Annotated in this window: 53 protein-coding genes (1 of these 53 cut by a window edge); 20 read left to right on the forward strand and 33 right to left on the reverse strand. The window is 63.5% G+C overall.

Annotated features, from left to right (window positions below):
* Positions 1–201 precede the first annotated feature (201 nt).
* Both C0Z16_RS27195 and C0Z16_RS27200 read left to right on the forward strand, forming a co-directional pair.
* Positions 202–693: a hypothetical protein gene (locus tag C0Z16_RS27195; RefSeq protein WP_102635158.1), complete on the forward strand. Its 492-nt coding sequence runs from the start codon at positions 202–204 to the stop codon at positions 691–693.
* Positions 694–1,252: 559 nt separating this feature from the next.
* A complete protein-coding gene (locus C0Z16_RS27200) occupies positions 1,253–2,020 on the forward strand; it encodes a DUF4410 domain-containing protein (RefSeq protein WP_102635159.1) in 768 nt (255 codons plus the stop codon).
* Between the two features lie 90 nt (positions 2,021–2,110).
* Here C0Z16_RS27200 and C0Z16_RS27205 read toward each other — a convergent pair whose 3' ends face one another.
* The gene (locus tag C0Z16_RS27205; protein WP_102635160.1) at positions 2,111–3,103 is read right to left on the reverse strand and encodes a LacI family DNA-binding transcriptional regulator; all 993 of its coding nucleotides are present in this window, start codon (positions 3,101–3,103) and stop codon (positions 2,111–2,113) included.
* A gap of 225 nt (positions 3,104–3,328) precedes the next feature.
* Between C0Z16_RS27205 and ptsP the strand changes: the two genes are divergently transcribed.
* From ptsP to C0Z16_RS27225, 4 genes are read left to right on the forward strand one after another with little or no spacing between them, the layout of a single operon-like run.
* Positions 3,329–5,836 carry a phosphoenolpyruvate--protein phosphotransferase gene (gene ptsP / locus C0Z16_RS27210; protein WP_102635161.1) on the forward strand — a complete coding sequence of 836 codons (2,508 nt, stop codon included), beginning with the start codon at positions 3,329–3,331 and terminating at the stop codon, positions 5,834–5,836.
* Positions 5,833–6,891 (forward strand): 1-phosphofructokinase family hexose kinase, encoded by a 1,059-nt coding sequence (locus C0Z16_RS27215; protein ID WP_102635162.1) that lies wholly within the window; start codon positions 5,833–5,835, stop codon positions 6,889–6,891. The genes ptsP and C0Z16_RS27215 overlap by 4 nt, the downstream gene beginning before the upstream one ends.
* A 13-nt stretch (positions 6,892–6,904) precedes the next feature.
* Entirely contained in the window at positions 6,905–8,713 is a 1,809-nt protein-coding gene (locus C0Z16_RS27220) for a PTS fructose-like transporter subunit IIB (protein WP_102635163.1), read from the forward strand.
* A gap of 29 nt (positions 8,714–8,742) precedes the next feature.
* On the forward strand, positions 8,743–9,051 hold the full coding sequence (locus C0Z16_RS27225) for a DNA-binding protein (protein ID WP_102635164.1): 309 nt from the start codon (positions 8,743–8,745) through the stop codon (positions 9,049–9,051).
* An 18-nt stretch (positions 9,052–9,069) separates the two neighbouring features.
* Here the strand turns inward: C0Z16_RS27225 and C0Z16_RS27230 are convergent, their stop codons facing one another.
* The gene (locus C0Z16_RS27230; protein WP_102635251.1) at positions 9,070–10,878 is read right to left on the reverse strand and encodes a cytochrome c biogenesis protein DipZ; all 1,809 of its coding nucleotides are present in this window, start codon (positions 10,876–10,878) and stop codon (positions 9,070–9,072) included.
* Between the two features lie 364 nt (positions 10,879–11,242).
* Here C0Z16_RS27230 and C0Z16_RS27235 point away from each other — a divergent pair, with 364 nt between their 5' ends.
* The 3 genes from C0Z16_RS27235 to C0Z16_RS27245 all read left to right on the forward strand — a co-directional run bounded on the left by C0Z16_RS27235 (position 11,243) and on the right by C0Z16_RS27245 (position 13,406).
* Positions 11,243–11,794 carry a thioredoxin family protein gene (locus C0Z16_RS27235; protein WP_102635165.1) on the forward strand — a complete coding sequence of 184 codons (552 nt, stop codon included), beginning with the start codon at positions 11,243–11,245 and terminating at the stop codon, positions 11,792–11,794.
* Between the two features lie 18 nt (positions 11,795–11,812).
* On the forward strand, positions 11,813–12,253 hold the full coding sequence (locus C0Z16_RS27240; RefSeq protein WP_102635166.1) for a hypothetical protein: 441 nt from the start codon (positions 11,813–11,815) through the stop codon (positions 12,251–12,253).
* A 217-nt stretch (positions 12,254–12,470) separates the two neighbouring features.
* Entirely contained in the window at positions 12,471–13,406 is a 936-nt protein-coding gene (locus C0Z16_RS27245) for a YihY/virulence factor BrkB family protein (RefSeq protein ID WP_102635167.1), read from the forward strand.
* A gap of 416 nt (positions 13,407–13,822) precedes the next feature.
* On the opposite strand, the gene C0Z16_RS27250 is transcribed toward C0Z16_RS27245, so the two are convergent.
* The 6 genes from C0Z16_RS27250 to C0Z16_RS27270 form a co-directional block, all read right to left on the reverse strand.
* Positions 13,823–15,166 carry an ATP-binding protein gene (locus C0Z16_RS27250; RefSeq protein WP_102635168.1) on the reverse strand — a complete coding sequence of 448 codons (1,344 nt, stop codon included), beginning with the start codon at positions 15,164–15,166 and terminating at the stop codon, positions 13,823–13,825.
* Positions 15,163–15,903 (reverse strand): response regulator, encoded by a 741-nt coding sequence (locus C0Z16_RS27255; RefSeq protein ID WP_102635169.1) that lies wholly within the window; start codon positions 15,901–15,903, stop codon positions 15,163–15,165. Before C0Z16_RS27255 ends, C0Z16_RS27250 begins: the two co-directional genes overlap by 4 nt.
* 7 nt (positions 15,904–15,910) lie before the next feature.
* Positions 15,911–16,033, reverse strand: coding sequence for a hypothetical protein (locus tag C0Z16_RS39390; protein ID WP_279635082.1), 123 nt, complete (start codon positions 16,031–16,033; stop codon positions 15,911–15,913).
* A complete protein-coding gene (locus C0Z16_RS27260) occupies positions 16,030–16,401 on the reverse strand; it encodes a GFA family protein (RefSeq protein WP_102635170.1) in 372 nt (123 codons plus the stop codon). Before C0Z16_RS27260 ends, C0Z16_RS39390 begins: the two co-directional genes overlap by 4 nt.
* A gap of 204 nt (positions 16,402–16,605) precedes the next feature.
* Positions 16,606–17,637: an alpha/beta fold hydrolase gene (locus C0Z16_RS27265; RefSeq protein WP_102635171.1), complete on the reverse strand. Its 1,032-nt coding sequence runs from the start codon at positions 17,635–17,637 to the stop codon at positions 16,606–16,608.
* Between the two features lie 36 nt (positions 17,638–17,673).
* Positions 17,674–17,988 (reverse strand): DUF4148 domain-containing protein, encoded by a 315-nt coding sequence (locus C0Z16_RS27270; protein WP_102635172.1) that lies wholly within the window; start codon positions 17,986–17,988, stop codon positions 17,674–17,676.
* 431 nt (positions 17,989–18,419) lie between these two features.
* Between C0Z16_RS27270 and C0Z16_RS27275 the strand changes: the two genes are divergently transcribed.
* Positions 18,420–18,836 (forward strand): organic hydroperoxide resistance protein, encoded by a 417-nt coding sequence (locus C0Z16_RS27275; RefSeq protein ID WP_102635252.1) that lies wholly within the window; start codon positions 18,420–18,422, stop codon positions 18,834–18,836.
* 93 nt (positions 18,837–18,929) lie between these two features.
* Here the strand turns inward: C0Z16_RS27275 and C0Z16_RS27280 are convergent, their stop codons facing one another.
* From C0Z16_RS27280 to C0Z16_RS27300, 5 genes are all read right to left on the reverse strand, one after another.
* Positions 18,930–20,378 (reverse strand): APC family permease, encoded by a 1,449-nt coding sequence (locus C0Z16_RS27280; protein ID WP_102635173.1) that lies wholly within the window; start codon positions 20,376–20,378, stop codon positions 18,930–18,932.
* 209 nt (positions 20,379–20,587) lie between these two features.
* Positions 20,588–21,727: a sensor histidine kinase gene (locus C0Z16_RS27285; protein WP_102635174.1), complete on the reverse strand. Its 1,140-nt coding sequence runs from the start codon at positions 21,725–21,727 to the stop codon at positions 20,588–20,590.
* 32 nt (positions 21,728–21,759) lie between these two features.
* Positions 21,760–22,095, reverse strand: coding sequence for a DUF190 domain-containing protein (locus tag C0Z16_RS27290; RefSeq protein ID WP_102635175.1), 336 nt, complete (start codon positions 22,093–22,095; stop codon positions 21,760–21,762).
* A gap of 32 nt (positions 22,096–22,127) precedes the next feature.
* The gene (locus C0Z16_RS27295; protein WP_102635176.1) at positions 22,128–22,892 is read right to left on the reverse strand and encodes a protein-L-isoaspartate(D-aspartate) O-methyltransferase; all 765 of its coding nucleotides are present in this window, start codon (positions 22,890–22,892) and stop codon (positions 22,128–22,130) included.
* 163 nt (positions 22,893–23,055) lie between these two features.
* A complete protein-coding gene (locus C0Z16_RS27300; protein ID WP_102635177.1) occupies positions 23,056–23,502 on the reverse strand; it encodes an SRPBCC family protein in 447 nt (148 codons plus the stop codon).
* Positions 23,503–23,651: 149 nt separating this feature from the next.
* Between C0Z16_RS27300 and C0Z16_RS27305 the strand changes: the two genes are divergently transcribed.
* Positions 23,652–24,524 (forward strand): endonuclease/exonuclease/phosphatase family protein, encoded by an 873-nt coding sequence (locus C0Z16_RS27305; protein WP_102635178.1) that lies wholly within the window; start codon positions 23,652–23,654, stop codon positions 24,522–24,524.
* A 50-nt stretch (positions 24,525–24,574) separates the two neighbouring features.
* On the opposite strand, the gene C0Z16_RS27310 is transcribed toward C0Z16_RS27305, so the two are convergent.
* A complete protein-coding gene (locus C0Z16_RS27310) occupies positions 24,575–24,883 on the reverse strand; it encodes a hypothetical protein (RefSeq protein WP_102635179.1) in 309 nt (102 codons plus the stop codon).
* A 503-nt stretch (positions 24,884–25,386) separates the two neighbouring features.
* Between C0Z16_RS27310 and C0Z16_RS27315 the strand changes: the two genes are divergently transcribed.
* From C0Z16_RS27315 to C0Z16_RS27330, 4 genes are all read left to right on the forward strand, one after another.
* Positions 25,387–25,653: a type II toxin-antitoxin system ParD family antitoxin gene (locus C0Z16_RS27315; RefSeq protein ID WP_102635180.1), complete on the forward strand. Its 267-nt coding sequence runs from the start codon at positions 25,387–25,389 to the stop codon at positions 25,651–25,653.
* Complete coding sequence (locus C0Z16_RS27320) at positions 25,650–28,772, forward strand: CheR family methyltransferase (RefSeq protein ID WP_102635181.1); 3,123 nt, start codon at positions 25,650–25,652, stop codon at positions 28,770–28,772. The genes C0Z16_RS27315 and C0Z16_RS27320 overlap by 4 nt, the downstream gene beginning before the upstream one ends.
* Before the next feature lie 28 nt (positions 28,773–28,800).
* Positions 28,801–29,178, forward strand: a complete 378-nt coding sequence (locus tag C0Z16_RS27325; protein WP_102635182.1) for a response regulator — start codon at positions 28,801–28,803, stop codon at positions 29,176–29,178.
* A gap of 148 nt (positions 29,179–29,326) precedes the next feature.
* Complete coding sequence (locus tag C0Z16_RS27330; protein WP_102635183.1) at positions 29,327–29,953, forward strand: LysE family translocator; 627 nt, start codon at positions 29,327–29,329, stop codon at positions 29,951–29,953.
* Positions 29,954–29,959: 6 nt separating this feature from the next.
* Here the strand turns inward: C0Z16_RS27330 and C0Z16_RS27335 are convergent, their stop codons facing one another.
* Positions 29,960–31,375 carry an aminotransferase-like domain-containing protein gene (locus tag C0Z16_RS27335; RefSeq protein WP_102635184.1) on the reverse strand — a complete coding sequence of 472 codons (1,416 nt, stop codon included), beginning with the start codon at positions 31,373–31,375 and terminating at the stop codon, positions 29,960–29,962.
* 262 nt (positions 31,376–31,637) lie between these two features.
* Here C0Z16_RS27335 and C0Z16_RS27340 point away from each other — a divergent pair, with 262 nt between their 5' ends.
* Positions 31,638–32,966: an aspartate aminotransferase family protein gene (locus tag C0Z16_RS27340; protein WP_102635185.1), complete on the forward strand. Its 1,329-nt coding sequence runs from the start codon at positions 31,638–31,640 to the stop codon at positions 32,964–32,966.
* Between the two features lie 121 nt (positions 32,967–33,087).
* Here the strand turns inward: C0Z16_RS27340 and C0Z16_RS27345 are convergent, their stop codons facing one another.
* Positions 33,088–33,615, reverse strand: coding sequence for a DUF6496 domain-containing protein (locus C0Z16_RS27345; RefSeq protein ID WP_102635186.1), 528 nt, complete (start codon positions 33,613–33,615; stop codon positions 33,088–33,090).
* 154 nt (positions 33,616–33,769) lie between these two features.
* Between C0Z16_RS27345 and C0Z16_RS27350 the strand changes: the two genes are divergently transcribed.
* On the forward strand, positions 33,770–34,021 hold the full coding sequence (locus tag C0Z16_RS27350; protein ID WP_102635187.1) for a hypothetical protein: 252 nt from the start codon (positions 33,770–33,772) through the stop codon (positions 34,019–34,021).
* A gap of 140 nt (positions 34,022–34,161) precedes the next feature.
* Here the strand turns inward: C0Z16_RS27350 and C0Z16_RS27355 are convergent, their stop codons facing one another.
* From C0Z16_RS27355 to C0Z16_RS27405, 11 genes are all read right to left on the reverse strand, one after another.
* Complete coding sequence (locus tag C0Z16_RS27355; RefSeq protein WP_102635188.1) at positions 34,162–35,370, reverse strand: ABC transporter substrate-binding protein; 1,209 nt, start codon at positions 35,368–35,370, stop codon at positions 34,162–34,164.
* A gap of 130 nt (positions 35,371–35,500) precedes the next feature.
* Positions 35,501–39,133, reverse strand: a complete 3,633-nt coding sequence (locus C0Z16_RS27360) for a molybdopterin cofactor-binding domain-containing protein (RefSeq protein ID WP_102635189.1) — start codon at positions 39,131–39,133, stop codon at positions 35,501–35,503.
* Positions 39,130–39,636: a (2Fe-2S)-binding protein gene (locus C0Z16_RS27365; protein WP_102635190.1), complete on the reverse strand. Its 507-nt coding sequence runs from the start codon at positions 39,634–39,636 to the stop codon at positions 39,130–39,132. Before C0Z16_RS27365 ends, C0Z16_RS27360 begins: the two co-directional genes overlap by 4 nt.
* A gap of 31 nt (positions 39,637–39,667) precedes the next feature.
* Positions 39,668–40,867, reverse strand: coding sequence for an amidohydrolase family protein (locus C0Z16_RS27370; protein ID WP_102635191.1), 1,200 nt, complete (start codon positions 40,865–40,867; stop codon positions 39,668–39,670).
* Positions 40,868–40,920: 53 nt separating this feature from the next.
* A complete protein-coding gene (locus C0Z16_RS27375) occupies positions 40,921–41,634 on the reverse strand; it encodes an ABC transporter ATP-binding protein (protein WP_102635192.1) in 714 nt (237 codons plus the stop codon).
* Positions 41,631–42,440 carry an ABC transporter ATP-binding protein gene (locus C0Z16_RS27380; RefSeq protein WP_102635193.1) on the reverse strand — a complete coding sequence of 270 codons (810 nt, stop codon included), beginning with the start codon at positions 42,438–42,440 and terminating at the stop codon, positions 41,631–41,633. The genes C0Z16_RS27375 and C0Z16_RS27380 overlap by 4 nt, the downstream gene beginning before the upstream one ends.
* Positions 42,437–44,377: an ABC transporter permease gene (locus tag C0Z16_RS27385; RefSeq protein WP_102635194.1), complete on the reverse strand. Its 1,941-nt coding sequence runs from the start codon at positions 44,375–44,377 to the stop codon at positions 42,437–42,439. Before C0Z16_RS27385 ends, C0Z16_RS27380 begins: the two co-directional genes overlap by 4 nt.
* A 163-nt stretch (positions 44,378–44,540) precedes the next feature.
* Positions 44,541–45,125 carry an amino acid synthesis family protein gene (locus C0Z16_RS27390; RefSeq protein ID WP_102635195.1) on the reverse strand — a complete coding sequence of 195 codons (585 nt, stop codon included), beginning with the start codon at positions 45,123–45,125 and terminating at the stop codon, positions 44,541–44,543.
* Positions 45,126–45,201: 76 nt separating this feature from the next.
* Positions 45,202–45,792: an amino acid synthesis family protein gene (locus C0Z16_RS27395; protein ID WP_102635196.1), complete on the reverse strand. Its 591-nt coding sequence runs from the start codon at positions 45,790–45,792 to the stop codon at positions 45,202–45,204.
* A complete protein-coding gene (locus C0Z16_RS27400; protein WP_102635197.1) occupies positions 45,768–46,709 on the reverse strand; it encodes a UPF0280 family protein in 942 nt (313 codons plus the stop codon). The genes C0Z16_RS27395 and C0Z16_RS27400 overlap by 25 nt, the downstream gene beginning before the upstream one ends.
* Before the next feature lie 24 nt (positions 46,710–46,733).
* Positions 46,734–48,326: a 6-hydroxynicotinate reductase gene (locus tag C0Z16_RS27405; protein ID WP_102635253.1), complete on the reverse strand. Its 1,593-nt coding sequence runs from the start codon at positions 48,324–48,326 to the stop codon at positions 46,734–46,736.
* 383 nt (positions 48,327–48,709) lie between these two features.
* On the opposite strand from C0Z16_RS27405, the gene C0Z16_RS27410 reads away from it, so the two are divergent.
* Positions 48,710–49,459: a TetR family transcriptional regulator gene (locus C0Z16_RS27410; RefSeq protein WP_102635198.1), complete on the forward strand. Its 750-nt coding sequence runs from the start codon at positions 48,710–48,712 to the stop codon at positions 49,457–49,459.
* A gap of 65 nt (positions 49,460–49,524) precedes the next feature.
* Here the strand turns inward: C0Z16_RS27410 and pcaC are convergent, their stop codons facing one another.
* The 5 genes from pcaC to C0Z16_RS27435 all read right to left on the reverse strand — a co-directional run bounded on the left by pcaC (position 49,525) and on the right by C0Z16_RS27435 (position 53,596).
* Entirely contained in the window at positions 49,525–49,917 is a 393-nt protein-coding gene (gene pcaC, locus C0Z16_RS27415) for a 4-carboxymuconolactone decarboxylase (RefSeq protein ID WP_102635199.1), read from the reverse strand.
* Positions 49,914–50,705, reverse strand: coding sequence for a 3-oxoadipate enol-lactonase (pcaD, locus tag C0Z16_RS27420; protein ID WP_102635200.1), 792 nt, complete (start codon positions 50,703–50,705; stop codon positions 49,914–49,916). Before pcaD ends, pcaC begins: the two co-directional genes overlap by 4 nt.
* A gap of 5 nt (positions 50,706–50,710) precedes the next feature.
* Positions 50,711–52,090: a 3-carboxy-cis,cis-muconate cycloisomerase gene (locus tag C0Z16_RS27425; RefSeq protein WP_102635254.1), complete on the reverse strand. Its 1,380-nt coding sequence runs from the start codon at positions 52,088–52,090 to the stop codon at positions 50,711–50,713.
* Between the two features lie 124 nt (positions 52,091–52,214).
* Positions 52,215–52,874: a 3-oxoacid CoA-transferase subunit B gene (locus C0Z16_RS27430; protein ID WP_102635201.1), complete on the reverse strand. Its 660-nt coding sequence runs from the start codon at positions 52,872–52,874 to the stop codon at positions 52,215–52,217.
* Positions 52,875–52,888: 14 nt separating this feature from the next.
* Complete coding sequence (locus tag C0Z16_RS27435) at positions 52,889–53,596, reverse strand: 3-oxoacid CoA-transferase subunit A (protein ID WP_102635202.1); 708 nt, start codon at positions 53,594–53,596, stop codon at positions 52,889–52,891.
* Positions 53,597–54,032: 436 nt separating this feature from the next.
* Between C0Z16_RS27435 and C0Z16_RS27440 the strand changes: the two genes are divergently transcribed.
* The gene (locus C0Z16_RS27440) at positions 54,033–54,962 is read left to right on the forward strand and encodes a LysR family transcriptional regulator (protein ID WP_102635203.1); all 930 of its coding nucleotides are present in this window, start codon (positions 54,033–54,035) and stop codon (positions 54,960–54,962) included.
* Between the two features lie 125 nt (positions 54,963–55,087).
* Positions 55,088–55,723 (forward strand): GTP cyclohydrolase I FolE, encoded by a 636-nt coding sequence (gene folE / locus C0Z16_RS27445; protein WP_102635204.1) that lies wholly within the window; start codon positions 55,088–55,090, stop codon positions 55,721–55,723.
* Between the two features lie 111 nt (positions 55,724–55,834).
* Here the strand turns inward: folE and C0Z16_RS27450 are convergent, their stop codons facing one another.
* On the reverse strand, positions 55,835–56,731 hold the 3' portion of the coding sequence (locus C0Z16_RS27450; protein WP_102635205.1) for a DMT family transporter. 9 nt of this gene lie beyond the right edge of the window; the window shows 897 of its 906 coding nt (coding positions 10–906); its start codon lies off the right edge, out of view — the gene reads right to left on this strand; its stop codon occupies positions 55,835–55,837.

A 56,731-nucleotide genomic window follows, 5' to 3' on the forward strand; every position in this document is an offset into this window, starting at 1 on the left:
CGGCTCGTCAGACGGGCATCGCCCAGATTTGCCGCGCCGAATTCGATGTCGGCCCAGTCGTCCTGGTCATCCTGATTGTCGGTCGAAGGCAATTACGTGTAGTTCCTGTGGCGGTGCCTCAAGTTAACACCGCCTCAAGCTGTTTACAAGCGCTATCCCCGCGCAGATGTGGGTAATCCTGAGGTCCATGGGAGCGACATCATGAAAAAACATATTCTGGGCGCGGCGCTAGCCGCCGTGCTGACCATGGCCGCGACGGCCGCATTCGCAGACGAACCTTTGCCGCCGCCGGCGCCCGGCGACATGCACGGCGAAGCGCCGCATGGCGACGGCCCACCTCGAATGCATGGCGCGATGGGGCCGATGGACGCGATGCGCCCTATCGGCCCTGGCCTCGCCGTGATCAACGATCTCGAACAGCTGCGCCGTCTCTATGCACTGAGCGGACGTTCGGGCGACATCGTCGCGGTGTATCACGAGGTGTTGAACAAGACCCAGGACCCGATACTGCGTCACTATGTTTACGACTCACTCGCGCGCGAACAGTTGAAGCCGGCAAACCCCGAGCAGGCGATCGCTACATTACGCACGACCCTTTCGGAGGATCTGGCCGCAGCCAACAAGGCGCCGCGTATTTCGCCGCCCACGTCGCCGCGCATGTCCCCCGATAGCGCGCACTCACAGCCGCAGTAAGACCCATTTCACACTGGAAGCGCTACCGCAAAAACGCTTTGCAGCCCATCGCCCGCGCAGCGTTAGTTCTCGCACATTGCGATTCACTAGCCGCTTTTTCGTCTTCTGTCTGGTGATTACGATAAAGGCTGTCAAAACGCCAGTGCGAGTCCAGCATGCGCTATCCAGTAGACGTGGCTGTCGCCGCTGCTTTGCTCGTGTTCGTGCTTTGCTGCATCGTCACCCTTGCCTTGCACTGATCGAGAAAAACGTGGCCCGCCGCGCGTGATCGCGCGGCCTCATCACACTCTCATCCTTTGTCTACCTCTCTCCGCTCCGCTTTCTCGCGGCGCTAAACGTCCGTTCGGCGCGTGACATTGCGCGAAATAATTGTTCGGTGGAGTTGGACAAGCGGCTCGCCCATACTTCGTTTCGCTGCCGGTGCGTACGTAACAGAACGCATGAGATCAAGAGTGCTTTACGTGCGATACCTATCGCCGATGATCACGATCCCCCGGTTACCGATCGTCGGAAGATAGGTTCGAACACTACGGCACCGCGTGCCGACAACGAGACAACCATGTTCACTTCAATCAAGCTCATCAAAAAGAATACCGCCCGTGCTGCATGCATCGCGATGGTCAGCGCCAGTATGCTGCTGACCGGCTGCGCGGGCGGCAGCGTCACGAACGCGAGCGCGGCGACTACTCAGCCGACCGTGCGTCCGGACAACATCTATGTGTACACGTTCGACACTCAGGCCGACCAGGTGAGGCTGGACGGCGGCATGCTGCAGAAACTGAAGACGCACATCGACGGTTCATCGGCTGCACAAAAGCAATCCGGCGATGCCGCCGAAGTCCGCGAACAGGTCGCGAACGAAATCGTGCACCAGTTGCAGTCGATGGGTCTGCGCGCGATTCGCTCCGACATACCCGCGCCCGCCGATCAGAATGTGCTGATGGTGCAAGGCAGCCTTGATTCGATCGATGCGGGCAATCGCCGCCGTCGCATGCTGATCGGTCTCGGTGCGGGCAAGAGCGAGGTGAGCAGTTCGGTGCAGATCTTCTACAAGCCCGCGGGCGGCGCGCCGCGGCTCGTGCAAAGCTTCAATGCAAGCGCGGACAGCGGCAAGGCGCCGGGCATCGCCGAAACGGCCGGCGTGGGCGCGGCGGTGGGAAGCATTGCGACGTCGGCGGCAGTGGGCGGCGGCTTGCATGCGGTATCGGAAACGAAGCACGCCGGAGTTTCCGCCGACGCCACGCGCCTCGCGGACGCGGTCGCGAAGCAGATCGCGCAGATCGGCGTGAGCGGCGGTTGGCTGTCGACCCAGCACACCAAGGGTTGATCTGCCGCGATGCGGCTCGACGATGCCAGAACGCGGATTGGACAGATAGCTGCGAAGCCCGGAACGGGGGCTGCGCAGCTGAAAAGCGCGTTAGCGCGCCGCTGTCGAGCCGCGAATCACCAGATCGCCCGGCAGCACCAGAGAACGCGTCGACATCGACGGATCGGCAAGACGCTGCGTCAACAATTGCATCGCGATCTTGCCGATTTCATATACAGGCTGCGCGACGACGGTAATGCCCGGTGTAACGAGATCGGTCCATGAGTCGTTATCGAAGCCTGCGAGCGCGATGTCGGTTCCGGGCGTCGCGCCACGCGCGCGCATCTCGCGATACGCGCCAAGCAGCAATAAGCCGTTACTCGCGACGATCGCATCCGGCCGCGCCGCCGGCTCACGCGCGAGCCACGCGCCGACATGCTGAAGCGCGCTGCCCGGATTCGGCTCGACGAACTCCGCAAGCACCGGCAAGCCGTGCCGCCCCAGCGCCTGCGCGAAGCCGTCGTGACGCTCGCGGCCCGTGGTACTGGCATTGCCGAACAGGCCGGCAATGCGCCGGTAGCCACGCTCGACCAGATGCTCAACGAGGCGCGCCGCCGCGTCGCGATTATCCAGCACGACCGCGTCGGCGCTGCCCGCCGGACCTGCGCGGTCGATCATCACCACCGGGAAATCATAGGCCTGCGCCTTGAAGCGCTGCGCCGCGTCGTGAGTCGGCGAATAGATGCAGCCCGTGACGCGCTCTTCCTCCATCAGCCTGAGATACATCGCCTCTTTCTCGGGATTTTCGTCGGTATTGCAGAGAATCACGCGCAAGCCCTGCTGATAGGCGGCGTCTTCAACGGCGCGGCTGACTTCGGTGAAGAATGGATTGCGCACGTCCGACACGATCAGCCCGATGGTCGCGGTGTCGCCCGAACGCAGCCGGCGCGCGGCCGCGTTCGGGCGATAACCCAATTGCTCGATGGCGCCCAACACGCGCTGGCGCACCGCGTCCCGCACCGGCCCATTGTTGGACAGCACGCGCGAGACGGTCGTAACCGATACGCCTGCGGCTTCCGCGACATCCTTGATTCTTAGATTCATGAAAGTGGTATCGATTCCTTGAATCGCTCGGTATTTTCCCTGGATTGCTCACCGGCTGATGCCTCGGGCCGTCCGCGCGGGAGACAGGCTGCTCGGACCTTTGAAGCCATTCTACCTGTGTTCCCGCGGTTTTCGCCGAATTATGCCCAGGCGGTCAAGGCTTGACTGCAAAAGTGGTATCGATTCCAATACACCCACTTCAACGATTCGATTTCAGGAGACGCGATGCCGTCGCTGCTTACCGCAGAGCTGGTTCGATTGAACGCTCGGGCCACGTCGAAACACGACGCGATTGTCCAGGCCGGCGAATTACTGGCCGCCGCCGGTTACATCGAGCCCGCGTATGTCGACAGTCTTCATGGACGCGAAAAAGTCTCGAACACGTATCTGGGCAACGGCGTCGCGATCCCGCACGGCATGCAGGAAGACCGTCACCTGATCCGGCGCACGGGCGTTGCCGTGCTGCAATTGCCGGAAGGCGTCGAATGGCACGATGGCGAGCGCGCAAATCTGGTCGTGGCGATTGCCGCTCAATCGGACGAACACATCGCGCTGCTGCAACGCCTCACGCGCCTGATCGGCGACTCGGAAAAACTGCGCGCGCTGGTCGACGCACGCGATCCTAACGCGCTGGTCGCGGCATTGAACGGCGCGGGCGCCGACGCTGCAACGAGTGTGATCGAAAGCACGCCCGCTGATTTCGAGCAGCGCGTGGAACTGGTGCTCGACTATCCGCACGGTCTGCATGCACGCCCGGCAAGCACGTGGGTCGCGACCGCCAAGCGCTATCAGGCGGCTTTGCGGGTACGTAACGGCAAACTCGCCGCCGATCCGAAGAATCTCGTCAGCCTGCTGCAACTCGGTGCCACCGCCAACGCGCATCTCGTACTGTCGGCGCAAGGTGTCGATGCGGCAGACGCGCTCACTGCACTCAAGCGCACCATTCAAGCGCTTTCCGCCGAAGAGCACGAGCGCGCCGCGGCGGCTCGCGCGCGTCGTCAGAAAGCGCAGCCGGTGTCGTGGACGCCGGTCGATCCCGCGACGATGTTCGAAGGCGTCAGCGCCGGCCCGGGCTTTTCAATCGGCCAGGCTCGTGTCATGCGCACAGCGCAGCTCGACGTTCAGGACCGGCCCGGCGAAACGGTGGAAGCCACGCATCGGCTGGAAGAAGCCTTGCGCAAGACCGCCGATGAGCTCGACACGCTCGCCCGCGACACCACCGCGCGCCTCGGCGCGGAAGAAGGCGCGATCTTCGGCGCGCACCGCGAGCTGCTGAACGACACGGAACTGCTTGCCGAAGCCGCCCGTCTGTTGCTGGACGGACACGGCGTCGCGTGGTCGTGGCATCAGGCGGCCGAGCGGCAGGCCGAGCGCCTCGCGGCGTTGCCCGATCCGTTACTCGCCTCGCGCGCGACCGATCTGCGCGACGTCGCGCGCCGCGTGCTCAAACACCTCGGCGAAAACCTGGCCGCCGATACGCGCCTCAACACGCCCGCCATCCTGATCGCCGAAGACCTGACGCCGTCTGACACGGCAATGCTCGACCCCGCCGTCACGCTCGGCTTCTGCACGGTGTCGGGCGGTCCGACTTCGCACACCGCGATTCTCGCGCGCACGCTCGGCGTGCCGGCAGCGGTCGCGTGCGGCGCGGCGCTGCTGGACGTTGCGGACGGCAGCGCCGCCGTACTTGACGGCACGAGCGGCCGTTTGTATGTCGGCGTGTCGGCGCAAGACCTGGAGCGCGCGCGTCGAACGCAATTGCAACTGGCCGAAGAAGCGCAACGCGCCGCGGCGAATCGCGCGTTGCCTGCGGCGACGCTCGACGGCCACGTGCTCGAAATCGGCGCGAACATCACACGGCCCGATCAGGTCCGCGACGCCATTGCGAACGGCGCGGACGGGGTCGGCCTGATGCGCACCGAGTTCCTGTTCCTCGAACGGCACGACGCGCCGAGCGAGGACGAGCAATACGACTGCTATCGGCGGATGGTCGAAGCGAGCGGCGGGCGTCATCTGATCATTCGTACGCTCGACATTGGCGGCGACAAGCAGGTGCCGTATCTCAATCTGCCGCACGAGTCGAATCCATTTCTCGGCGTGCGCGGACTGCGTCTGTGCCTGCGCCGCCCCGACCTGTTCGTGCCGCAGTTGCGCGCGCTCTATCGTGCGGCCAAGGACGGCCCGCTGTGGATCATGTTCCCGATGGTTTCCACGCTCGACGAAGCGCGTCAGGCGCTGGCGCTCGCTGAAACCGTGCGCGCCGAGCTCGACGCACCGAAAGTGCCGCTCGGCATCATGGTCGAGACACCGTCGGCGGCAGCGTTCGCGGACCACTTCGCCGCGCTCGTCGACTTCTTCTCGATCGGCACCAACGATCTGACGCAATATGTGCTGGCCGTCGACCGTGAACATCCGGAACTCGCACGCATGGCCGAGAGCCTGCATCCCGCCGTGCTGCGCATGATCAAGCAGACCGTCGATGGCGCGCGTCGTCATCGCAAGTGGGTCGGCGTGTGTGGCGGGCTTGCGGGCGATCCGCTGGGCGCGTCGATTCTCGCGGGCCTCGGCGTCGACGAACTGTCGATGAGCTCGCGCGATATTCCTGCCGTGAAGTCGCGGCTGCGCGCGTCGCGCCTTGACGCGTTGCAGGCGCTTGCGCGCCGCGCGCTCGATTGCGAGGACGTCGACGCGGTGCGCGCGCTCGAGACCACCGAGATCAAGGCGGCCGCATGAACACGGTCGTGACCGTCACGCCGAATCCGGCGCTCGATCAAACGGTGCGCGTTGCGAACCTCGCGCTTGGCGAGGTCAATCTCGCCGCGTCGCTCGAATTCAATGCGGGCGGCAAAGGCGTGAATGTCGCGGGCTGTCTCGCGGACTACGGCATCGCAACAATCGCCACGGGTCTGCTCGGTTCCGACGACGCGGCCGCGTTCGATGCGATGTTCGCCGATAAGCACATCCTGGACCGCTTCGTGCGGATCGCCGGACGTCCGCGCATCAACGTGAAGCTGGTCGACACGGCACGCCATGAAACGACCGACATCAATCTCGCGACGTCGCTGCCGAGTGCGGCCGACGTCGAGGCGCTCGAACAACGCGTCGTCGAACTTGCCGCGCCGGGCCGCTGGTTCGTGCTCGCGGGCAGCTTGCCGCCCGGCGTGGACGTGTCGTTTTATCGGCGGCTCACGCGCTCATTGCATCGGGCGGGCGCATGCGTCGCACTCGATACCAGCGGCGCGCCGCTCGCCGACGTGCTCGCCGCAAGCGCAGCCGGCGATATGCCGGACCTCGTTAAGCCGAATCGCGCGGAACTCGAAGCCGCGTTGGGCCGTTCGCTGGCAGATGACGATGCGTTGATCGAAGCCGCTTGTGAACTGGTGAAACGCGGCATCCAGTATGTGGTCGTTTCGCTCGGCGAGCGCGGCGCGCTGGGCGTCACATCGAAGCAGGCCCAAGCGCAAACCCGAACGCAAACCCAAGCGCCAACGCAGGAACGCGCCTCAGCCTACGAAGGCTGGCGCGCCGCGCCGTTGCGCGTGCCGGTAGCGAGCACCGTCGGCGCGGGCGATGCGCTCGTCGCGGGCCTCGTCGCCAGTCTCGCAGAAGGGCATCCGTGGGATGCGGTCGGCCGGCGCGCGACGGCATTCGCCGCGGGCAAGCTTGCGCGTGTCGGTCCGCATCTGCCGGATCGCGCGACGCTCGACGCCCTCGCCGCGCAAGTCGAACTCAGCACCTTCAGCGTCGCCGCGCATCCGCTGCGCGTGACCCAACATCAAGCCGTGTAAGCCAGAGAGAGCAATGGACAAGCTGATTGGACTGGTATCGTCCCCGCAACAAAGCGCGTCGCCGATGGTCGCGGCGCAGGCCCTGAACCGCGCGGCACAAAAACGCGGCGCATCGTTCGCCATCGAAACGCGCAGCGCGCTCGGCGTTCAGCATCCGCTGAACGCGGCGCAGATCGACGCGGCGCAGACCGTGCTGATCGCCGCGGACGTAAGCGAGCGCGTCGACGAAACGCCGTTTGCCGGCAAAACGATTCACCGCATTTCTCTCGACGACGCGATCCGCGAAGCCGACGCGGTGCTCGCGCGCGTCGCGGCGAACGCGGGCGCGACTCAAGGCGCACAGGGAACACGAGGCGCAGGAAGCCCGCATGGTGCGGCGCGCGCGCTGAAGATCGTCGCGATCACGTCGTGCCCGACCGGCATCGCGCACACCTTCATGGCCGCCGAAGGACTCGCACAAGGCGCGAAGTCGCTCGGCCACGAGATCCACGTCGAAACCCAAGGCTCGGTCGGCGCGCAAAACACGCTGAGCGACGAGCAGATCGCGGCGGCGGACCTCGTGGTGATCGCCGCCGACACGCAGGTCGACAAAAGCCGCTTTCGCGGCAAGCCCCTCTATGAAACCGGCACGAAAGGCGCAATCGGCAAAGGCGCGGCGCTGATCGAGAGAGCGATTGCCGAAGCGGCCGTCGAAGGCGGCGCGGCGGCGTCGGCGAAAAGTGCCGGCGGGCAATCCGCGGCGAACGGCGCGGCGCTTGCCGATCAGGTCGCCACCGCGAAGAAACAACGCTCGGCGAAGGCGTCGGGCCCATATCGCCATCTGATGACGGGCGTGTCGTTCATGTTGCCGTTCGTGGTGGCGGGCGGCTTGCTGATCGCGATTTCGTTCGCGTTGGGCGGCATCTACGCATTCGACGACGCGCACAAAGGCACGCTCGCCTGGGCGCTGTTCCAGATCGGCGCCAAGTCCGCGTTCGCGCTGATGGTGCCCGTGCTGTCCGGCTACATTGCCTATTCGATTGCGGACCGGCCCGGCATCACGCCCGGCATGGTGGGCGGCATGCTCGCCGCGAGCCTTGGCGCGGGCTTTCTCGGCGGCATCATTTCCGGCTTTCTCGCGGGCTATACGGCCTTGCTGATCAGCCGCAAGCTGAAACTGCACCGTAACCTCGAAGGTCTCAAGCCGGTTCTTATCATTCCACTTGTCTCGACGCTCGTGGTCGGCCTGCTGATGATCTACGTGGTCGGCACGCCAGTTGCAACCGCGCTGCACGGCCTCGAAGACTGGCTTCGCTCGATGCAGACCGGCAGCGCCGTCACGCTCGGCCTGCTGCTCGGGGCGATGATGGCCTTCGACATGGGCGGTCCGGTCAACAAGGCCGCGTACGCGTTCAGCACCGGGCTGATCGCAAGCCAGGTCTATACGCCGATGGCGGCCGCGATGGCGGCGGGCATGACGCCGCCGCTCGGCATCGCGCTCGCCACGTGGATTTTCCGCAACCGCTTCGTCACCGACGAACGCGAAGCGGGCAACGCCGCCGCGGTGCTCGGCATGGCGTTCATCACCGAAGGCGCGATCCCCTTTGCGGCGCGCGACCCGATGCGGATCATTCCGGCCTGCGTGATCGGCTCGGCGATCACGGGCGCAATTTCGATGGCGTCGGCGGTCGAACTGAAAGTGCCGCACGGCGGCATCTTCGTGCTGCCGATTCCGAATGCCGTCACGCATCTCGGCATGTACGTGGTGGCGATCGCGGTCGGGACCGTGGTCACGGCGCTCGCGGTGGGCGTGCTCAAGCGCCCGGTTCAGGCTGCGGCCTGAGCGCCGCCCAACGCTTGCGGCGGCTCGACATGGCGCAACGGCTCAGAGAGACCTTCAGCGAAACCCTCAGCGACACGTACCGCGGGTTTCACGTGCTGATCGAAACCGTTTCCGATGACGGGCAAAGCCTGCGCGTGCAACGCACCATCACGCGGCAACTCGGCGAGCGCGTGTTGACCGTCGATGCACGTTGCGAGACGTGCATTGCGCCGCAATTTGCGCGCGAAACGCTGGCCGACGCGCTTCGCGACGCTAGGGAAGCCGTTGACCGGCTGCTCGGCGGTTGGCATCCCGCTTATGCGCAGATGCAGTCTTCGCAGCCGCCGTCAGCCCGTTAGCGTTACGGCGGCGGCCGGCTAACCGAATGTGAACGCGTACGCGCTCACGCCGGAATCGAGAAATTCGATCACGAAGGTTCTGTCCTGAACCGTCCCGCTTTGCCGCACGAGTTGATAAAGCCGCTCTTTATCGACAGTGCCGACGCCGTTCGCATCCGTGTCGGCGCCATGCGAAGCGCCCGGCGGCTTGCCGTCGATAGTCACTCTGAATCGCACCGGCTTGCCGTCCTGCATCGGTCCGAGCACCAGATGCAGATCGCGCGCATGAAAGCGGTACGCGATCTTTCCACCGCTCGTGCCCAACTCCGCGCGCTCGGCGGCGACACGCCACTGACCGTCGAGGCTCCAACTTCCTGTCAGCAACTGCGCGGGCGAGCTGTAAGCGTGAAGCGCGTCCGGCGCGAGTGCTTCCGGCGACGCGAAACCTTCCGCCTGGCGATAACCGACGTAAGTCTCGCCGGAGCGCAAATCCTGCGAGTCCGCCGCCGCCTGAATTCCCGATGCTCTCGCGGTGCCCGCCGACGCGGGCAGTTTCGAATGCCCCGCTTCCGCCAGCAATTGGCGGATGACCTCTTCCGACTTGTCGTATCCGCCTTCGCCGAAATGGTGATAGCGAATGTCGCCATGCGCATCGACGATATAAAAGGCCGGCCAGTACTGATTGTCGAACGCCTGCCATACGGCGAGTTTGTTATCGACGGCGATCGGATAGTCGACACCGAGGTCGGCCGCTGCCCGCTTCACGTTGGCGATGTTGTGTTCGAACGCAAATTCCGGCGCATGCACACCGATCACTACAAGCCCCTGATCGCGATACCGGCTCGACCACGCTTTCAGATAAGGCAACGTGCGCAGGCAATTGATGCATGAGTACGTCCAGAAATTGACGATCACGACCTTGCCACGGAGATCGCCCGTTTTCAGAGGCGGCGAATTCAGCCAGTCGACCGCGCCCGACAGCGACGGCATCGCGCCTTCGACCGGCAACGCAACGGGCAATGCAACCGGCAGGGCAACGCGCATCGTGTTGGATACATTGCTCGGCTCAGCCGTTGCGCTGACTTTCATCAATGGCCGGGCGCTCTGTCGCGGCGAGTTCGTACGCGGCGACCAGCGCTGCACCAGCTTCTCTTCGATGCCCGTCGTGTTCAGCGACGGCACATGCGCCAACGCGCGCGTATCGAGGCCGAGCGCCATCGCCGCAGCGGACAGAATCACCGCCGCGCCGAGCACCCGGCGCACGCGTTCGCCGACTCCGTATGAGCGCTTCAACACGGCGAGCAGCCGTCCGCCGACCACGAGCACGATAGCGAGCGAAGCCGATGCGCCCGCTGCGAACGCGAGCAACGGCAAGCCCGTCGCACCGCCCGGCCGATGCAGGATCACGCCCGTCATCACGAGCCCGAGGATCGGCCCGGCGCACGGCGCCCACAGCAACCCGGTCGCGATCCCGAGCACGACCGACGACATCACGCGAGGACGCCCGCCGTCGCGACGCACGACGCCATCGAGACGATTGCCCACGCTGACGACAGGATGCGTGAGCCGCTCGGCCATCGACGGAAACAGCAGCGCGACGCCGAATACGCCAAAGAACGCGAGTGCGATCCAGCGGCCGTATTCATTCACGTGCGCGACCCACGCTCCGCCGACAACAGCGAGGCTCGCCACAGCGGCGAACGTCAGCGCCATGCCGGCCAGCAGCGGCAAGCCGTGTCGAACGAATGACTGATCGACGCGCGCAAACACGAGCGGCACGACGGGAAGAATGCACGGACTCAGGATGGTGAGCATGCCGCCGGCGAAGGCGAGAAGTATGAGCAGCATAGGGACGTCCTTTCGTTCAATGAAGTCATCGGCCGGGTTGGTGGCGGCGGCCGGATCGGTGATACCGCTGACATGCATTGAACTATCGGCACGTATCGGGCTTGTGTCGGCGAACGCCGCGTTCTGCAAGCTCATGTATCGAAGCCTCAATGGATACAGTGCGACACAAAACTCCCCGCGGCTCGCGCCGCTGCGAGCATGGGTTGGTATCTCAACGTATCGGACGGTCGCGCCGATACACAACGTTGCATAGGCACAGAGCGAACGACACACGCCAGATACGTCAGCGGCTTCCAATGACGTCACGCCAATCGATGAACCCGCGTGCGCACGACGCGCCGCTTCTCCCAAGGACAGTCCCAGCATGCCCGCTCGACTCAGAACCCTCACGACCCTCGCCGCATTCATCGCACTCGCCTTGCTCGCCAGCCTGCTCGCGACGCGCGGCAACGCCCTCTCCGCACCGGAACGCAATACACCGGTTGCGCCGCAAATAACCGGCATCGACAAATGGATCAACAGCCCGCCGCTCACACTGCCGCAATTGCGCGGCAAGGTCGTGCTGGTCGACTTCTGGACTTACTCGTGCGTGAACTGCATCAACACGCTGCCTTACGTGAAGAACTGGTACAAGCAATACGGCAATCAGGGACTGGAAGTGATCGGCGTGCATACGCCGGAGTACCCGTTCGAGCGCGATGCCGGTCATGTCAGCGCGGCCGTCAGGCAACTCGACATCCGCTATCCGGTTGCGCTCGACAATCAGTACGCGACATGGAACGCGTTCAACAACCAGTACTGGCCCGCGCTCTATCTGTTCGACAAGACGGGACACGTTGTGTACAGCCATTTCGGCGAGGGCGATTACGCAAAGACGGAAGCGAAAATCCGCGAACTGCTGGCGCAACCCGGTTGATGTGTTGGATGTGCACATGTGGCAGCGAGCTTTGACCGGCTGACGGCGGCACCTCTCGAAGCACAGGCCGACAATGCGGCGCCACAAGGGGCTTTGTATTTGCGATCGGTCGAGTTCCTTTCGATGCTCGCGCTGCTTTTGATGTGCGCCTTTTCCGTGGCCGGCACGCACGACTATATGAACTGGAATCGCGCGCGCTGGCAGCTTCTTCAACAGCTCGCCGCCGACGGTGTGGCGCCGCAGCGTATCGACGGAGGCTTCCAGTTTAACGGTCTGCATATGTACGACCCGGCGTATGTGGCCACCTCCGCGAAAAGCTTCTGGTGGGTCCATGACGACGAATACATTGTCCAGTTCAGACCGCGGGCCGGATACCGGATCGTGGCGAGTGCCGATGCCGAGGGCTGGCTATCACCCTTCCGAACCGAACTGCTGGTGCTGAAGCGAGATGGCACCTGACCTCGAGAATACCCTGCGCCCTTTCGACTGACCATTTCCTTGTTGCCCGGATCGTGCGGCAACCTCACAAATTCCTCATTAAAGCTGTCCGGCGTGCGCCCCGCTCAGGCACAGCGCATGCACAGTGCAATCCAGCGCAGCGGCCTCGCCAGCCGGCCCAGTCCTCGATGATTCGAACGGCCGCGGCGCGTCATCATGTCAATCGGGCGAGGCGTTTATGAACAAGATCTCACCACCCGCGGCGGTGCCGAAAAAACGCGGCCGGCTGCGTAGCGCTTTCACAGTCAGCGTCAATGCGGGAAAGCGCTTCGTGTCGGACCGCTGCCCGATGATGGCGGCCAGCGTCGGCTTCTATTCAGCGTTCTCACTCGCGCCGACGCTGCTCATAGTGCTGGCGGTCGCGGGCTGGTTTTTCGGCGAGGACGCGGCGCGCGGACGCCTGTTCGAACAGGCGCGCGGCATTCTCGGCAACGACGCCGCCTCGGCAATGCAAGCGATCGTCGAACACGCGCATCGAGCGAGCGGCAGCGGAATCGCCGCCGCAATGTCAGTCGTGCTGCTGATCGTGGGCGCATCCGCGACATTTACTTCGCTGAACACCGCGCTCGATGTCGTGCTCGAAGCGGACAGCGACCTCAAAAGCAAGGGCAGCATCACATGGCTCGTGCGAACGCGGCTGGTATCGGTCGGCATGGTGCTCGGCCTCGGCTTTCTGCTCGTCGTGTCGCTCGTGCTCGACACCGCGATTACCTACGCGGGGCATGCGATCTTCGGCGATTCGCCATGGGTCATCGTCACAGCGACGTTGCAAACGATACTCGGGCTCATCGTGCTCGGCGCCGCTTTCACGGCACTGCTCAGATGGATGTCTGATGCGCGGGTGAGCCTCATGCATGCCGCGGTTGGCGGCATGACGGCGGCAATACTCTTTTCCGTAGGCCGGCATCTGTTCGGCCTGTACCTCACGCATGCCGGCACAGCCAGTTCATTCGGCGCCGCGGGCTCGCTCGCCGTGCTGATGATGTGGCTTTACTTTTCGGCGGCGGTGTTTCTGTTCGGCGCCGAGACGACAGCTGAACTCGCCGGACGCAATGAGGTCAAGGATAAGGGGAAAGACCGGCCGTTGGGGGCGGGGGCGGCGCGCTCGCGTTGAGGGAGTTGCCGAGGTCAGTCAGTTTTCCGCTGTATCGGCGCAGTGATCGCTGCCGTCGATCTCCCTGCAAGCTCACGCCGCTGCCTTATTAAGCGGCCTCCTGACCGATTGGATCACCAAGCGCAGGGAGACCTCCTGCTGCCCCCAGCGCCGCACGGTGGCGCGCTCTAGCGTTCGCGGCCGGCGATGAAAGCAAAGCCAGTCGTCAGGGGAAACTCTTCGTCGAACCTGTTCGCGGGACGCCTATAGGCGCGGTCAGATGAATCTACCGGCGCGCACGCGCGAGGACAACGAAGCAAATCCGCTACGGTTATCTGCTCAAGTGATAGACCCGATGCTTTAACGGGCGGCGGCCGTATGAGGACTGTTTCGGCACTATGTCACATAGACATTGCAGCGACTGCCGCGTTGCCGCGCTATGCGACCGCCACAGGCGGCGCCTTCACGAGATTCCTCAACGTGAGCCTCGCTTCCAGCCCACCGTCGACGCGATTGTAAAGCCCGAGCGTGGCGTCCATTGCAAGCGCAAGTTGGCGCGCGATCGCGAGGCCGAGGCCGGTCCCGCCGGTCTGACGGTTGCGCGATGCTTCGAGCCTATAGAAAGGCTGAAACACGTCTTCGAGGGAATCAGCAGGTATGCCGGGTCCGCGGTCGAGCACGGAGACCGTGGTCTGCCCGTCGGGCAACACTTCGATATGGATCTCCGCCGCACCGCCGAACTTCAGCGCGTTATCCACGAGATTGCCGACAATGCGGCGCAACGCCTGCGGCCGCGTCATCAACGGCATGTCGAAGCGGCCATGCAATGACACGGCCTGGTCGGCATCCACGTAATCGCATACGAGGCTGTCGAACAACGCATCCGGATCGATGCGGCACGGCAACTCGGTGGCGCCGTGCAGCGTCCGCGCATACGTGACGCCCTCTTTCACGAGCGCTTCCATTTCCTGCAAATCCTGCCGCAGTTTCGCGCCTTCCGACTCGCTCTCCATCATGTCGACGCGCAGACGCATGCGCGTAATCGGCGTTTGAAGATCGTGCGAAATGGCCGCGAGAATCTGCATGCGTTCGGTGATGTACATCGCAATGCGTTCCTGCATTGCGTTGAAAGCGCGGGCCGCGCGCGCGACTTCGGAAGGACCGCTCTCGCGCAGCCGCGCCGCCTTGAGATCGGGGCCGAGCGCGTCCGCGGCGACGGCCAGCTCGTGCAGCGGCCGCGTGGCGAGGCGCACCGCCAGCCAGCAGCAGCCGAGCAGCACTGCGAGTTGCAGCACCAACATGAGCGGCAACCAGCGCGACAATGGCGCGCCGGACATGGGACGCATGTCGATGGTGAGCGGCGTGCCGTCGGTGAGCTTCAAGTGAACCTGCAAACGCTCGTTGTCGCCGGGCACCGCATTCACCGTCAACGGATAGTTGGTGCCGATGCCCTCGGAAATGGATCGTGCCACTCGCGCCGACAGTTGGGCATCCACGGGACCGCCGCTCACGCCCGGCCCAAGCACGAATTCGTAGCTGCGCCGTGCAAGCCGCGGCAGCCACTGAGCGCGTTCGCTAGCGGGCAAATGATCGAGCAGCGCGACGGAACTCGTCACTTCTCGCTCGATATAACCCATCATCACGTTCGTCATGGTCTGGTCGCGTTCGGTCATGGTGAGCCAGAACGACAACGCCTGCGCGGACGCAAGCCCAATGAACAGGATCACCGACAGCCTCGCGAACAGTGAACGCGGCCAGTGCAGCGATGAAAGCAGCTTCATGCCTGATCCCCGATAAACTGGACAGCCGCGGAAAACACATAGCCTTCGCTGCGCAGCGTCTTGATGTACCGCGGTTCGCGCGCGACGTCGCGCAAACGCTGACGCAAGCGGCTCACCATCAGATCGATCGAGCGATCGAATTGATCGGCTTGACGGCCTTGCGTCAGATTGAGCAGTTGGTCGCGCGTCAATACGCGTTGTGGATGGTCGAGAAACACGCGCAGCAGACGGTACTCGGCACCGCTCAGCGCGACCATCGTGCCCTCCGGGTCGAGCAGATGGCGCGCCGTCGTGTCGAGCCGCCAATCGCCGAATCCGAGCATTTGTGCGGTTTCGGTCACTTGCATGCCGGGCGGCAACATGCGCGCGCGGCGCAGCACCGCGCGAATCCGTGCGAGCAACTCGCGGACGGCGAAGGGCTTCGGCAGATAGTCGTCGGCGCCCATTTCCAGACCGAGGATGCGGTCCGCTTCCTCGTTGCGCGCAGTCAGCATCAGCACGGGCACCGTGCGAAATTTGCCCGCGCGCAGTTCGCGGCAGAGCACGAGCCCGTCTTCGCCGGGCATCATCAGATCGAGCACGATCAGGTCGGGCGCGCCCTGCTCCAGAACGGCGCGCATCTGACGGCCGTTCGCGGCCAGCGAAACGCGCATGCCGTTCTTTTCCAGGTAGCCGGCGATCAATTCGCGGATGCCGCGATCGTCGTCGACGATCAGTACGTGGTCGATCGTGTCCATCTATGGCTCATCTCTTTTGACGTTTCACCTGCACCCGGCTGGTACATAGCATCGAACACTGCACCGGGTGCGCCAATTCGGCGGCAGCGCCGCCCGCGATGAACGCGATGATCGCCAGCAGCCGCTTCATGCGTCCTCCACGACGGAAAGGCTCGCGCCATCGGAGAGACCGGCTTCCAGCGTATACGGATCGATGCCTTCGAGGCAACCGATATTGACGCGCCACAGCTTGGGGTCCCTGCGCGTTTGATGAAACGGATAAATGCCACAGTGCTTGCAGAAGAAGTGCTTCGCCACGCGCGTGTTGAACTGGTACAGCGTAAGTGCGTCCTCGCCTTGCGTAATCGACAACAGGTCTGCCGCGAACGGCGGCGTCATCAGCGCGCCCTTGCGGCGGCATAAGCTGCAATTGCACCGCGCCGCCGGTACGACTGGCGTGCGCACTTCGAATTTAACGGCCCCGCAGTGGCAGGACCCTTTAAGCAAACCGGCGTTCATCCGAGTCTCCCTGATTGAGCAACGACTGCTTTATAACGCGTGGCGAACGGCGCTTTATGTCGCAATGTATCTGAGCTTGCGCCTGACACAAAACATTGCACCGGGGCGTTGCAAAACACGTTACCAAGCGCGTTAAGAAGCGCGTTAAGAAGCACATTGAAAGGCCCGCCGAACGCGGGCGGCGCTTCAGTCAGACGAAAAACGTTAAAGACGCGCGACGTCGACAATCGCATCCGCAAATGCTTTCGGCGCTTCTTGCGGCAGGTTATGGCCGACTCCGCCACCGATGTTCCGGTGCAGATACTTGCCGGTAAACTTCTTCGCGTACGCGCCCGGGTCCGGATGCGGCGCACCGTTGGCGTCGCCTTCCATTGTGATGGTCGGGACCGAGATGGCCGGCGCCATCGCGAGGCGCTTTTCCAGTTCGTCGTATTGCGGCTCGCCTTTCGCCAGTCCGAGGCGCCAGCGGTAGTTGTGAATCACCACGGCAACGTGGTCCGGATTGTTGAACGATTGCGCCGAGCGCTCGAAAGTGGCGTCGTCGAAATTCCATGTCGGCGATGCGGTATGCCAGATCAGCTTGTTGAAGTCATGGCGATTCGCTTCGTAACCTGCGGCGCCGCGCTCTGTGGCGAAATAGAACTGATACCACCAGGCAAGTTCCGCTTTCGGCGGCAGCGGCGCATGGTTCGCTTCCTGACTGCCGATCAGATAACCGCTGACGGACACCAGCGCCGCGCACCGCTCCGGCCACAAAGCGGCGATGATGTTCGCCGTGCGTGCGCCCCAATCGAAAGCGCCAAAGATTGCCTTGTCGATTTTCAGCGCATCCATCAACGCAATGACGTCGACGGCGACCACCGCTTGCTGGCCGTTTCGCGGCGTATCGGCGGAGAGCAACCGCGTGGAGCCATAGCCGCGCAAATACGGCACGATGACCCGATAGCCCGCCGCAACAAGCAAGGGCGTGACTTCAGCGAAGCTATGGATATCGTACGGCCAGCCGTGCAGCAGAATCACGACTGGGCCATTGCGCGGGCCCTCTTCCGCGTAGCCGACATTTAGCGCGCCCGCATCGATCTGCCGGATATTCGCAAACGAAGCGGCACGTGTCGCCGTTTTCGTGCCGCTCGACTGCGCGTTGGCCAATCCGCTGAAGCCAATCTGCATCAAACCGATGCCCGCAACCGTGGTTCCAAGCAAACGACGACGCCGAGTATCAATCTGGTCCGACATGGTTGTTCTCCTTTATATACGTCAGCATATAAAACGTTACGGCTTGGCATAGATCGAACGGAAACCGGCGACGTCCGCATTCGACGTACGCGAGCCCGACTCCGAACTGCTAGTACCAGACGATCCATAAGACGACACCGTCAGCCCCTGTTGCGCATTCACACGTGCCTGAGCTGCTTGTATGTTCCGCGGATATTGCGTTTCATCGCTGGCAGGCTGGTAACCGGCCTTTTGCAGTTCGACGAGTTGCGCCCGCACGTCAGCGCGCGTCAGCGGCTGGTTCGATTGAGCAAAAGACAATGCGGGAAGCGCAACAGCAGCCGCGACGATAAGCGATTGAATGACTTTCATGATGGCACCTCAAGAGGAGATCTGTCGACGCAAACGCCCGTTTGCGTTCCGGTTGGTCCAGACATGTGCTGGCCTGGAATCATTAGAACCGGTGGACGTATCTGGCTTATGTCGCGCAATGGCGCCAGTGAAACGTAATGTACCCCCGTATGGCGGGGATACATAACGACACAAAGAAGGCGGGAAACCGGTGAAACAGCGCTGTGCGATGAGGTTCGCTGCCTGTGCGGCGGATTTGTATCGCAGTGTATATGCGGCTCGATTGGATACACAGCATTGCAATAGCCCGCTCGGCTGACACAAGCCAGATACCCGGCGCCGTTCTAATGCATCAACGACGGATTGCGGGCCACGCACTAAGCGCTGGCGCCGGGCGTCGCGAACCTCGCGATGCCAATCCGTTTCACTCGACCATCAACTGGATAACGATCATGAACCAATCAGACAAAGTGCTGTACACAGGCAAGACCCACACTACCGGCGGACGCGATGGCGCGTCGCGCAGTTCCGATGGCCGGCTCGACCTCAAGCTCGGTTCTCCGGGCGCCTCCGCAACCGGCACGAATCCGGAGCAGATGCTGGCCGCGGGATGGTCCGCGTGCTTCATCGGCGCAATGGGTCTCGCCGCGAAGAAGCTGCAAATCGCGCTGCCCGCCGATACCGCCGTCGATGCAGAAATCGATCTGGCCATGAACCATAGCGGCTACTTCTTGCAGGCACGGCTGAATGTCAGCCTGCCGGGCGTCGATCGCGAAGCCGCGCGGACGCTCGCAGACATGGCGCATCAAACGTGTCCGTATTCGAAGGCGACGCGCGGCAATATCGATGTTGTGATCGCGATTGTTTAACGCTGGACGCAGTCATACAGCGACACGACGCCGGTACTGCTTCGCGGAGTCCGGCGTCGTCGTCTCATGTTTGCACGGCTTGCATCGCACGCTCTAAAGGCGCGAACTGCCGAGCTTCTTGTAGGCACTGCGATCGCGCGAGCGCAACCGCAGCGCTGCCCACCTGCCCGCGACAGCGAACACGGGTAGCAGTGCGGTCAGGCTGTATGAGAGCAGCGGGCCAGCGCCGGTCAGCAACGGAAAATTCACAACCGCAAGCGCCAGCACAACAACGAGCGCAATGCCGGAAATCAGCGGGAAAATAAACACGCGCAACGTACTTTCCTCGCGGCTCTTCAGCTTCTTGAAGAACACCAGCACCGCGACCGACGAGAGCGCCATCAGCGCGATGATGCAAAGCGTCGCCACATTGGTCAGCCATGAGAACAGCGTGAGCACCGGATCGGCATGCGCGAGGACGAACACCAACACCACCATTGCAGCGAAGGCGGTCTGCCACATCGATCCGATATGCGGACTGTCATGCAACGGATGCGTGTGCCCGAGCGGCGCCGGAAGCAAGCCCTCGCGGCCGCTCGCAAAGAAATAGCGCGACGCGGAATTATGAAAAGCAAGCAGCGCGGCATAGACGCTGGTGATAAAGAGCACGCTCATCGCCGCGGTCAACGCGCCGTTCGCATAGTGATCGGACAGCGTGTACATGAACGTCGTCGGATCGGACAAACCGCTCAGCGTCTTGACGATCTGCTCGCTACCTGCGCCGATCACAATGCACCACAGCGAGACGGCGTAGAACGCGCCGATCAGAAGCACCGAGATATAGGTCGCTAGCGGCACCGTCCGCTTCGGGTCCTTCGTTTCTTCGCTATAGATGGTGGTCGCCTCAAAGCCAATGAAACTGGCGAAGCAGAACAGAAAACCAATCGCCGGTGTGCCGCTCAGAAAAACGTGTGGCGTGAACGACGCTGCGTCGATACCGTGCGCGCCGCCGGCCTTCAGAATGGCAACGTCGAGAATCAGCACAACGATGTACTCGCCGAATACGAGCAACGACAGCAACTTTGCCGACAGCTCGATCTGCCTGTAACCGAGTACCGCGATACTCGCCATGGCCGCGAAAGAACATGCCCACCACGGCGCCTCGATGCCGGAATGCACCCGCAGAAAACCGGCGCACACCGCGCCGAACATGCCGTAGAGGCCGAACTGCATCGTGTTGTAGCCGAGCAGCGCGAGCAATGCTGCTGCGCCGCCCACTGTGCCGCCGAGCCCCCGCGCGGTGAATGCATAAAAGCCGCCCGCGTTGGTGATGTGCCGCGACATCGCCGTGTAACCCGCGGCGAACATCAGCAGGATGGCGACCGTGGCGATAACCAGCGACGGTGTGCCCGCCCCATTGCCGAGCATGATGCCGATAGGAAAACCACCGGCAATGGCCACAAGCGGGCCAGCGGCCGAAATAACGAAGAACACGATGAAGCCAAGACCCAGTGCCTCTCGCCGCAATTCGGTTGAAGGCTTTGTTTCCAACGCGACGCTCATAGGTCTCGCTCCGGCTAGTTGGACGTTCTATCGATGAATAACGGATGGGCTGCACTGTAGCCAGCCAAAATTCGCAACCGGCGGAGCGACTGGCAATGCGATGCGTGATGCGGGAAAACGAGAGGCCGCGGCACGATCCGGGAGCTTATCGCCTCAGCAACCGTTTCGGCGCGTCGTCGTTTAAGCGACAACACGCACAGGCGCACACCTCAGGTACGCGCGTTAGCCGTGGCGCGATTCGAGCGCGGCAGCGTGACGCTGAAAGTCGTGCCGCGCGCGGTCGAGTCTGCGCGTATCTCGCCGTGGTGCGCTTCCACGATCCGCTTGCAAATATAGAGGCCGAGCCCGATCCCCGCAGCGGCACCGCGTCTTTCGGGTGGCGAATAGGTTCGCGTCAGCGGATCGAATAGCGTGGGTAGTGCCTCGTGCGGTATCGGGTTGCCGTCGTTGGAAACCGCAACGCTCACCGCATCGCCGCTGCCGCTAGCATGCAATTCGATGGCGCCCGAGCCGTGCTGAACCGCATTGACCAGCAGATTGGCGATCAACTGGCCGATGCGGTCGCCGTCCCACCATCCGCCGAGATCGCCCTCGAGGCGCAGTTCGATTTGCGCCTGCGGATACGACGCGCGAACCTCGTCCGCGGTATTGCTGCACAACCGGCCTATATCCAGCGACACGACTTGAATGGGCAGCGTATCGCCGAGACGCGTGCGCGTGAAATCGAGCAGGTCGTCGATCAGGCGCTTCATCCGTCCGGCGCCGCGCTGCACGTTCGCGGCGGCCCGCACGCTCAACGCCGACAGCGAATCGTCGTGCAAAAGGACTTCCGCCGAATTGGCTATCGCGCCCAACGGCGAGCGCAGGTCGTGCGCCAGCACACCGGCAAACAGGTCCCGGATGCGGTCTGTGCGTTGCGTGTACTGCCGCACGGACTCGGTGAGCGCCTGATCGACGGCCTCGTTAAAGCGGATCATCTCCTGAAACGCGTCGGCACCTGCGGGCGCGGTCTGCTCCCAGCGACGCAACACGCTCGCGCGCAATGCACGGAACTCCGCGATCACGTCGTTCAGCCTGAAACCCTGGGCAAGACGGTCGTCGGCGTGGCGCGACGCGGCCGTCGACACACTCGACTGCGCGCCGCTCTCACCGCGCGACTTGGCTTTTTGTTGCACCGCACTCTGCGCCGCCTTCATGTCGGCGGCAATGCGGGTCAACAGTTCGCTCGCCCAGTTACGCAATTCGGCCACAGTGAGTTCGCTGTTTTTTGCACTGACGCGAGTCGCATACTCGGTCCAGTCTTCTACCAGTACCTCCAGATTTGCTTCAATAAAGTCCGCCAGGTTCATGGGATACCTCGGTGATGAATCAGTTGGCCTCTCTACGTTCGAATGTCCCCGTTGTCATTCCCGATCACGCCGAACTCCACGGCTGTCTTCACATAGAACAGCTGTACGCCCTCGGCGCGCAGCCGCTCGAACAGCCTGCCGGCTTCCTCGTCCGTCACTGCCATCACGACCGACAACGGCTGATCCGCCAGCTCGAAAAAATGCGCGGAATGTATCCGGTGATGGTGGCCGATTCCCTCGCTCGCCGGTATCACGGTCGCGCCGCCCAAGCCGAGTTCGCCGGCCAGATGCATGAGCCAGTCGGCCAGCGGCTTGCCGTGATGGCGCCGATCGTGCTGGGTGAAAAACGTGATCTGGTAACCGTTCATATCGACGTCTCCCCGATGCGATGCGATGCAATTCAAGTCACGCCGAAGAAGCGATGTCGGCCGGCGTCGTCGCCGACGCTCATCAGGTAGGAACGCCGATGGTCTGCCCCGCCGCTGCCGCTGCCCGAATTGCGCGGCTCGGCATCGGGCGCCGGCCAGGCGTCAACGCCGACGAGCGGCACGAAGCTCACGTCGCCGAGCGAGCAGCTTTCGTAATGGTCTTCGCTGCGGCGAGTCAGTTTGATGAGCCGTTGATAATGCGGATCGCGGCCAACCGGCATGACGATGCGCCCGCCGATGGCGAGCTGCTGGCGCCACGCCTCTGGAATATGAGGTCCGCCCGCCGCCGCAATGATCGCGTTGTACGGCGCGTGTTCCGCGAGGCCCGTGGTGCCGTCGCCGAGATGGACGGTCACATTGGAAACGTCCAGCCGCGCAAGGATGTCGCGCGCCATATCGACGAGCGGCGCGTGGCGCTCGATCGAGTGCACGTGCGCGGCGATGACTGCCGCGACCGCAGCGGCGTAGCCCGAGCCAGTGCCGACATCGAGCACGACGTCGGCGGGACCCAGCTCCGCGGCCTCGATCATCGTTGCGACGATGGCTGGCTGCGAGATGGTCTGTTCGTTGCCGATGGGCAGCGGCCGGTCCTCGTACGCCAGATCTCGCAGATAGTCCGGCACGAATTCCTCGCGAGGCACACGACGCATCGCCGCCAGCACATGCGGAGCGCAAATGCCGCGGCGCACGATCTGCCGCTCGACCATCCGCTCGCGGGCCTCGTTGAAATCGGTCATCGCCACCTCCGTCTCGCAGCCGGCGCCCGCGTACTCGCACGCCGCGTTGCAGCCAGATCGTCGGGCTGCAACGATCGACGCGTTGCGAGCGAATGCGTGGCCTCTGTTCAGTCTACGCGCAGAACGCGCCGGGCAAAATCAGGGGTAGCGTGGAGCGCGCCGGTCAGCCGGGAATCTCCGGCTCGACCAGCTTCGCCAACTGCATGAGCGATTCCTGCCAGCCGAGGTAGCACATCTCCACGGGAATCACCTCGGGCACGCCTTCCTGAAGAACGGTGAGCTCGGTTCCGCAGGACACCTCGCGGAATGTGATCGTCGCGGACATCTGGCCGGGCAGGTTCGGGTCGTCGAAGCGGTCCGTGTAGCGGATCTTTTCGAAGGGCACCAGTTCGACGTACTCGCCGCCGAACGAGTGGCCGTTGCCGCTGCTGAAATTGCGGAACGACATCTTGTAGGTCCCGCCCACGCGGCCTTCGAAGTGGTGGACCTGGCAAGTGAATCCATAGGGAGGCAGCCACTTCGCGAGCGCGTCGGGTTCGAGGAACGCCCGATAGATGCGTTCGGCGGGCGCGCGCAGCACGCGGTGCAGCTTGATGGTTCCAGTAGTCATGGTCAGTCGCCTTTCGGTTGAGAAGTTGGACACACTACTACGACGAATCGACGACACCGCAATCGACATGAATGAGCGCAGAAAGTCGACTTTGGCTTGCGCCGCCTCCCGGCGATAGACTAGCAGGACAGCTTTCGCAGGAGAACGTCATGCGGCTCGTCGACTGGAACATTCAGTGGGGGCGCGGCGTGGATGGCCGCGTCGATCTCGAACGCATCGTGCGCGAAGCCCGCGCGCTGTGCGATTTCGACATCATGTGCATGCAGGAAGTGACGCGCGGGTTTCATGAGCCGCCGTCCGCGGGTGGACTGGCAGGCGGCCCGTGCGCCGATCAGTTCAGCGAGCTTGCCGCCCTGCTGCCCGGCATGACGGTGATCGACGCGATCGGCTCGGATCTGCCGTCGATTGGCGGGAGCGCGCATCGGCGTCAGTTCGGCAATGCGATCGTCACGCGCCTGCCGGTCAGACAGGTGCTGCGCCATTCGCTGCCCTGGCCCGCCGATCCAGCGAAGCCATCGATGCTGCGCGTCGCGCTCGAAGCGGTGATCGACACCGACATCGGAGCGTTGCGCGTGATCAGTACACATCTGGAGTTTTATTCGGAAAGGCAGCGGCTCGCGCAGGTCGAGAGGCTGCGCGATCTGCACAAGGAAGCGTGCGACCACGCGCGCCGACCGGCGCAAGGGGAAAAACCCGACAGCCCGTTCGCCGATACGGCGCGCCCGCTGAGCGCGATTGTCTGCGGCGACTTCAACAGCGCGTTCGAAAGCGCCGCGTACCGCCGGATGCTCGAGCCGATTCCCGGCGCGCCCGCGTTCGCCGACGCCTGGCGCCGCGCGCATGGCAACGCGCCGCGCGCCCCGACGGTCGGTCTTTACGATCGCGAGCAATGGCCCGACGGCCCGTTCGCGTGCGACTTCATGTTCATCACCGAAGACCTCGAGCCGCGCGTGGCAAGTTGCGAGGTGGACGCGCACAGCCGGTCCTCGGACCATCAGCCGATGTGGCTGGAACTGCGCTGACCGGCAAATACGACGAAGCCAACGACGGCTGCAAAGGCGAACGGCGCGTGCTAGATGCGCGGCAGATCGTCAATGCATTTTTCGATGTGGCCGTTGGGGACGTCGGTGTCGATTCCGTCGTGACCGTTCGTGTGGGGGACGGCCACGATTTTCGGCCCGAGAAAGCGCGTGCCGCCGAGCGTGAAAAGCGACCAGACAGCGTCGCCCCGGCGGATCGCGTCCACGACCTGGGCCACTTCGACAATGGAAGTCGGCGACAACCAGTTACGGGTTGCCGCGTCGACGGCAGCCCAACGCACGTGCGTGATCCGGTCGTTCGAAGGGTCGATGCGCACAGCGTCGATACCAAATGTAGCCATGATATTTACCCCCAGCACCCTGGCAATGGCCATCGTAGCACGATCATCCACGGCGTTGACTAAGGGAAACGGCAGCCCGCTCACGCTTTGAACCGAAGTGGAGATATCCGCACGTTGCGCATGAATTTACCGGCCGCGGCTGCCGTCGCGCTCGCTCTTGGGCATCGCCTTTTCCTGGCGGGGAACCGCAATCATCTGTACGCCGATCTAATGAGAGAGGACACCATGTCGCTCTACCGACGTACGGTGGCTGGCTCGTTTGAAAAGAGCCAACACCGGTGAAACGGTGTTGGCCAAATACTGCTTCAAACACACACCAGGTAGGATCAGCTACCCAGGTAAGGGGGATTACGGCAGTGTTCGCAAGTTCTTTAATCCTCGACTGGCAAACAACAAAGCGAACACTGTCGCGACGAGGCAGGAACGGACGTTGCGCCCATTCCCGTAAAGGGGGCAGGCCCAGCCGCAATACGCCAATCGTTGCCCCAAAAGGGTAAGATTAGATGATACCCATCAGTCACGAGGCGCCCGTGCCGAGCAAGCATGCATTCAGCGTCAGTTTGACGGAGCACCTGGCTTCGTTCGTACGGGCGGAAATTGCCGAAGGCCGGTATGGCACCGTTAGCGAAGTCGTGCGCGCCGGTTTGCGTCTACTGGAAGAAGAGATCGCGCGTCGTGCCACGCCGGCAAGACTGGTCGACGCTGCGCCGACGGCGCGCGTCAAGCGTCCCGACGATCGCGGCCGTACACCGATCAAGGAGAAAGCATGACGCCGGGCCCTGACTTCCCCATTGTTGGCGTGGGGGCCTCGGCCGGTGCAGTCGAGGCGCTGGAAGGCTTTTTCCGCGGCATGCCGGACAAGCCCGGTCTGGCGTGCGTGATCATCACTCACCTGAGCCCCAATCGCGAAAGCATGCTGCCGGAGATTGTCGCGCGTTTTACCGACATGCCCGTGCACGCCATTGCCGACGGCACGCCGATCGAACCCGACAACGTGTACCTGCTGCCCACCGACGCCGTCGTGAGCGTCGCGAACAGGACGCTCCATGTTCACGAGCAGGACAAGGCCCGGCGCGAGCGCAAACCCATCGATGTTTTCTTGAGCACGCTCGCGGCCGACGTCGGCGAAATGTCCGCTGGCGTGATCCTGTCCGGCGCGGACTCCGACGGCACCCTGGGCATCAAGGCCATCAAGGAGCGCGGCGGCCTCACGCTGGCGCAGTCCGGCGACGGATTCGGCCCGCACCATTCGGACATGCCGAGGAGCGCGATCTCCACGGGCCTCGTCGACTTCGCGGTACCGGCCGAGGAAATGGGTGCGAAGCTCGCCAACTTCGCTGCAGGCGTCTTCACGCTAGACGGGCTAACCGCCAATGCAGGCGCGCAAGACGACGGCAGTGAATTCAAGGAAGCGCGCAACGCAATCTATTCGATTCTGCGCAGCCAGGTCGGGCACGACTTCAGCGGTTACAAGGTCAAGACTTTTCTGCGCCGCGTGCAACGGCGCATGCAGGTTCTCGAGATCAAAACTGCCGAAGCCTACGTGACGAGGCTCGGCAAAGACCCGGAAGAAGTGGCCGCCCTTTTTCGCGATCTGCTGATCAACGTCACCAGCTTTTTCCGCGATGCGCAGGCGTTCGATACGCTCGCGGAAGTGGTCCTTCCCAAACTGCTGGACGGGCGCGGCCCCGACGACGCCGTGCGCGTGTGGGTGCCCGGCTGTGCGACCGGTGAAGAAGTCTATTCAATCGCGATGCTGCTGCGCGAGCAGATGGACGGCCGTGATCCGCCGCCGCGTGTGCAGATCTTTGCCACCGACATCGACGACGGCGCGCTCGCCGTCGCGCGTGCGGCGCGCTATCCGCTGGCGCTGCTCGACGGCGTCTCCGAAGAGCGGCGGCAGCGATTCTTCGTTCAGGACGCGAGCAGCTACGTGCTGGCAAAGGAAGTGCGCGACCTCTGTATTTTCTCGCCGCACAGCGTCATTCGCGACCCGCCTTTTTCGCGCATCGACCTCGTATCGTGCCGCAATCTGCTGATCTATTTCGGTACTGAAATCCAGAACCAGGTCATCCCGACGTTTCACTACGCGTTGCGCCCGGACGGTTATCTGTTTCTCGGCACGTCAGAGAACGTCAGCCAGTTCGACGAGCTGTTTACCCCCGTGGAGAAAAAGCATCGGATCTTCCGGCGCAGAGCGGACGTCGCGCCGCAGATCCGTTTGCCGCTGACGGTCGCCGCGCTGAAGATCGGGCATATGGGTCCGCTTACGCCGGCGCGTCCGTCGCTCGGGGGCGCGGGGCTGCGGCACATGGTAGACAACCACATGCTCGAGCGGTTCACCCCGCCGCATGTGCTCGTCACTCGCGATGGCGACGTCGTCTACTATTCGAGCCGCACCGGCAAGTATCTGGAGGCGGCACCGGGCGTGCCGACGCGGCAACTCTTCGCCCTGGCGCGCAAGGGACTGAGCCTCGATTTGCGGTCGGTGTTTCGCGAGGCCGTCGAATCGGGCCGCCCGGCTACGCGCGAAGGCGTCGTCGTCGAGAGTGAAGACGGCCGTGTGCAGGTGATCTGCCTCACTGTCGAACCGCTGACCGAGCAGCCGCACGGCGAGCGCATGTATCTCGTCGTCTTCGAGGACCTGGGTCCGGTTCTCGCGCGCGAAGAGGCGCTCGCGCGCGCGCAGTCCATGCACGACGGCAGCGCCGCACAGTTCGAAAAGGAGTTGCGCGATACGCGCGAGCGCCTTCAATCAATGATCGAGGAGTACGAGACTGCGCTCGAGGAACTGAAATCGTCGAACGAGGAACTGGTCTCGGTCAACGAGGAACTGCAGTCGTCGAATGAAGAGCTGGAGGCATCGAAGGAAGAACTCGTCTCGCTCAACGAGGAACTGCATACGGTCAATCTCGAACTGAACGGCAAGATCGATGCGCTCGACCGGTCCAACAGCGACCTGCAGAACCTGTTTGAGAGCACCTCGGTTGCGACTGTATTTCTCGACCGCAATCTGGTCATCCGGTCGTTCACGCCGGCAATGGGGAGCATCTTCCATATTCGTTCCGTCGACCGCGGCCGCCCGATCACGGAACTCGTCAGCCGTCTCGATCTCCCCGGGCTGGAAGACGATATCCAGACCGTCTTCAGGACGAATCAGCCGAGAGAACGCCAGGTGAGCAGCAAGGAAGGCCTTGCGCATTTTCTGGTGCGTCTCGCCCCTTATCGCAACGGCGACCGGCAGACCGATGGTGTGGTGATTGCGTTCGTCGACATAACGGGCATGGTGCATGCGGAAGAACGTCAGGAGGTGCTGATTGCCGAGTTGCAGCATCGCACGCGCAATCTGCTGGCAGTGATCCAGTCGATCGCGCAGCAGACACTCGCGGGCGATCCGGCACTGGAGACGTTCACGAGCCGCCTCGCGGCACTGGGCCGCCTGCAGGGGCTCATCGGCGAAGCGAACGGTAATCTGATCGACCTCTCCGAAATCGTGCGCCTCGAGTTCGATGCGCTCGGCGTGGCGGACAGTCGGCGGATCGAAGTAAGCGGCCCGGTTGTGCCGCTGGGTTTCCGGAACGTGCAAACAATTGCACTCGTGCTGCACGAACTGGCAACGAATGCAGTCAAGTACGGTGCATTGAAGGACGACCGGGCGCGGCTCGTCGTGCGCTGGCGTGTCGAACCGGGAACATCCGGTGCTGCATCGCTCATATTCGACTGGCTGGAAAGCGGCATGCGCCTGGCGCCGGACAGCAGCAAGACCGGTTTCGGCCGCCAGTTGATCGAAAAGGCGCTGAAGTTCACGCTCGGCGCAAAGACGGCGCTGACTTTCAATCAGGACGGCGTCTCGTGTCATATCGAAATACCGCTGCCGTCGGTGCGTTAGCCGGCAGCGGCGTCAGGAGGGGTCGAACATGGCGTTCGCGAACGTGCTGACAGGTCAGAGAATCATGGTGGTCGAGGACGACTACCTGGTCGCGCTAGCGCTTTCCACCGTGCTGGAAGGCGCCGGCGCAAGCGTCGTGGGACCGATCGCGGGCGCACAGGAAGCCGTCACACTGCTGGAAGAAGGCAACGAACACATCGACGCGGCGATTCTCGACGTCGATCTGAACGGCGAGCCCTCTTATCCGGTGGCGGACGCGCTCGCGTCACGGCATATACGGTTCGTATTCGCGACGGGGTACGGAATCGACGCGGTCGATGCCCGCTATCGTCATTACCCGCGGTGTCAGAAACCGTTCGATCATCACGCGCTTTTCAAGGCGCTGAGCGCGAGCGGGAGCGGATGACCGCCATCGCTTTACTCCGGGGGCGTTAGCCGCGCCCTTTCCTGCGCCGCTCCTGTACAGGGCACCATTTCCGAAACCGTACAGGTACTGTACCGGCAACGCTCGCTAGAATGCTCCCAACGTCCTCTGCCAGACACCGGAGCCTGCCATGTCTTATCTCACGCTCAGCGCGCTGCCCGCCGGCATTCTGTTCGCGCTCGTCACCACGATCACACCAGGCCCGAATAACACGATGCTGCTGGCCTCAGGCGTCAACTTCGGCTTTCGTCGCACGCTGCCGCATGTGTCTGGCATCAGCGCAGGCGTGGTGCTGTTGATGCTGTCAGTCGGCATCGGCCTGGGCGAAGCCTTCGTTCACTTTCCGGTGCTATACACGGTGCTCGAGGTCGCAAGCGTTGCGTACCTGCTGTATCTCGCGTGGAAAATCGGCACGTCGGGCGAATTGAAGGTCAAGAACGGCAAGCATCGGCCGATGAAATTTTACGAAGCCATCGCTTTCCAGTGGGTCAATCCGAAGGCATGGATGATGGTGCTGACCGCCGCCACGACGATCCACCTCAGCGAGAGCTACAGCATGAACGCCGTCGCGATGGCGGTGCTTTTCTATGTGATCGGCTTTCCGTGCATCTGCCTGTGGGCCGGTTTCGGCACGGCGATGCGGCGCGTGCTGTCCGACCCGAAGCGTCTGCGCGTCTTCAACGTCGCGATGGCGCTGCTGCTGGTGCTCTCGCTGTATCCGATCGCGCTGAAGCTGATTAGCGGCGCCGGCGCCTGAGCGCGGCTAGACTGTCCCGCGCGCCACTCGCTCGATGAAGCGCCACAGCCCGTCGTCGGTCGAATAGGGCGCGTTGAAGCGGAACCACGGGCTCGGCGCGTCGTCGGGACGGAAGTAGGAACCGGGCGCAAGCCAGATGCCGTGCGTGAGCGCGGCGGTCGCCACGTCGCCGGCGCGCGTGGGATCGATCGGCAAGCGCGCCCACAGAAACAGCCCCGCTCGCGGGCGATGAAACACTTCGAGACCGAGCGAATCGAGCCGCTCCTCGACGGTTGCATGCGCAAGCTTCAGCCGCTCGTTCACGGCTTCCACGTGGCGCGCGTAGCGCCCTTCGAGCAGCACCTTGTCCACGATCCGTTCGATCGCCTCCGACGACGTCAGCCCCACCGCCATCTTCGTGCGCGCCAGTTCGCGCAATACCGCTTGCTCGGCGACCACATAGCCGCAGCGCAGCCCAGGCGTCACCGTCTTTGAGAAACCGCTGACATACAGCACGCGCTGCAAGCCTTCCATCGCGGCAAAAAGCGGCGCACCCGAGGGCGCAAGCTCGCGGCTCACGTCGTCCTCGATCACCCACATGCGCTGACGCTCGGCAATCTGCAGCAAGCGGAAAGCCGCTGACATGCCGAAGGTCGCGCCGGTCGGATTCTGCAGCGTCGTGTTGACGAAGATTGCCTTCGGCTTGTGTTGCGCGACGAGCGCTTCCAGCACATCGGTATCGACACCGGCGGGCGTGCGCGGCACGCCATGCACGACGAGTCCCGCCAGCTTGAGAATCTGCAGCAGGTTGCAGTAACCCGGATCTTCGACGATCACTGCGTCGCCCGCGCGCAGCAACGTCCGCACGATCAGATCGAGCCCCTGCGTCGCGCCTTGCGTGAGCAGCACGTTGGAGACGTCCACGGGCAGGCCGCGCCGGTCGAGTTGCTCGGCGATGCGCTCGCGCAGCGGCGCGAATCCGTATGGATGGCCGTAATCGCCGAGCCGCGCGGCGGGCACGCGGCTCATCGCGCGCAGCGCATGTTGGAGACCGGTCTCGTTGATCCACTCGTTCGGCAGCCAACCGCCGCCCGACTTGATCGGCACCGAATGATCGGCGAACACATCGGACAGCAGCCAGGTGGCGGTGAGGCTCGGCGGCTGCCAGTCGGTCACGGCGGCCCGCGCGGACGGCGAGCGCGCCGCCACCCGATAACCGGAGCCGCGCCGCGCGACCACGAGGCCCATCGACACCAGACGGTTGTACGCCTCGGTGACGGTGAAGGTGCTGAGATCGTGGCTGTGCGCCAGTTGCCGCACCGACGGCAGCAACGCGCCCGCGCGCAGCGACTGCGCCTCGATGGCGTGCGCGAAGCCTTGCACGACCTGCTCCACCAGCGTCGGCGCGGCGCGCCGGTCGCGCTCAAGGTTCAATTCGATCATGGTCAGGACGAAGATGACGGCCGCGGCGGACGGCCTAAAAGTGAACGACGCGCGCGGCAAGCTGGTGTTCGAGGCGCCGATCGGCGCGGCGCTGACGACACAGTTACCGCCAATTCACCAACACAGTTAGCACGACACTGCGTCAACTGTTTATGCCGCCATTAAACCGCGAACGCTACAGTTTTGGCTATGCCCGGCGGAGGTCCCCTTGGGGGACGCCCCAAAGAAGCTCCGCTCGGGGAACCACTTCGAGGAGAAACCCATGACTTCGCGCCCCGTCATCGACGATCTGTCGTCTTTCTGGATGCCCTTTACCGCGAACCGCCAGTTCAAGGCCGCGCCGCGCCTGCTGGAATCGGCGAAGGGCATGTATTACCGCAGCACGGACGGCCGCGAGGTGCTCGACGGCTGCGCCGGTCTGTGGTGTGTGAACGCGGGCCACGGCCGCGACGAGATCGTCGCTGCAATCACGCAGCAACTCTCCACGCTCGACTTCGCGCCGACTTTCCAGATGGGTCACCCGCTCGCATTCGAAGCGGCCAGCAAGGTCGCCGAATTGATGCCTGAAGGCCTGGATCGCATTTTCTTCACGAACTCGGGCTCGGAATCGGTCGACACCGCGCTGAAGATGGCGCTCGCCTATCACCGCTCGCGCGGCGAGGCGCAACGCACGCGTCTGATCGGCCGCGAGCGCGGTTATCACGGCGTGGGCTTCGGCGGCATTTCGGTCGGCGGCATCGCGCCGAATCGCAAGACCTTCTCAGGCGCATTGCTGCCGGCGGTCGATCATCTGCCGCACACGCACAACCTGGAGCACAACGCATTCACTAAGGGCCAGCCGGCCTGGGGCGCGCATCTCGCGGACGAACTTGAGCGCATCGTGGCGCTGCACGATGCGTCGACGATTGCCGCGGTGATCGTCGAACCGGTCGCCGGCTCGACGGGCGTGCTGATTCCGCCGCAAGGCTACTTGCAGAAGCTGCGCGAGATCTGCACGAAGCACGGCATCCTGCTGATTTTCGACGAAGTGATCACGGGCTTTGGCCGCGTCGGCAAGGCTACGGCGAGCGAATATTTCGGCGTCACGCCCGACCTGATCACGATGGCCAAGGCGATCAACAACGCGGCGATTCCGATGGGCGCTGTCGCGGCAAGCCGCACGGTCCACGATACGATCGTCAACGCCGCAGCGCAAGGCGCCATCGAGCTGTTTCACGGCTACACGTATTCGGCGCACCCGGTGGCAGCCGCTGCGGCCATCGCCACGCTCGACCTGTATCGCCGCGAGGGACTGTTCGAGCGCGCCGCATCGCTCGCGCCGACGTTCGAGGCTGCCGTCCACTCGCTGCGCGGCGCCAAGCACGTCAAGGACATCCGCAACCTCGGCATGATCGCGGGCATCGAACTCGAATCGCGCGACGGCGCACCCGGCGCGCGCGCTTATGAAGCCTTCGTCAAATGCTTCGAGGCAGGGGTGCTCGTGCGCTTTACCGGCGACATCCTGGCGTTCTCGCCGCCGCTCATCATCGACGAAGAGCAGATCGCGCATCTGTTCAAGACGGTCGACGACGTGCTGGCTACCGTGCAGTAACACGAAGGGAAAAGGCGGCGCGCGGTTCGCGTGCCGCCTTTTCCTCACTGCGGTCTGAGCGCGTCAGAGCACCTCAATGCACCTCAGTGCGCGTCACTGAGCGCCCCGAACGTCACCGCGCTCAATGATGATGCGCGCGCGCAGCCCGCGTCTGAGCCGCCTTCTTTGCCGCGGCGGAACGGCCGGCCGCACCCTTCGTCGCAGCGGCTTTCTTCGCTGCGGCCGAGCGGCTCGCCGCCGGACGCTTCGCTGCCGCCGACTTCGCCTGCTTCGACATCGCCGAGTGCGACGCACCGGCCGTGCTTTCACGTTTCAGCACATTGGTGCTGGTGCGTGAGCGCTTTGCCGTCGACTCCTTGCTGGCCGTCTTCTTCCCAGCGCCCTTCTTCTGACCCGCTGCACTATCCTTCTCGGCTTTCTTACGCGTGGCCTCGCTCGTGGTGCCCTTCTTCGGCGCCTTCAGGTCAACGCCCGCGCGACGCGCTTCCGACAAGCCGATGGCGATGGCCTGCTTGGGCGACCTGACGCCGTGCTTGCCGGCGCGCACCTTGTCCACCTGTTCCTTGACGAACTCTCCAGCTTGCGTGCTCGACGACTTGCCGGCGCGTTTGTCGGCTTCGGCACGCTTGAGCGTTTTCTTTTCGGGCATGACAGTTCTCCCATTGACTGTGGCCTCTGTCATGCAGCAATGCCTGTGCCGGGGCGGACGCGCAAATGCTCTGCGGGACTCGCGCCGTTCTCGCGGACGGCGTATGGTGTGGTCAAGGGTCGGCGCGTTGGACCGGCCTGAACGGGAGACATCCATGAAGATCCCTACCGTGCGCGCGGGTGCGCATATCGAAGGCGTGCACTGGATTGCCGAATACGCCGAAGACGTCCACGAGATTCGCATCTTTCGCGAAGGGCAGGAGGTGGACGTGCACGACGCGCCGCCGTCCCTGTTCGGCGACGAGGAGAACGCCGGCTCGAAGAGCACCGCGGACCATCGCGCGGTCGAGGCGGCCGTGCTGGCTTATTTGCGGCGCTTCGTGATGGAGCACGACGCAGAGGAATAGCGCGTTATCTTTATGTGAGCGGGTCGTGTATCGACAGACCGGCAAGCCGGCAGGCGTCGCGCAAAAGCGTGGGCTTTCGCGCACGCCCGCAGCCTGGGCGGCTGCAGGCGTAGCGGCTTGCAAGCACAGCCAGAGCAAAGTTACTCGGCAGCCCGCAGCTTTTTCACCTCGGCATCCGACGGCTGCACACTCGCGCCGTCGATATAGCGATACGAGGTCATCACACCTTTGCCGTCCTTCAAACCCGTCACGCCGACATATGCGCCCATGGTCGACTGATTGTCCTGCGCGCGATAGGTGATCGGCCCGAACGGTGTTTCCACGCCAAGGCCCTTGAAGGCCGCCGCGAGCTTGTCGGTATCGACGGAACCCGCCTTCTTGATACCGGCCGCAATCGACATCAGCGCCGAATAGCCGACCACCGAGCCGAGCCGCGGATAGTCGTGATACTTCGCCTGATAGGCGTCCACGAACTTCTTGTTGGCCGGCGTATCGATCGAATACCACGGATAGCCGGTCACGATCCAGCCGGCCGGCGCTTCGGCGCCCAGCGGATCGAGATAGTCCGGCTCGCCCGTCAGCAGCGAAACGACGCTGCGGTCCTTGAACAGACCACGCGTGTTGCCCTCGCGCACAAACTTGCCGAGATCGGCGCCGAACAGCACGTTGAAAATCGCATCCGGCTTCGCGTCGGCGATCGCCTGCGTGACCGCGCCCGCATCCACGTTGCCGAGCGGCGTGGCCTGTTCGGCGACAAACTGCACGTCAGGCTGCGCGGCGCTCAACAGCTTCTTGAAAGTCGCGACCGCCGACTGCCCGTACTCGTAGTTCGGATAGACCAGCGCCCAGCGCTTCTTCTTCAGTTTGGCCGCTTCCGGTACGAGCATCGCGACCTGCATATATGTGGAAGGACGCAAACGATACGTGTATTTGTTGCCGTCGGCCCAGACGATCTTGTCGGTCAACGGTTCGGCGGCGAGGAAGAAGATCTTCTTCTGCTTCGCGAAGTCGGTGAGCGCGAGGCCCGTATTCGACAGGAAACCGCCGAACAGCAGTTGCACCTGCTCGCGGGCGATCAACTCCTGCGCGACGCGAATCGTGTCGCCGGGGTTGCCGTTATCGTCGCGCGAAACGACTTCCAGCTTTTTACCGAGCACGCCGCCCGAGCCGTTGATCTGTTCGAGCGCAAGATTCCAGCCGTTCTTGTAAGGCCCGAGAAAGGCCGGCTGCGCCTTGTAGCTGTTGATTTCCCCGATCTTGATGGTCTGCTGGGCGTTCGCGCCGAAGGCGGCGAGCGACAGCACCGTCGATAGCGTAAGGCGAGAGATCCATCCTGCGCGCGTGGTCATGCGTTTCTCCGTATCAAAGGGATTGCGGGAATGCGTTGGTTTTCTATCAGGCGTTGCAGCGGTGACTCTCGCCGGGCGGTCAGTCAGTTGGCCACTTAGTTGGCCACTTATTTGCCACTCAGTTGGCCACTCACTCGGTGCGAGGCATAGCGCGAATCCGGGCGACGCTCGCGGCGACGTCCTGCCATGCCGGTTTGCCGCCCGCGAACTGCCGGCGCAGATACGAAACAAGCTCGGCAACCTGGGCGTCGTTGAAACTGTCGCGGTAAGCCGGCATCGTACCGAGTTCGGGCCGCGCAGGCGAGCCGATGCCGTCGAGAATCACGCGGATCAGATTATCGGGCTTCTCGCTGTGCAGATTCGTATTGAGCGCGAGCGACGGATGCGCACCGAACAACTGCGGCCCGCTGCCCGTGTGATGACACGCGGCGCATGCGCCGTCGAAGAGCCGTGCGCCGACGCTGGACGGCGCGCCGGTAATCGCACTCGCCTGCTCGTATTCGCGCGCCATGGCGGCGGTATCGACGTTCGCCTCCAACGGATTCAGCGACGCGAGATACGTGGCCATCGCGCGAATATCGCTGTCGGGCAACGCCGCGAGATCGGCGACGACGGGCGCCATCGGACCGGCCGCGACGCCATGCAACGGCGCGTGGCCGAAACGCAGATAGCTGAACAACTCGTCTTCGCTCCACGGCACAGGCGCGTTCGAAAGCGCCGACAATGCGGGCGCTTGCCACCCTTCCGCAGTGCCGCCGCCCATGAAGGCCGCGCCGGTTTTCTCGGCGCCGAATGCGTTGCGCGGCGTATGGCATGCGCTGCAATGCGCGAGGCCGTTGACGAGATACGCGCCGCGATTCCACTGCGCGTTTTGCGTCGCGCTGGCCGTAAGCGCATTGCGTCCGAGGAAGAGGCCGTTCCATGCGGCCATCAGCGGACGCGCGCTGAATGGAAACGGCAGTTTCGTTTCCGGAGGACGGAAGCGCACCGGCGTTTGTGACATCAGATACGCGTAGAGCGCGTTGAGGTCGTCGTCGGATGTGTTTTTGAACGACGTGTACGGGAACGCCGGATACAGCCGATGTCCGTCGCGGCTGATGCCCTCGCGCATCGCGCGAACGAACGCTTCGAGCGACCAGGAGCCGATGCCTGTCTGCGCATCGGGCGTGATGTTGGTGCTATAGACGGTGCCGAACGGCGTCTCGAGTGGCTTGCCGCCGGCGTTCGGCACGCCGTTGCGCGCCGTGTGGCATACCGCGCAATTGCCGAGCGACGCCAGCAGTTTGCCGCGCGCTATCAAGTCCGGCGCGAATGCACTAGCAAGCGGCGGCGCGATGGGCGCTATCGGTTGCGGCGCCAACGACAATGCCCCCAGCCAACCCGCCGCGCCCGCGGCAAACGCGCCGAGAAAACCGAGCCGCCAGCGTTTTTTCTTTCGCGCCGCGGCCTTGGCGGCATCTTCTGCCTGACCATCGGCGAGCGCCGCGCGGATCGTTTCGGGCGTGAACGGTGGCCTTCGAAAGCGCACGCCGGTAGCGTCGTACAACGCGTTCGCAATCGCCGCCGCGCCCGGCAGCGACGCCGACTCGCCCGCGCCCATCGGCGGCTCGCCGTGACGCGGCATCATCACGACGTCGATCACGGGCACTTCACGGAATGTGAGGATCGGATATGCGCCCCACTCCTGACTCGTCACCGCGTTGTCGCCGAACGTCACGCGTTCTTTCAACGCGCGACTGGTCGCCTGGATCACGTTGCCGTGAATCTGATGACGCACGCCGTCCGGGTTGATCGTCGTGCCGGTGTCCTGCCCGACCACCACGCGTGTCACCGCGAGTTCGCCGCTTCTGCGGTTCACCTCGACATCCGCGACCCACGCGCACCACGCCGCGCCGAAGCCGGGAAACTTGCTGTGCACATAACGGGCGTAAGCGATGCCGCGGCCGCGCGCTATGTCGCCGTCTTCGCGAAGCTCGTTGATCCCCGGCTCTCGCGGCTGCCAGCCCGCGCGCTCGGCGACCGCCTTGACGAGTTCGACGGCGCGCGGATCGGTCAAGTGCTTCAGGCGAAACTCGACCGGATCGGCGCCCGCCTCCGTCGCGAGTTCGTCGATGAGCGACTCGTGCGCGAACGTATTCGGCAACGCGGACACGCCGCGCAGCCACGACGCCCGCACGATGGGCGGCGTGTCGTCGCAAACGATGCGCATGGTGCGATAGTCGTACGGCGGCACGGCCGTGCGGTCGCCCATTTCGAACACCTGCGGCTGCGCGGACACCGTGCCGGTCAGCAATAGCGCCAACGTAGGCGCGTCGTTCGATGGATAACGCGTCGCGAAGTCGTAAGCCGCGAGTTCGCCTTCGGCGCTTAACGCGCCGCGCACGTCCATCAATTGCGCCGCGCCCTTCGGCTCCCACGCATGCTCGTCCTCTCGCGACAGTTGCACGCGCACCGGAAGGCCAGCGGCGCGCGAGAGCAATGCGGCGTCAGCGGCGACATCGTCCGCGCAATTGCGGCCGTAGCAACCCGCTGCTTCCATGCGCACGATTTCGACGTGCGCTTCGTCCATTGCCATCAGCAATGCAAGGTCGGCGCGCAGCGAATGCGGATTCTGCGTGCCGGACCACACTTTCAACGCGCCCTCGCGATAATCGGCCACTGCACACGAAGGGCCAATCGACGCATGCATCTGAAACGGCCACACGTAGGTGCGATTCAGCGTACGGCTGGGGTCGTGTGAGAGCGCCGCGTCGACATCGCCATCGATCACGAGGTCGCGCCGTTTCGACGGATTCGCACGCAGCGCGGCTTCCACTTCTTCGCTGGTTTCGAGCGGCGGCAGAGGGTCCGTGCTCTTCCATCGCACGTCGAGCCGCTTCGCGGCCTGCTGCGCGACTTCCTCCCGCTCCGCCACAATGCCGACGAAGTCTTGTATCAGCACCACTTTGACGATGCCCGGCAAGTCGCGAATCGATTCTTCGTCGACATGCAGGAGGCTCTTGCCGACAAAATCGCCTTGCGCAAGCCCTGCATACGGCGGGCGCACGACGCGCCCGTGCAACATGCCGGGCACGCGCACATCGTGGACAAAGCTCAATTCGCCCGTTGCCTTCGCCGGAATATCGACGCGCGGCGCGCTCTTGCCGACTATCTTGTATGCGTCCGGGGATTTCAACGGCGCGTCGGTGGTCAACAGCAATTCGATGCGCCGCCCCGCGATCAGTTCGCCGTAGCCGATGCGTTTTGCGGCCTCAACGGCAGCCGCGTTGTCGTTTTGAAACACGATGCCGTCGCGTACATCGAGCTTTTCTAGATCGACGCCAAGCCGCGTTGCCGCTTGCGCGAGCAGCCATTGGCGCGCCTGCGCCGCCGCGTGCCGCAACGGCACGGCCGTTATCTGCATCGTGGCGCTGGCAATCGTCGGCCCCTGATTCGGCGTCTCTGCTGTGTGGCCAAGCACGATCGAAACGCGCGTCAAAGGTACATCGAGTTCTTCCGCGACGATCTGCGCAAGCGCAGTGCCGATGCCAGTACCGAGATCGACGTGGCCGTTGAACGCGATCACGCTGCCGTCGTCGCGCACCGCGAGGAACATGTCGGCCTCGCTAGGCACGAACGACGAACGCGAGCCAGGCTGGCCGATAGCCGGCTGAATCTGCGCTTGCGGCGCACGGGTGACGATCAGCACGCTGTGCGCGTCATACAACTGCTTTCGCGATGGCGGCGCCGCGCGGCGATCGACGCTGAAGTCCGGTCCTGTCATGCGTGCGCCCCTTCGGGACCATTCTTCTGTATGGCCAGCAATTCAGCGGCGCGCTGCACCGCACGCACGATTTCCACATGCGTGCCGCAGCGGCACAGGTTGCGCGACAACTCGCGTTGGATTGTTTCGACACTCGGATGCGGATCGCGATCGAGCAACGCCTTTGCCGTCATGATCATGCCGCTCAGGCAATAGCCGCATTGCGCGGCCTGTTCTTCGATAAATGCCTGTTGCACCGGATGCAGCGCCGCACGCGTGCCCAATCCTTCGAGCGTCGTGATCTCGTGGCCTAACGCCACTCTCGCCGTCGTCACGCAAGCGCGCGTCGGCATGCCGTCGAGCAGCACCGTGCATGCGCCGCACTCGCCGAGTCCGCAGCCGAATTTCGGCCCGTTGAGCGCGAGGTCGTTGCGCAGCAGGTAAAGCAACGGCGTATCCGCGGCGGCGCTGACGAGATGCGTCGCGCCGTTGACTTTCAGCGCGAGCGGCGCCGGCCCGTTCATGAGCGCATCGTCCGTGCTAGATGGCGCGTGCTCACAGCACGACCGGCACTTCAGTCGCGGGCGGCGTGTTACGGCTGCGCCGGCAACGGATCAAGCCGTCGATCATCACCAAGCCCACGCCCGGAATATCGCCGAGCTGCACGCTTTCTAGCAGCGTGTCGGCGGCCGTGTGTTGCGCACGGTCCATAAAGACGAGATCGGCCGGACGGCCCACTTCGATCAGCCCCTGGCGCAAGTTGCGTTGACGCGCGGTGTTGCCCGTCGCGAAGCAGAACGCGATTTCGGCGGGCACATCCGCGAGACTGGAAATGAGCGCGATCATCCGCAAGATGCCAAGCGGCTGCACGCCGGAGCCGGCGGGACTGTCGGTGCCGAGAATGATCCGGTGCGGGCATTTCAATTCGATCGCATGACGCGCGGTCAGCAATGCGATGCGTTCGTTGCCGTTATGGACTATCTCCAGAGCGCGGCTCGACTGCTCGCACAGATCGCAAACATGCCGGTAAGACAGCGACGTATGCCCGCCGTTGATGTGGCCAATTACGTCCGCATCGGCCTCCAGCACCACGTCGCGATCGATCAGTCCCGAGCCCGGAATCGACGGACCACCCGTATGAATCGTGCTTTGAATGCCGTATTTGCGCGCCCACGCCACCATCTGCGCGGCTTCCTCGCCGGCCTTCACGCTGCCGAGGCCGACTTCGCCGAGCAGCTTTACGCCCGCTTCGGAGAGTTCCTTGAAGTCCTCTTCGACCATGCCCTTCTCGATCACCGGCGCGCCCGCCATAACCTTAACGCCGCCGCCGACACCCGCGCCGCGCATCCCTTCGAACGAACGCTGCGCGGTGATGGCCAGCGCCTTCACACCGAGCACATCTTTCGGACGGCCAGGTAAATGTACTTCGCCCGCGGAGATCATTGTCGTCACGCCGCCGTTCAGGTTCGATTCGATCCAGCCCATCTGATTCTGACGCGGCGTCCAGTCGCCGAATACCGGATGCACATGCGAGTCGATCAGGCCGGGCGCGACGGTCGTTCCTTTGCAATCGACAGTGGTCCGCGCGCCTTCCAGGTCGCAGTCTTTCTCTTTGCCGAGCGCGACGATCACGCCGTCGTCGATCACCAGCGTGTTCGCGTCGAGAATCGGCTGATCGATGTCGCCGGATAACAGCAGCCCGATATTCGTTACCGCGACCTTGCCCGACAAGCCTGTCAACGTCTCTGCTGCCATCTGCTTCTCCTTTCACAACGACTGTCCAAATCACACGCTGAATCGCGCGTTAATCACACGCTCAGATAAGCGCGCCTCACTGTTTCGTTCCTTGCAAGTTCGCCGATCGTGCCGCTAAAGCGGATCTGCCCTTTTTCGAGGACATATGCGCGGTCGCTGACCAGCTCGGCGAAGTGCAGGTTCTGCTCCGACAACAGAATGGACAGCCCTTCGCGCTTGAGTTCGAGAATCATGTTCGCCATCTGTTCGACGATCACGGGCGCGACGCCTTCGGACGGTTCATCGAGCAACACGAGATACGGATTGCCCATCAACGTGCGCGATACCGTGAGCATCTGCTGCTCGCCGCCGCTCATCTGGCCGCCGGGCCGCTTCGGCATTTCGCCCAGGTTCGGGAACAGGCGGAACAGCTTTTCCGGCGTCCATTGCGGCGCGCCTTCGCGCGGCGGCTGACGGCCGGTGTCGAGATTCTCCATTACCGTCAGATCGGCGAATACGCGCCGATCTTCGGGAACGAAGCCCATCCCCATGCGCGCGATCCTGTGCGGCGCCAGCGCGGTAATGTTGTGTCCGCGAAAAGTGACTTGTCCGTGGCGGCGCGGCAGCAGACCCATCACCGCTTTCATTGTGGTGGATTTACCGGCGCCGTTGCGACCCATCAACGCGACGACTTCACCGCGTCCAACTTCAAGGCCGACGTCGAAGAGAATATGCGCGCGGCCATAAAACGCGTTGAGGCCCGCGACTTTCAGCATCGGCTCGCTCATTGCAGCGCCCCTTGTCCCGTATGACCGCCTGCCATGTCGTGCAGCGCCGCGTGCGGCTGAAAAGTCTTGCCGGTGCCGAAATACACTTCCTGCACGCGCGGGTCGTTGCGGATCGTGTCACCGTCGCCCTCGGCAATCAGCTTGCCGCGCGCGAGCACAATCATGCGATCGGCGTACGCAAAGACCACATCCATGCTGTGCTCGGTGAACAGCACGCCGATCTTCCGCTCGGTGACGAGCCGTTTGGTCAGCGCCATCAGTTCGTTGCGTTCCTTCGGCGCCATGCCGGCCGTGGGCTCGTCCATCAACAGCAGCTTCGGCCGGTTCGCGAGTGCAATGGCTAGTTCGACGCGCTTCACGTCGCCATAGGCCAGCACGCCGCACGCGCGGTTTGCATCGGCGGCCATGCCGACCTGTTCGAGCAGCGCTAACGCTTCATCGGCGTAGCGCGAGCCTGCGGGCTTCCATAGGCCGAAGGTTTTGCGTTCGCGCGAGACGAGGGCCATCTGTACGTTTTCCAGCACTGTCATCGAATTGAAGGTCGCCGCAATCTGGAATGTTCGGCCTACGCCAAGCCGCCAGATCTCGCGTGGGCGCATGCCGACGAGTTCGTGTCCGTCGAAGCGGATCGAGCCCGATGAAGGCTGCAACTGTCCGTTGACCATATTGAAGCAGGTGGACTTGCCCGCGCCGTTGGGGCCGAGCAAAGCTAGAAGCTGGCCGGCTTCGAGTGTGAACGAAACGTCGTCGACCGCCTTCAAACCGCCGAACGAGCGGGAGAGGCTAGACACTTGCAGCAAGCTCATAGCCCCTCCTTGATCGCGGTGCGTCCCGAAGGCGACGCAGTGTTTTTCTCCGCGTTGTCGGCCGTGTCGTCGCCGAAACGATCGCGGATAAAGCCCACGATGCCTTGCGGAAACGCTATCACCAGCAACAGAATCGCGAGGCCGAGCAGCGCCTGCCAGTAGTCGGTTTGCCGCGCGACGGTGTCCTGCAGCCACGTGAACACAGCCGCCCCCACAATCGGCCCGGTCAGCGTCTGCAAGCCGCCGAGCAGCACCATCACGAGGCCGTCGACGGAACGGCTCACGCTGATCACCTCCGGCGAAATGGTGCCCTTGGAGAACGCATACAGCGATCCAGCGAGCCCGCAGAACAGCGATGCGATCACGAAGGCCGCCCACTGCACACGCTTCACGTCGATGCCGATGGCCTCCGCGCGCAGCACGGAATCGCGCGACGCCCGCATCGCATAACCGAGCGGCGAGAACAGCATGCGGCGCAAGAGCCATACGCCGATCACCGCACACGCCAGTGTCAGGTAATAAAACGCGACAGGCGATGACAACCAGTTCGACGGCCACAAGCCGAGAATGCCGTTGCTGCCGCCCGTCACATCGTCCCATTGAAATACGACAGACCAGACGATCTGTGCGAACGCGAGCGTCAGCATCGCGAGATAGACGCCCGACAGCCGCACGCAGAACCAGCCGAACACGAGCGCACCGCCAACGGCGAGCAGCGGCCCCAGTAGCAATGCGGCTTCCATCGGTAGATTCAGCACTTTGACAAACAGCGCCGCGCCATATGCGCCGAGTCCGAAATATGCGGCATGGCCGAACGAATGCATGCCGCCCGGCCCCATGATGAAATGCAGACTCGTCGCGAACAGCACGGCGATCAGAATTTCCACGAGCAGCACAGGCATATACGGGAACGCATTCGCCGTGAGCGGCGCAAGCAGCAGAATCAACAGCGCAATCGCGGCGAGCCACTTCAGCCGTTTGCCTGCGGGACGCAGAGGCGTTTCCGGCGCCGCCATGCCGCGCACCGCCGCACTCGCGCGACCGAGCAAACCCCAAGGCCGCACTACGAGCACGACCGCCATCACGACGAATTCCGCGACCAGCGTAAAGCGACTCAACGAGAGACCGACGCCGAAAATCGTCACATGTCCGATGCCGATACACAGCGCCTTGATCTCCGCGATGATCAGCGCGGCGACGAACGCGCCCGGAATCGAACCCATGCCGCCAACCACCACGACCACGAATGCATTACCTATCGTCTCGAGATCGAGCGAGAGATTCGCCGACATGCGCGGCCCTTGCAGCGCACCGCCCAACCCTGCGAGAAATGCGCCGACGAAAAACACGCCCGTAAACAGCCACGCCTGATTGATGCCGAGCGCGCCGAGCATTTCGCGGTCCTGCGTCGCGGCGCGCACCAGCGTGCCCCAACGCGTGCGCGTCAACGCATACCAGAGCAGCAGCAACACGACAGGGCCGATCACGATCAACGCGATGTCATAGGTCGGCAGCGGATGGCCGAGGAAATTCACCGCGCCCGCCAGATGCGGCGCGCGCGGTCCGAACAGATCTTCTGGTCCCCACAGCCACAACGCAGCGTCGCGAAAGATCAGCACGAGCGCGAACGTGGCGAGCAGATGAAACAACTCGGGCGCGTGATAGATGCGCCGCAGGACGAGCATCTCGACCAGCGCGCCGAGCACCGCCACCATCAGCGCTGCGGCCAGCACCGAGAGCCAGAAGCCGCCCGCCGTCTGCCCGAAGCGGCTCGCGATGCTGTACGCAATGTAGATGCCGAACATATAGAACGAGCCGTGCGCAAAGTTGACGATGCGCGTCACGCCGAAGATCAACGACAAGCCGGCGGCGACGAGAAATAGCGTCGACGCATCGGCGAGTCCGTTGACCAGTTGTACCAGCAAATTCGAAAGCATCGAGACCCTCGGCAGCTTGCTGACGATCCACGCGCAAAACGCGCATGAGGCTCGGGCAGCAGACGTTGCAGCGCGTGCGGCACCATGCTCGCATGCATCAACGGCAGCACACTACCTCAAAGAATGTCCCTTCGGGGACCGACGAAATAGCCGCATGCAAAGTTCAGCGCAAACCATCCTCGCCCTTGATTTCACTCACCTGCAAACCGCCGATGCGCGGCAACGGCCGGCCCGAAGCCGTCACGGCGACCGCCACTACGATTTCGTTCGCGCGCGGCGCGTCGGACACGCGCGCCTCGATTGCATCGAAATGACTGCGCACGAAAGCGGCGTCTTTGTGGCCAAGCGGCACGTCGATCGCGGTGCCGAGCGTGCCCATTTTTTTCGCCGATGGCACGAGCGCCGCGCCTTTTTCGACCGCCGCGCGCAGCGGCGCGCCGAGCTTCGGATGCAGAATCGCGGCGGCGTGTTCGAGTTCGCCCGCCTCGCCGACAATTGCGGCCTTTCCATAGCTTTGGGCGTCGCCCGGTTCGATACCGAGCGCGGCGACGCACCTGTTGCCGAGCAGCGCACCCAGTTCCTCGCCGGCTTCGATCAGCGCATCAAGCTTCGCTTCATAGCGGCCCGCGTACGGATTCTCGATCACCGCAATTGCAACCGCGCGACGAGTCGGCGGATCGACGTCCTGGCCCATTTCAATGCGTGTTTCATCCACCTGTACGACCAGCTTGCGAAGCTTGATTGCCATTTCGCTCTCCGAGTTTCGATGCCTGCTCTGTCTTTTCTATGCGCCCGTCACAACGTTCAGCGCCGTTCAGCGTGTTTCAGCGCAAGCCGTCGTTGCCCACAATCGCCTCTTTCGCCAGCCCGCCGACGCGCGCATGCACGCGCTGACCGGTGCTCATTGCGAGGATGTAGACCACTTCGTCGGCGGATGGCGCGCCGGGCACGCGCACTTCGATGGCGTCGAAATGGCTGCGCACGTAGCTTGCATTCACATGCGTGAGCGGCACGTCGAGAGCGGTGAATGGCGCGCCGACTTTTTTCGTCGACGGTACGATGGCGTTCGTCGGCACGCCGTTCTTCTCCAGCAGCTCGCGCATTGCATAACCGCCCGGCACATGCCACAACGCGCCATGTTCGAGTTCGCCGCGCGAGCCGACAATCGCGCCTTTGCCATAACTTTCTATCGACGCATGCGGCACTGCCATTGCCGCAAGCAGTCGTTGAGCCATGTCGTAGCCGATGGGCTTGAGCGCTTCCATCGCGTGTTCGATCTTCGCTTCATAGCGGCCGGCAAACGGGTTGGTCATCACGGCGGCAATCGCGCCGCGTCTGAGCGGCTGCGCGGGCGCGGGGCCGAACTCGTGGAAGATGTCTTCGACGTGCGTCAGCACGCGGCGTATTTCGAACACGGAGCCTCCGTTGTCGTGTGAGCGCGATGCGTGAGTAACGCGCTTTTCTCATGCATACCGGCGATCCGCACGCGTCCTTGCAAAAACAATGCGGCGCCTTCAATTACGCCTTGATCGAGCAGGCGCCGCGCGGCTTCGACGCCGCGTGCCAGCGCGAAATCGATCAGCGGCTGCGGCAGCGAAGGGACATCGACAGTGACGAGCTGATCGCCCAGATCGGTGTCGTCCTTCAGCGACGAAGCCGGCATACGTACGATGCCCGCATGATCGACGTTGACGGCGTTGGCGATCATCGTCGCGGCGGCGTCCGCGCTTGCCGCGTTGCGCGCGAGCACGGTCACGCTGTCGGCAATGCCGAGACTGAAGCTGCGGCCGCGCCAACCGCTCGTCGCAATGCCGCGAATGGGCATGCTAGCGTCTAACGTGAGATTGGCATCGAGCGTCTGGCCGTTTGAAAGCTGCATTTCCGCCTGCCACTGCGCGATGTCTGCAAACACGCCAATGCGATAGTGTTGGCCTTCGGTCAGATAAAGCGCAATGTCACCGCCGTTGTTGATAAAGGCGCGTGAGATGCCTTCACGTGCGAACGCGGCGATCAGTTCATCGGCGACGCTGCCCGCAACGGCTGCCATCGGCGTAATGAAGCGCGCCCGATGAGCATGGCACGCAGACCACATGCGGCGCGCGAGCTCGCCTTGCAGCGGGCAATCGTTGAACGACGCTTCTGCTTGCACCGGTTGCCGAAGCACTTTCAACTCGCCGACCAGTTCAGGCAAAACGTCGACGAAACGTGACCAGCACGCCTCATAAGCGATTTGCAACGCGGCGGGCTCGCCGTCGGCGCTGAGGACCAGATCGATCGGGCCATGCTGCCAATGCCAGCGGGTCGCGTCGAGGCGGGTGCGGGTCGGGTTCATCGCGTCGTGATGGATGCCACGTGGTTAGCCGAGCATCGGCGGCATGGCGGGCGGCCACGGATTATCCGGGTTGCGTGCCAACATCCGGCGCGCGAGCGGCGCGCCTTCCGTATGCTCCGGACCGTTCGCCAACACGCTCTCCAATGAACGCACTGCATCGAGATGGCCGCCAAGATCGCGATACGCGTCGTACGTCATCGTGAATTCGATCGGCGCGACAATCGCTGGAGTCGGCACCGTGCCGAACGAACGATCCGGCATGCGCGACACGTCCACCATCACGGTGATGCCGCCGCCTGGCCATACATAAGCCGGCGCGCCGCCGCACGTCACATTGACGAGCTTCTGCTTGATCGCGCGGGTGAGCAGCACTGGGTTTTCGGTCGCGCCCGCTCGTAGACTGCCGCCCGCGCCGCCCAGAAACAGCACCGTGGCAAGCGACGGCTCGCAGTTCTCGCCGATTCGCTCGACCGTTCTGCTCACCGCATCTGGCATTGTTGCAATACGAGGCACGAGCTCATGATCGAGTTCGTACCATTGCGCGTGTTCGCCGGTGGTCGACACCATCAGCAGACGCATGCCGGGTTTTGCGACCGCCGGATCGAAGCCTTCGATAATCGCAAGCGGGTCCTGAATGTCCGTGCCGCCCCAGCCGGTGCCCGGATTCGCCACCTGAAAGTAGCGTCCGGGCGTCGACTTCCGTCCGCGGATCCTGATGCCCGAGCGTGTCATGCCGAGGCAGCGCCCCGCCTGATGTTCGGTCAGCACGCCGGTGATGTGATCGTCGACCACCACGACTTCATCGGCATGACCGAACCATTGTTTGGCGAAGATGCCGATAGTCGCGGAACCGCAGCCCACGCGCATGCGCTGTTCTTCCACACCGTCGACAACCGGCGCAGCGCCTGCGCGAATCACGAGGCTCGCGCCGCCGTCTATGCTCAATGCCACCGCCTGCTTGTTGCCCAGCGCGAGCATCATGTCGCATGTCACGCGGCCTTCTTTCTTGCTGCCGCCAGTGAGATGATGTACGCCGCCGAGGCTCAACATCTGCGAGCCGTATTCGGCCGTTGTCACGTGCCCGACAATTTCACCCTGGCAGCGCACGTTCGATTGCTCTGGTCCGAGAAACCGGTCGGTGTCGATTTTTACCTTGAAGCTGCAATAGCTGAAGATGCCTTCGGTGACGACCGTGATCATGTCGACGTCGTTGAGCTTCGAAGCAACGATAAAAGGCGCGGGCTTGTAGTCGGGATAAGTGGACGATGCGCCCACGCCGGTCACGAAAAGCGCCTGCTCGGCGGCATGATTCTGCGCTTCAGACGACGCGCCGAATTCGACCGTGGCGTCTGTACTGCTTGTACTGTCTGAACGCGACAGAAACACCACAGGGTCGACGCGGATCAGCCGTCCGTCCGCATTCGCATAGCGGTCGCACGCGCCGGTGCGCCCTTCCGATATCTGGCACAGCACAGGGCAAGCATTGCATTCGATCTTGTTCGACGCCATGCGCTCGCTGCGCGGCGCCGCCTTTTCAAGCACAGTGGGACCGGGCGTCGAGGCGGTTTCGCCATCGACGCGTTCCGCACCGAAATCGACCTTCGTATGTTCTGTCATGGCGGAGTTCCCATACGACGACATTACAATCGGTCCTGCCCGTTGGCGAATAGCCCTTGTTTCAAGGGACTTTCGTGTGATCCGCGAATTTCCATGTTGCGATCACTTACCGTTCGTGTAGTATCCGCTACACCAAACATGCTGGAAATCTACTCGATCAAAATAGACTGCGCAATGTGTTTCCCGTCCGCGTAGGGATGGTGCGGCGCGGCATTGAAGCACTGACTCGGAGTTAACCCGGCTTTCAATTTACGCCGAAGCGGCTCAATGCGCACCGCATTCCGCAACGCGCAAACCGCGCTGTATGATTAGCACGCGTGCGTGCCGGACGAGCCGCGGCGCAAGCCGTTCAACCGACGCCAACAAAGAGACTCCAGACCGCCATGAGCTCCACTGCCGCTCGCAAGCCGGGCGCCACCGGCATCCGTGCGAAACAGGCGCAAGACACACGCGCCAAGATTCTGAAAGCGGCAATCAAGGTCTTCGCGAAGCAGGGTTATGCAAGCGGCCGCGTCGAAAGTATTTCAAAGGCCGCGCGCTCGCACGACCGCATGATCTACTACTACTTCGGCAGCAAGGAGCAGTTATTCGTCGAAGTGCTGGAAACGATCTACACGCAGTTCAACGAAGCGGAAAGCAAACTGGATCTCGATCTGGACGATCCCGTGCACGGTCTCGAACAGATGGTCGAATTCGTCTGGCAGTACTACCTGGATCACCCCGAGTTCGTGACGCTGCTGTCGAGCGAGAACCTGCATCAAGGCAAGCATGCAAAGAAGTCTTCGAAGCTGAAGGAGATTTCGGGCTATGCGATTTCAGTCGTGCAAAAACTGCTGGACGCGGGCAAGGCGCAAAACGTTTTTCGCGCCGACGTGAAGGCGCGCGATGTATATCTGATGATTGCGTCGCTTGGCTATTTCTATAACGCGAACCAGTACACGTTAGGCGCGTTTCTCGGCGAGCCGCTGATGGACAAGGCCGCGCTCGCGCATTGGCGCGAGGTGATCAAAGACACCGTGTTGCGCGCGGTGCGGCTGCATTTGCCGACCGATACGCATGCTGGTGCGAATGCGGAAGCGAACTCGCAAACCGATGCCATGAACGAAAGCGAGCCCGCACGCCCCGCAATATAAAAAACGCGCGCCGTACTGCTGCTTGCGCGCGTTTTATCGTCAAGAGATGAGTATGGCGAAACAACTCAAGGCTTTGCCGCGTCATCTTCCTCGCGAAACAGTTTATCGGCCAGATGAAACGCCGAGTTCGCCGCCGGCACGCCGCAATAAATCGCGGTTTGCAGCAGCACTTCCTTGATCTGCTCACGCGTCACGCCGTTGTTTTTCGCGGCGCGCAAGTGCAAAGCGAGTTCTTCGCTGCGATTAAGCGCAACCATCATCGCAATGGTCAACAGGCTGCGCGTGTGTCGCGGCAAGCCATCGCGCGTCCAGATTTCGCCCCACGCGTAGCGCGTGATCAGGTTCTGGAACTCATCGGTCAACTCAGTGCGGTTCGCCAGCGACCGGTCCACATGCGCATCGCCCAGCACCGCACGGCGCACGCCGAGTCCGGCTTCGTAGCGGTCTTCGTCGTTCATTTCGGCTCCGTCAGAAAGTCGATGACCGTCTTCGTGAAAGCATCGGCCTTCTCGATGTTGGAAATATGCGAGGCGTCCAGTTCGACGTAGCGCGCGCCTGGAATGGACTGCGCGAGTTCGCGACCTTGCGCGGGCGTCGCGGCTACGTCGTGCGTGCCGCTGATCACCAGCACCGGCAGCTTGATGCCCGGCGTTTCCGGGCGCAGGTCGGTGGCGTCGATTGCATCGCAATTCGATGCGTAGCCTTCCTTGTCCGTATGCACGAACACATCTCGAATCATGGCCAGCACTACCGGCTCGCGGTCGAAATAGTCCGCGGTGAACCAGCGCGGCAAGACGGCGTCGGCAAGTACAACCATGCCTTCGGTGCGGGCTCTCGCGGCACGCGGCACCCACACTTCCGGCGACCCGATGCGCGCCGCCGTATTCGAGAGCACGACGCGCTCAAAGCGATTCGCATGACGCGCAGCCAACGCGACGCCCGTGAGTCCACCCATGGATATGCCGCAGAAATTCGCGCGTGCGATCTTCAGCGTGTCCATCAGGCCGAGCACGTCACCGGCCAGTTGCTCGATCGTGTACGGGCCTTTCGGCGCTTCCGAATGGCCGTGACCACGCGTGTCATAGCGCAGCACCCGGAAATGCTTTGACAGCGCCGCGACTTGCGGCGTCCACATGGACAGATCGCAGCCGAGCGAATTCGACAGGACGACCCATGGCGCGTTGCCGTGGCGTTCACCGTCGATTCGATAATGAAGCTCGGTGCCGTTGACTGCGGCGTAAGGCATGCCGGTTACTCCTTCGAAGGGGCGCGCTGCGAACGCGCGGTATGAAGCGCCAGCGCGGCGTCCACATAAGCGTGCGCCTGGCCGACGTATTGAGCGGGATCGAGCAGTTGCTTCAGGCGCTCGATCGAAAGATGTTCGGTCACGGCCGCGTCGGCGGACAGCACGTCCAAAAGCGTCTGTCCGTCGCGGATTGCCGCTTTCGACGCGCGCTCCACGAGATGATGCGCATCGAGCCGGCCGATGCTGTCGCCGAGCGCGAGCATCACCGCTTCGCCGAGAATCAGGCCGTGCGTGACATTCAGATTCGCGGCAAGGCGCGGCACGTTGACGTTCAAGCCCCCCGCGATCTGTTCGATGTTCGCAAGCGCGCCGCCCGCTAGCCGCGCGAGATCGGGCAGCGCGTCCCATTCGGCTTGCCAGCCGCCGAGCGCGCGTTCGTGTTCCTGCACCATGCCCGCGAAGACGGTGGCGACCAACCCCGGCGCGCGCGTGGCGGCGGTGAGCACGGCGGCGCAGCCAACCGGATTGCGCTTGTGCGGCATCGTCGACGATCCTCCTTTGCCTGCGGCGGCGGGCTCGGCCAGTTCGTCGATTTCGGTTTGCATTTGCAGCGAGATGTCACGCGCGATCTTGCCGAGCGTGCCGATCAGCATGCCGAACAGCGAGGCGGTCTCCGCGGTCCGATCGCGCTGCGTATGCCACGGCAACGTCGGCACGGCGAGGCCGAGTTCTTGAGCTAACGCTTGCGTGACCTGCGGCGCGGCATCGCGCAGACTCGCCAGCGTGCCGGCGGCGCCGCCGAATTGCAGCACCAGTGCACGCTCACGCAACGCAATGAGCCGTTCGCGGTGACGCAGCAACGCATCGAGCCATTGCGCGAATTTCAGGCCGAGCGTGATGGGCAGTGCCTGCTGCAGCCACGTGCGGCCAATCATCGGCGTGGCGCGATGCGTGGCCGCGAGTTTCGCGATGGCATCGCAAGTGGATTGCAAACCGCTGTCGAGCAGATCGAAGGTGTCGCGCAGTTGTAGCACCGTCGCCGTGTCGATGATGTCCTGGCTCGTCGCGCCCCAATGCACATACTTCGACGCTTCGGCGTCGGCCGCTTTCACGCGCGCGGTGAGTTGCTTGACCAGAGGAATCGCGAGATTGCCGCCCAGCGCGGCGTCGCGAGCAAGCGCGTCGGCGTCGAGTTGATCGGCATGGCAGGCTGCCTCGATCGCCGCCACGGCCGTATGAGGAATCACGTTGTGCGCTGCCGATGCCCGCGCAAGCGCCGCTTCCACGTCGAGCATCTTTTGAAGCGTGGCGCGCGGTGCCCAGATGTCGTTCATCGGCGCGGTGCCGCAAAGAAGGCCGGTCAGGCGGCCGCTGGAGTCGAGCATGATGACGTCGCTGATCGGATGATCTGATGAATGTAGCACTGCACGCGGCGATGCGGGTTGCGCCGCGGCATGCAGACCGGGACGCTAATACGTCAACCCCGCAGCAATCCGGCTCAACCTGCGCTCACGCCGCGCGCGCAGCCTGCGTGCCGTCGATCAGCGGCACGCCGGTGAGCTTGAGCAGCGCATCGAAATCGATGTCCGAGAAAATCTCGCGCACCACGAGGCCCTGGTCGGTGACATCGATCATGGCCAGGTCCGTATAAATACGGTCGACGCAACCGACGCCCGTCACCGGGTACGTGCATTCGGCGGCGATCTTGCTTTCGCCCTGCTTGGTCAGATGCTCCATCATCACGTAGACCTGCTTGGCGCCAATGGCCAGATCCATGGCGCCGCCGACGGCCGGGATCGCGTCCGGCGCGCCGGTGTGCCAGTTCGCGAGGTCGCCCTTCGCCGACACCTGGAACGCGCCGAGCACGCAGAAGTCGAGGTGACCGCCGCGCATCATCGCGAACGAATCGGCGTGATGGAAATACGCGCCGCCCGTCAGCAGCGTGACGTGCTGCTTGCCGGCGTTGATCAACTCGTCGTCTTCCTCGCCTTTCGCGGGCGCGGGGCCCATGCCGAGCAGACCATTCTCACTGTGTAAGAAGATTTCCTTGTCGGCGGCGAGGTGGTTCGCCACGAGCGTCGGCACGCCGATGCCGAGGTTCACGTACGCGCCTTCCGGAATATCGAGCGCAACGCGCTTGGCCATTTCATCGCGGGTCAGTTTCTTCATGTCGGGTCTCCGGTTCAGGCGGCAGCGTCGTGAGGATTGGGCAGCGGAGCATGCGCCGCCTGGCGCACTTCGATCACGCGCTGCACGAAGATGCCAGGTGTCACGATGTTTTCCGGATCGAGCGCGCCGAGCGGCACCACTTCCGACACCTGCACGATCGCGGTTTTCGCCGCACTTGCCATGATCGGCCCGAAATTGCGGGCCGTCTTGCGATAGACGAGGTTGCCCCAGCGGTCGCCCTTATATGCCTTGATGAGCGCGAAATCCGCGTGCAGCGGCGACTCGAGCACGTAATGCCTGCCGTCGATCAGACGCGTCTCCTTGCCTTCCGCGAGCTTCGTGCCGTAGCCGGTGGGCGTGAAGAATCCGCCGATGCCCGCACCCGCCGCGCGAATGCGCTCCGCGAGATTGCCCTGCGGCACGAGTTCGAGTTCGATCTCGCCGGCGCGAAACAGCGCATCGAACACATACGAATCCGTTTGGCGCGGAAACGAGCAGATGATCTTCCGCACACGCTTCGCCTTGAGCAGCGCTGCAAGGCCGATGTCGCCGTTACCGGCGTTGTTGTTGACGATGGTGAGTTCGCGCGCGCCCTGCTCGATCAGCGCATCGATCAGCTCCGACGGCATGCCGGCCGTGCCGAAACCGCCGATCATGACGGTCGCGCCGTCCTGGACATCGGCGACGGCCGATTGAAGTGACTCGAAAATCTTGTTGATCATGTCGAATTTCCTTGTAAGGCGCTACGCGCGCTGGGCTTCGCCGTGTTGGCAGGCTTGGCGGGCGGTCTCCGGGCCAATGCGGGCGACGGCTCGCCGGCTCACGGTCTGCATGCGCGCCGGCGTTTTCTGCCGGTTCGCCGCTGGTTTCTTCGCTGACTTTGCTTGCCGATTCCGTTCGCCGGTTGCTCGCCCGTTTGTTCACCGTTTGTTCGCGTAGTGAACAGTGATTCGATTAGCGAACGATCTGGCGATTATGGTTGCGCTTTAGCTGCATTGTCAAGGCGCGGACTTTCCCTTAATCATAGGTTCCCGCTGCCCACCTTGCGCGCCTGTTGGCCGTCTGCGAGCGCCTTGTTCTCTCGAAGGCAAAGAAAACCCCACTATCCCGTCCGACGATTCTTCGGCTACCCTTTATTTACATATCAAATAGCCGCCCATGTCAGACACGAATCTCGACTTGAACCTGATCCCGTACCTCGTCGCGATGGAGGACACTCGCAACGTGAGCCGTGCGGCCGAGCAGCTTGGCGTGAGTCAGCCGCGCGTGAGCACCGCACTCGGACGGCTGCGGGAATACTTCGACGATCCGCTGTTCGTGCGCACATCGAAAGGCATGGAGCCCACGCCTCGCGCGCTCGCTATCCTGCCCGCCGCGCGCGACGCCCTCTTGCGTATCGAGAAAGGCATGCTCGACGCGCAGGAATTCGACCCGGACACGAGCACGCATACGTTCTCGATCGCGCTCTCCGACGTCGGCGAAATCGTCTTTCTGCCACGGTTGTTGCAACTCTTTGCCGAGCGCGCGCCGTTCGCGAATCTGCGCTCGGTGTCGCTGTCGCCGTCGCATGTGGAACGCGGGCTCGAATCGGGCGACGTCGATCTCGCCGTCGGCTACTTTCCGGACCTGTCGGGCAATAACTTTTTTCAGCAGCGGCTCTTCACGCACCGCTTCATTTGCCTGATGCGCGCGGGGCATCCGCTTTCGAAGGCGCCGCTCACGCTCGCCCAGTACATCGCGTCGGGGCACGCCGTCGTGCGCGCCGAAGGACGCAGCCAGGAAGTCCTCGAACAGTATCTGGTGAAGAAGCGCATCAAGCGGCGCGCGGTGCTCGAGACGCCGCACTTCATGAGCCTGCCGTTCATCCTTGCGCGAACCGATCTGATCGCCACCGTGCCGCATGCGATCGGCTTCGCGTATGTGTCGGAGCACGCATCCATCACGCTCGTCGAACCGCCGCTGCCGCTGCCGCGCTTCGATCTGCGGCAGCATTGGCATCGCAAGTTTCATAACGACCCGCGTGCGAGCTGGCTGCGCGGCGTGGTCGCCGAGCTCTTCAACGACGCAATGGACGAATGGCCGAAATGAAATCGTCAGCCCCGCGACGTCGAAAGGGACATCGGCACGATCCGGCGTAAACATGGAACAATGACCCTACTCATGAACCCGCGCGCTCCAACCCGGATCGACGCGCGATCCCGGAGGAGCGACGGATGACCAGCAAGACAGAACAAACCACACCGGCGGACACGACCGGCCGCCCGAGCCGCGAGGAAGCCGAAGCCGCCGTTCGCGTGCTGCTGCGTTGGGCGGGCGACGATCCGCAGCGCGAAGGCCTCATGGACACACCGGCGCGCGTGGTGCGCTCGTACGAGGAGTTCTTTGCGGGCTATCAGGTCGACCCGCGCGAAATTCTCGCCCGCACGTTCTCGGAAGTGGATGGCTACGACGAGATGATCGTGCTGAAAGACATCCGCTTCGAAAGCTATTGCGAACACCACATGGTGCCGATCATCGGGCGCGCGCACGTGGCGTATCTGCCGGGGCATCGCGTGGTGGGTATTTCGAAGCTCGCGCGTCTTGTCGACGCGTTCGCCAAGCGTCTGCAAATCCAGGAAAAGATGACGGTGCAGATCGCCGACACGTTGAACGACGTGCTGCAACCCGCGGGCGTCGGCGTGATACTCGAAGCCGCGCATCAGTGCATGTCCACGCGCGGTGTCCACAAGGCCGGCGTGACGATGGTCACGTCGCGCATGCTGGGAACGTTCCGCACCGACCCGTCCACCCGCCGCGAGTTTCTGTCGATCGTCGGCAATCCTGGCGCGGTGGCCGTCTCGAACACGTAAGCGGGAAAGCGCGATACGTAACGTGCGTTGTGTGGGTCACGTGCGTTGCGTACGCCAGGCCGCGTCGCGTACATCAAGCTGCGTTGCGTAGGCCAAGCCGCATCACGTACGTCATGCCGCATTGCGCGTGCCGAGCGTTTGCGCGAACGTCGCGAGCATCACGGCGCCAAGCACGCAGGCGACGCCCGTGAGTTGCGCCGCGCTGACCGACTCGCGCACCAGCAGCGCGGCCAGCGCCAATGCACTGACCGGCACGAGCGCGGTAATCAATCCCGCTTCCGCGCCGCTGATGCGCGCGGCGCCTTCATACCAGAGAACGAATCCCGCCACGGTCGGCACGAGCGCGTAATACAGCACGCCGCTTAGCGCACCCGCGTCGAGCGGCATGCTCCAGGGTCTTTCGAAACAGGCCGGCACGATCGAGACCGCGAAGCCGATGCCGCACATTAACGCCGACAATGGCAGCGGGGCCACCGGTTTGCGCAGCTTGCGATTGAGCAGAATGAACAGCGCCTCGCAGACAATCGCGGCGAACACCAGCGCGTTGCCCGTCACGGAACCGGCCGCGTGCGGCGCGGCGATATCGCTGGGACTGACGGTGCACGCGAGCACGCCCGCCGTGGCAAGAACAATCGCGCCGATCAGCGCCGACGACGGGCGCTCGCCCAACGCCAAGATCGCGACCACCGCCGACACCGCGGGCAAAGTCCCGGCGATCACGCCTGCGTCCCCAGCGGAAGCCAGTCTCATACCGCTGATGAGCAGCACCGTATAACCGACGCTGCCCGCCGCGGCTTGCGCGATCACGAGCACGGCATCGCGCCGGTCGAGGCGCGGCCAGCGCACGCCGCGCCAGCGCATGACCAGCACGAACAACGGAAACGCAATCGCGAAACGCAGCGCGGTCGCGCTGAACGGCGGCAAGCCGGCCGCAATCGACTTGCTCACCACCACTGTGCTGCCGACGCCCACCATCGCCAACGCGCAACACAGATAACCGACATACCG

The organism is Paraburkholderia rhynchosiae, from assembly GCF_002879865.1.
Classification (GTDB): domain Bacteria; phylum Pseudomonadota; class Gammaproteobacteria; order Burkholderiales; family Burkholderiaceae; genus Paraburkholderia; species Paraburkholderia rhynchosiae.

Bases quoted from the DNA above. Each gene is read 5' to 3' on its own strand.
- C0Z16_RS27195 (WP_102635158.1), top strand. From the start codon at position 202: ATGAAAAAACATATTCTGGGCGCGGCGCTAGCCGCCGTGCTGACCATG.
- C0Z16_RS27215 (WP_102635162.1), top strand. From the start codon at position 5,833: ATGAACACGGTCGTGACCGTCACGCCGAATCCGGCGCTCGATCAAACG.
- C0Z16_RS27350 (WP_102635187.1), top strand. From the start codon at position 33,770: ATGAAGATCCCTACCGTGCGCGCGGGTGCGCATATCGAAGGCGTGCAC.
- C0Z16_RS27260 (WP_102635170.1), bottom strand. From the start codon at position 16,401: ATGAACGCCGGTTTGCTTAAAGGGTCCTGCCACTGCGGGGCCGTTAAA.
- C0Z16_RS27265 (WP_102635171.1), bottom strand. From the start codon at position 17,637: ATGTCGGACCAGATTGATACTCGGCGTCGTCGTTTGCTTGGAACCACG.
- C0Z16_RS27245 (WP_102635167.1), top strand. From the start codon at position 12,471: ATGAACAAGATCTCACCACCCGCGGCGGTGCCGAAAAAACGCGGCCGG.
- C0Z16_RS27320 (WP_102635181.1), top strand. From the start codon at position 25,650: ATGACGCCGGGCCCTGACTTCCCCATTGTTGGCGTGGGGGCCTCGGCC.
- C0Z16_RS27230 (WP_102635251.1), bottom strand. From the start codon at position 10,878: ATGCTGCTCATACTTCTCGCCTTCGCCGGCGGCATGCTCACCATCCTG.
- pcaC (WP_102635199.1), bottom strand. From the start codon at position 49,917: ATGAACGACGAAGACCGCTACGAAGCCGGACTCGGCGTGCGCCGTGCG.
- C0Z16_RS27220 (WP_102635163.1), top strand. From the start codon at position 6,905: ATGGACAAGCTGATTGGACTGGTATCGTCCCCGCAACAAAGCGCGTCG.
- C0Z16_RS27425 (WP_102635254.1), bottom strand. From the start codon at position 52,090: ATGCTCGACTCCAGCGGCCGCCTGACCGGCCTTCTTTGCGGCACCGCG.
- C0Z16_RS27375 (WP_102635192.1), bottom strand. From the start codon at position 41,634: ATGAGCGAGCCGATGCTGAAAGTCGCGGGCCTCAACGCGTTTTATGGC.
- C0Z16_RS27405 (WP_102635253.1), bottom strand. From the start codon at position 48,326: ATGACAGAACATACGAAGGTCGATTTCGGTGCGGAACGCGTCGATGGC.
- pcaD (WP_102635200.1), bottom strand. From the start codon at position 50,705: ATGCCTTACGCCGCAGTCAACGGCACCGAGCTTCATTATCGAATCGAC.
- C0Z16_RS27315 (WP_102635180.1), top strand. From the start codon at position 25,387: ATGATACCCATCAGTCACGAGGCGCCCGTGCCGAGCAAGCATGCATTC.
- C0Z16_RS27360 (WP_102635189.1), bottom strand. From the start codon at position 39,133: ATGACAGGACCGGACTTCAGCGTCGATCGCCGCGCGGCGCCGCCATCG.
- C0Z16_RS27400 (WP_102635197.1), bottom strand. From the start codon at position 46,709: ATGAACCCGACCCGCACCCGCCTCGACGCGACCCGCTGGCATTGGCAG.
- C0Z16_RS27365 (WP_102635190.1), bottom strand. From the start codon at position 39,636: ATGAACGGGCCGGCGCCGCTCGCGCTGAAAGTCAACGGCGCGACGCAT.
- C0Z16_RS27370 (WP_102635191.1), bottom strand. From the start codon at position 40,867: ATGGCAGCAGAGACGTTGACAGGCTTGTCGGGCAAGGTCGCGGTAACG.
- C0Z16_RS27410 (WP_102635198.1), top strand. From the start codon at position 48,710: ATGAGCTCCACTGCCGCTCGCAAGCCGGGCGCCACCGGCATCCGTGCG.
- C0Z16_RS27275 (WP_102635252.1), top strand. From the start codon at position 18,420: ATGAACCAATCAGACAAAGTGCTGTACACAGGCAAGACCCACACTACC.
- C0Z16_RS27330 (WP_102635183.1), top strand. From the start codon at position 29,327: ATGTCTTATCTCACGCTCAGCGCGCTGCCCGCCGGCATTCTGTTCGCG.
- C0Z16_RS27385 (WP_102635194.1), bottom strand. From the start codon at position 44,377: ATGCTTTCGAATTTGCTGGTACAACTGGTCAACGGACTCGCCGATGCG.
- C0Z16_RS27235 (WP_102635165.1), top strand. From the start codon at position 11,243: ATGCCCGCTCGACTCAGAACCCTCACGACCCTCGCCGCATTCATCGCA.
- C0Z16_RS27335 (WP_102635184.1), bottom strand. From the start codon at position 31,375: ATGATCGAATTGAACCTTGAGCGCGACCGGCGCGCCGCGCCGACGCTG.
- C0Z16_RS27390 (WP_102635195.1), bottom strand. From the start codon at position 45,125: ATGGCAATCAAGCTTCGCAAGCTGGTCGTACAGGTGGATGAAACACGC.
- C0Z16_RS27325 (WP_102635182.1), top strand. From the start codon at position 28,801: ATGGCGTTCGCGAACGTGCTGACAGGTCAGAGAATCATGGTGGTCGAG.
- C0Z16_RS27290 (WP_102635175.1), bottom strand. From the start codon at position 22,095: ATGAACGGTTACCAGATCACGTTTTTCACCCAGCACGATCGGCGCCAT.
- C0Z16_RS27430 (WP_102635201.1), bottom strand. From the start codon at position 52,874: ATGAAGAAACTGACCCGCGATGAAATGGCCAAGCGCGTTGCGCTCGAT.
- ptsP (WP_102635161.1), top strand. From the start codon at position 3,329: ATGCCGTCGCTGCTTACCGCAGAGCTGGTTCGATTGAACGCTCGGGCC.
- C0Z16_RS27225 (WP_102635164.1), top strand. From the start codon at position 8,743: ATGGCGCAACGGCTCAGAGAGACCTTCAGCGAAACCCTCAGCGACACG.
- C0Z16_RS27310 (WP_102635179.1), bottom strand. From the start codon at position 24,883: ATGGCTACATTTGGTATCGACGCTGTGCGCATCGACCCTTCGAACGAC.
- C0Z16_RS27280 (WP_102635173.1), bottom strand. From the start codon at position 20,378: ATGAGCGTCGCGTTGGAAACAAAGCCTTCAACCGAATTGCGGCGAGAG.
- C0Z16_RS27305 (WP_102635178.1), top strand. From the start codon at position 23,652: ATGCGGCTCGTCGACTGGAACATTCAGTGGGGGCGCGGCGTGGATGGC.
- C0Z16_RS27345 (WP_102635186.1), bottom strand. From the start codon at position 33,615: ATGCCCGAAAAGAAAACGCTCAAGCGTGCCGAAGCCGACAAACGCGCC.
- C0Z16_RS27285 (WP_102635174.1), bottom strand. From the start codon at position 21,727: ATGAACCTGGCGGACTTTATTGAAGCAAATCTGGAGGTACTGGTAGAA.
- C0Z16_RS27205 (WP_102635160.1), bottom strand. From the start codon at position 3,103: ATGAATCTAAGAATCAAGGATGTCGCGGAAGCCGCAGGCGTATCGGTT.
- C0Z16_RS27435 (WP_102635202.1), bottom strand. From the start codon at position 53,596: ATGATCAACAAGATTTTCGAGTCACTTCAATCGGCCGTCGCCGATGTC.
- C0Z16_RS27355 (WP_102635188.1), bottom strand. From the start codon at position 35,370: ATGACCACGCGCGCAGGATGGATCTCTCGCCTTACGCTATCGACGGTG.
- C0Z16_RS27380 (WP_102635193.1), bottom strand. From the start codon at position 42,440: ATGAGCTTGCTGCAAGTGTCTAGCCTCTCCCGCTCGTTCGGCGGTTTG.
- C0Z16_RS27255 (WP_102635169.1), bottom strand. From the start codon at position 15,903: ATGGACACGATCGACCACGTACTGATCGTCGACGACGATCGCGGCATC.
- C0Z16_RS27250 (WP_102635168.1), bottom strand. From the start codon at position 15,166: ATGAAGCTGCTTTCATCGCTGCACTGGCCGCGTTCACTGTTCGCGAGG.
- C0Z16_RS27270 (WP_102635172.1), bottom strand. From the start codon at position 17,988: ATGAAAGTCATTCAATCGCTTATCGTCGCGGCTGCTGTTGCGCTTCCC.
- C0Z16_RS27340 (WP_102635185.1), top strand. From the start codon at position 31,638: ATGACTTCGCGCCCCGTCATCGACGATCTGTCGTCTTTCTGGATGCCC.
- C0Z16_RS27295 (WP_102635176.1), bottom strand. From the start codon at position 22,892: ATGACCGATTTCAACGAGGCCCGCGAGCGGATGGTCGAGCGGCAGATC.
- C0Z16_RS27300 (WP_102635177.1), bottom strand. From the start codon at position 23,502: ATGACTACTGGAACCATCAAGCTGCACCGCGTGCTGCGCGCGCCCGCC.
- C0Z16_RS39390 (WP_279635082.1), bottom strand. From the start codon at position 16,033: ATGAAGCGGCTGCTGGCGATCATCGCGTTCATCGCGGGCGGCGCTGCC.
- C0Z16_RS27200 (WP_102635159.1), top strand. From the start codon at position 1,253: ATGTTCACTTCAATCAAGCTCATCAAAAAGAATACCGCCCGTGCTGCA.
- C0Z16_RS27440 (WP_102635203.1), top strand. From the start codon at position 54,033: ATGTCAGACACGAATCTCGACTTGAACCTGATCCCGTACCTCGTCGCG.
- folE (WP_102635204.1), top strand. From the start codon at position 55,088: ATGACCAGCAAGACAGAACAAACCACACCGGCGGACACGACCGGCCGC.